The following is a 56519-nucleotide window of genomic DNA, read 5'->3' as shown; positions in this document are numbered from 1 at the left end:
GTACAAAGGTTATCGCATCTTGGGCCTCTGTGTCATCGGAGTCGAGCCTTGCATGAAGATTAGACACCTCACCACTCACACGATGCACTTCTGCTAGCAACCTCTCTCTTTCGTACCAAACCCCTACTGCTGCTGCGCCTAATAGCAACATCAACAGAATCAATACGAGCCAAAGCGGCCATAATCGCGGCCCCCTGCGATGGCGTAAGTGCTGTGCTGTCAGGCTTTGATCCACGTCGGGAACAATACGCTGAGATGAAGTGGCATCGGACATATGTTTTCCTTAGAGCATCGTTGGATCGGCGCGTCGTCCAATTCCCCGATAATGTAAGCCGCAGCTGGCTACAAAAGCGGGGTCGTAGATATTGCGTCCATCCAATATTAGCTTTTCGCGTAGCAGTGAGGCTAAGCGGTGCCAGTCAGGATTCCAGTAGGCTTTCCATTCGGTCACTAGCATCAGGGCGTCTGCACCCTGGCAGGCAAGATAAGGATCATCCTCGAACGTCATTAAATCATTCCGCTGCCCAACCGCCGAGTAGAGCGCTGGAATAGCCGCCGGGTCGTGTAGTTTGACCGTGACTCCCTGTGCCCAGAGCGCTTCAAGCAGCGTTAACACCGGTGCATGATCAATCCGGGCGGTGCCTGGTTTGAACGCGGCACCCCATATCGCTACCGTTTTGCCTGCTAAATCACCCTCAAAAAATCCCCACAACTTTCTGAACAGCGTCTCTTTTTTCTGCTCATTGATGTCCATCACCTGCTCAAGCAGCGCCGAGTAGCGACCACTGGATGACTGAACATCGGCTAAGCGCATCAAATCACGCGAGAAGTTAGGGCCACCAAAGCCACATCCTGGATAAAGGTACTCAAACCCTATCCGCGTATCTGCGCCCATACCCTGGCGTACATGCTCAACGTCCACTCCTAACGTATCGGCAAGACCTGCAATTTCATTCATATAGCTGATACGGGTAGCCAACATACCATTGATGGCCAGCTTGGTCAGTTCAGCGGCACGACAAGGCATGCATTGAAACACTTCGCTACGACGATTGAAGGCACGCAGTAGCTCTCTTGTCACTTGCTCACCCATGGCGTCATCGCACCCGAGCAGCCAGCGCACTGGACGAGTAAAAGAGAGCCAGGCTCGCCCTTCTTCCAGAGTGTCAGGCAGTGCCACACGACTATGCTGGTGTCCCATTAGCGAATGCAAACGCTCGGTCTCGCCCACTGGGAATGTTGAATTATTGACCAGCACCGCGCCGCTGTACTCCTGAAACATTGGGTGTTGTAAAAGCGAATTGGCTGACCGACGCTGACTAGGAGAAAGCGCTAACCAAACAATATCAGGCGTTTCAGAGACGTCAGGAGTAGCAACGATGGTTAAGTTGCCTGCTGCCATGGCTTGCTCAATCTGTGCCATCAGCGATGGTTCTCGGCGTAGCCAGTCAGCACTGGCCAGCGTTGGCCAGGGAACGCTCTCGTGGAGTAACCAGTCAACGTGATGACCTACCCAAGCAAGCGCCGCCGCCGCAGTTGCGGCGCTTAATTCACTACCATGCAGCAATACACGCATTCAGATACTCTCCCTGGCCAATAAGCGCCGATAAAATAAAGTGTTAGGCGTCATGCTGAGTTCCTTTCCATGCGTTTCGCGTCAGGAGTGGTTAGAATAACCATAATACTCAACGTTTGAGTGGATGCCACCTTGCCGCTAACCACCGCGAAATGGCAAACCATATTCATTTCACTCAAGACCAACTGCCGATGGGGGTTACACCATGTCAGTGACACTTCAGGATAGCACCACTCGCCGCTATCAAGACAACGTCGATGCCGCAGAAGTTGCGAAATTTGAAGCACTTGCCAGTCGCTGGTGGGATCCAGAGAGCGAATTTAAACCGCTTCACGATATTAACCCTCTGCGCTTGGACTTTATCGATGCTCGGGCTGGGCTGGCTGGTAAGAAAGTGCTGGATGTAGGTTGCGGTGGCGGTATTTTGAGCGAATCGATGGCCCATCGAGGAGCCAGCGTGACGGGCATTGACCTAGGGGAAGCACCGCTAGGGGTGGCGCGGCTTCACGCTGAAGAGAATGGCGTTACGGTAGAGTACCGGCATATCAGCGTTGAAGGTTTAGCCGCTGAAGAGCCCGGGCACTATGATGTGGTGACCTGCATGGAGATGTTGGAGCATGTACCCGACCCCGCTTCGGTTATCCGTGCCTGCAGTACACTGGTTCGCCCTGGAGGCTATGTATTTTTCTCAACGCTTAACCGCACACCGAAGTCTTACGCCTTTGCCATCCTAGGGGCCGAATACGTGTTGAAGCTGCTGCCCCGTGGTACCCACGACTACGCTAAATTTATTCGCCCTTCCGAAATGGCGAACTGGGCGCGTGCGGCATCTCTTGAGGTGCGTGAGCAAACGGGACTTACTTATAACCCTATTACACGGCACTATCGTCTGGTTCCTCATGATGTATCCGTCAATTACATGATGTACTGCCGCAAAGCGAGCGAGTAAATGTTGATACCCTCCCCCCAGGCGATACTGTTTGATTTAGATGGCACATTGGTAGATACCGCCCCCGACTTGGCTGCTGCAACTAACGCGTTAAGAGCCCATCACGGCTTAGCGGCCCTGCCGTTCCAGGAAATACGTGGGCAAGTGTCTAATGGTGGCAGCGCCCTGGTCACGCTGGCGCTTGGCCTTGAAAGCGGTAGTGACGAGCATGATGAGGCAAGGCAGTTCTTGCTGGATGCTTACGAGCAAGCGGTGGCGGTCCATAGCAAGCTTTTCGAGCCGTTAAATGAGTGGCTAACGCAGTGGCACAGTGAAGAGCGACTTTGGGGAATTGTGACTAATAAACCGCGGCGCTATACCTTGCCGCTTTTGGAAGCGCTGGCGCTAACGCCAGGGGCGTTGCTCTGCGCTGATGACTTAAGTGTTAAAAAACCTGCGCCTGAGCCGCTTTGGGAAGCAGCAAAACGCCTCGGTGTTTCCCCCGAAGCGTGCTGGTATATCGGCGACCATGTTCGCGATATGCAAGCGGCTAAAGCAGCCGGTATGACGGCTGTCGCCGTGGGCTATGGCTATATCAGTGAAGAAGACGACTACCAGAGCTGGCCTGCCGACCTGTGGTTTACAACGTGTGATGAGCTGGTAGCCGCTCTTCATGACCACCGCACTGATTAGCCTTCGCCAGTGTGGAAACGTTAGACGCGTGGCGGCTGGGCATCAAACTTCTGGCCGCTAACGCCTTTACTATCAGGCCCCATCAGCCATAGGTAAGTGGGCATGACCTCTTCAGGCGTACGCAGTGTAAACGGATCTTCACCTGGGTAAGCAGTGCGGCGCATTTGGGTACGCGTAGCACCTGGATTCAGCGTATTCACTCGAACATTCGTCTGATTCTCTAATTCATCAGCCAGCACCTCCATAAATCCTTCTGTGGCGAATTTTGACACAGAATAGGCACCCCAATACGCACGCCCTTTACGGCCAACGCTGGAGGAAGTGAAGATAACCGATGCATCATCAGACGCCTGGAGCAATGGCAGCAGCGCTTGAGTCATCCAGATGGGACCATTGATATTGACCTGCATTACCTGACCCCACAGTTCGGGATTATACTGCTCGAACGGAGTAATGCGGCCAAGCAGCCCAGCGTTGTGCAATAACCCATCTAGACGGCCAAACTCTTTATCCAGCGTTTCTGCCATATCGTGAAAATCTTTGAGTGTCGCCCCTTCAAAATTGAGCGGAAAAATAGCCGGCTGTGGCCCGCCAGCCGCTTCAATTTCATCATAAACGCGTTCAAGTTTAGCAATAGTGCGGCCTAGCAATATAACGGTAGCCCCATGACGGGCATAGGTTAATGCCGCCGCGCGGCCAATCCCATCTCCCGCACCGGTTACCAACACGACGCGATTTTCTAGCAGATTGGGCGCTGGTTGATAGTCGATTTTGCAGCTCATGAGGTTTCCTTGAAGCTAAAAAAGTAAACGGTATTAACCCGCCGACTGGCGTAAGAAGTCATTGGCCAACCCAGCGGCACTGCTTTGGGGATAGTCATCCCGCACTTGTTCCAACAGCTCGCGGCTACGCTCTGCTTCGCCTTTACGCGCCTTAACCAAGCCGAGCTTGTAGAGCGCATCGGGTACTTTGGTACTACCGTTGTACTGCTCAATAACGCGCGTGAAGGCTTGATCAGCTGCATCTAACTCACCCTCTGCAGCATAAAGTTCGCCCAGCCAGTAATGGCCATTCGCCGTCAAGCTACTTTCTGGGTGGTCGGCCACAAAGGACTCAAAGGCCGCAATAGCATCTTCAAACTGGCGCGCCTGAACGTGGGCAAATGCAGCTTGATAAGCCGCTTGTGCGTCTTCACTTACATTACGAGTGGAAGGCGCTTGCACAACCTGCTCCGCTACTTCTGGCTCAACTTGAGGCGTTGCCTGCTCAATTTGACTGGGCGCGCTGCTCATCAAGCGGTCTTCAATATCCAGGTATTGCTGCTGCGATTGGTTTCGCAGTTGCTCTAACTGGTGACGCAGTTCTTCAATCTGGCCACGCAGCTGTTGAATTTCCTGCTGGTGCTCTTGCACTTGGTTAAACAGGACAAGATTACCGCCTGACGACTCTTGCCGCTGAGTTTGCTGATAAAAGCTATTGGACGAACCTGAGGAGAGGTCTTGGACCAGCGGCTGCTGCGCCAAGGCGGATGCTGACAGAAGGGATAAAGGCAATACGGACAGCGGGAGCGCTATGGCTCCCGCACCGCACAGCCTCTCAAAATAGCGTTTGAGACTGTGATTCATGATAGCTCCGAGTGATACAGTTGGCGTGCCAGGGCACGCCAATACTATCAGTAGTTAAAGACGACGCGACGGTTTTGCGAGTAGGCGCTTTCGTTTTGGCCACTCACTGCCGGACGCTCTTCACCGTAGCTAACCACGCTCATTTGTGAAGGAGATACACCCTGAGTATTCAGGAAGCGCTGTACGGCTCCCGCACGACGCTCACCTAGCGCCATGTTGTATTCACGGGTACCGCGTTCGTCGGTGTGACCGTGAAGAACAACACGGGCGTTCGGGTTAGCACGCAGGTAGCGCGCATGAGCCATTACCACAGATTCGTATTCGCTCTTAATGGTATCGCGATCGTAATCGAAGTAAATAGTGCGTACTTCAGGAATACGAGAATCCGCCTGCTGACCAGCAGCGCCAGAACCTGACGTTGAGCCATACTGACCACTAGTGCCAACACCAGACGTGCTAGACCCCATACTGCTGCCATCCTGGCTTCCGTACGAGTCTCCGTCTTGGGTTCCGCCGGTGCTGGAACAGCCAGCGATAACTACGATAGATAAAGCGACTGCTAATGAGCGAGCCAACGGCTTAAGTTGCATAATCAGACTCCTTGCCTGAAAACAGAAGTTAGTGCTGTTCATCTATTAATTTAAGAAAGGTGACCACGCGGGATCACGTACATCACCTTGTGCTGCGGGCAACCTAAATGACGAGCGGCCATCGGCTGAAACGGCACTTAGTACTCCGCTACCACCCTGTTGGGTAGCGAAGATTACCATGGTCCCGTTCGGCGCAACACTAGGAGATTCATCTCTTGTTGATTCGCTTAATACCACTAAGCGGCCACTCTCAAGATTCTGCTTCGCCACTTGAAAACCGCGGCTGGAACGGTGAATCAAAAAGATTTCTTCACCGTCTGGCGAAAAGCGTGCACGGGCGTTGTAGTTGCCCGTAAAGGTCAGTCGGTTGGTCTCTCCACTGCCTAACGAGGTTTGATAAATCTGCGGGCCACCGCTGCGATCCGACGTAAAAATCAAGCTACGACCATCAGGAGACCACGCGGGCTCGGTATCGATACTGTTGCTGTTAGTAATACGGTCCAGCGAACGGTTAGCTACGTCCAGCACGTAAATTTCTGGCTGACCGTCTTTGGATAACGACATGGCGATACGACGGCCATCTGGCGACCATGTTGGCGCACCATTGATACCACCAAATGAGGTGGCTTGAACGCGCTGACCTGTATTAACGTCTTGGATGTAGATAGACGCCTTGCCTGTTTCGAAAGAGACATACGCCAGCTTGCGGCCATCCGGCGACCAAGCGGGCGACATAATGGGCTGATCCGAGGTCAGCACCTGCTGGCTTCGACGGCCATCGGCATCAGCCACATACAACCCAAACTGCATGTTATCGCCTAGGCCCTGAGCCGTAACGTAAGCAATGCGGGTTGAGAAAGCGCCGCGAATATCGGTAATCGCCTCGAAAATTTGGTCACTGATGTAGTGCGCCGCACCACGAAGGTCGTTGCCACTGGCAGTCACGGTTTCACTGATCATGGGACGTTGGCCGCTAATATCGACCAGGTCGAACTGCAACTCATAACCGTTGCCTGTCTGCTGCGCGCGCCCAACGACGAGATAACGCACGTCCAGCGATCTCCAAGTGCCAAACTCTACGTCAGACGCTTGGCTTGGACGGTCGAACATAGCACTACGCTCTAGCGGTGCGAAAAATCCGCTACGTTCAAGGTCGTCTTGTACAATTTGCGCGACATCTTCAGGTAGGCCTTCGCTGCCTGCGAATGGCACGACCCCGATAGGCAACGCCTGATCGCTACCACGCGTTATCTCAATGGTTAAATTAGCGCTTGCTACGCTGCTGATTAGTAGCAGTACGCAAAAAAGCCACATTTTGCTTAACGTTTGCATCAGCGAACATCCCCCGGGGTAAATCGCAGATTAAATTGACGTAAAGTACGCTGCTGTTCCGCTGACAAGTCACGTAACTCGCCAAACGGTGCTGCATGTTCCACCGCCTGCATAGCTGAGCGATCAAAAGCACTATCACCGCTGGATGAAGCGACAGAGGTCGCTAGTAGCTCACCCGATGGACCAAGCCTCACTTGTATCGTAGCACTCATTGCGTTGCTCGCTCCTGGAGGGATAACCCACGCTTGCTCTACAGCACGCCGGACAATGTTAATAAAGCTGTTTGCCGCCTGTTGGGCCTGCTGTGCATTAGCGGCCGCTTCTGCCTCGCCTGCTAACTGACGTTGCATGGCCGCTTCGGCTGCCTCAGCAGCACGACGCTCTTCTGCTTCACGCTGTTTCTGGGCTTCTGCTTCGCGAGCGCGCTGCTCCTCCGCTTCCCGTTGGCGACGAGCTTCTTCCTCCCGCTGGCGCTGTGCTTCGGCTTCACGCTCACGTTGTTCTTCCGCTTCGCGCTGGCGTTGGGCTTCTGCTTCACGGGCACGTTGGGCCTCTTCTTCCCGAGCGCGTTGCTCTTCAGCCTCACGTTGGCGCTGAGCCTCGGCTTCCGCCCGTGCACGCTCTGCTTCCGCTTCACGCTGGCGCTGGGCTTCGGCCTCTGCCTGCGCACGCTGCTCTTCCGCTTCACGTGCCTGGGCTTCTGCCGCTTGCTGTTCGGCTAATCGCTCAGCTTCTTCTGCGCGACGCTGGGCTTCGGCTTCAGCTTCTGCTTGGGCTTGTTCTAGCGCGCGAGCCTGTTCCGCTGCCTTAGCTTCTGCTTCGCGCTGGCCTGCCTCGGCGGCAGCTTGCTGCTCCGCCGCGGAAGGCTCATCGCTAGGCGGCTCTGGATCGGGCTCTTCGGGTTCAGAGGCATTGTTCATTGCGGCCTGTTGCTCAGTGACTTGCTGGGCCTGATCAGTGAACGTTTCCGTGCTCACGAACGTCGCTTGTACGATCGAAGAAGAGTCTGGTTCCGCCGACATGCTGGGCAGCTTGACCAAGCTAAAGATAACCACGAGCAAGTGCACGGCAACAGCCAAAATCGTTGGCCACGTGTAGCCAACGTCTTGAGGGTCACGCGGTGGTTTTACAGCCATGTGCGACTCGCCCTTAACCATCTTGGGGCGGCTCTGAGAGCAGCCCTACGTTGGCGACACCCGAGCTCTGCAGCGTGCTCATCAGCAGCACAATCTGGCCATAAGGTACATTGCGATCTCCTCGCACCATCACAGGCGTACCGGGACGACGCTGAAGAATAGCAGTTACTCGCTCCGACATTTGCTCCAGAGAAACCGCCGTCGAATCTTCTCCCAGAGTAATAAAGTAGCCGCCATCGCGATCTACCGAGATGATGATCGGGTCATTATCTTCCTGGGTTTCAATAGGCTCAGAGGTGACTTGAGGCAGATCTACTTGAACGCCTTGCGTCAGCATGGGAGCAGTAATCATAAAAATGACAAGCAGTACCAGCATCACGTCGATAAAAGGGACGACGTTGATCTCCCCCATCGGCTTGCTTTTGCCGCTACGATTGAACGGACCTTGCATGGCAGACTCCCTTAACTAGCGCTAGGTTTGCCGTCACGCCCTTGCAAGTTACGGTGCAAGATTGCGTGAAACTCTTCAGCAAAGTCTTCGTATTTACCCAGTAAGCGAGAAGCGTTATTGGATAGGCGGTTGTAGAAAATAACAGCGGGAATCGCTGCGAAAAGTCCCATTGCCGTGGCAATCAGCGCTTCTGCAATCCAGGGTGCAACGGTCGCTAGTGTCGCTTGCTGGGTCATGGAAAGCGATTGGAATGAGCCCATAATGCCCCATACCGTACCAAATAAGCCGATATAAGGACTGGCGGAGGCAACCGTTGCCAGAAAAACAAGATGTTGGGTCAAGCGGTCTTCTTCCCGCGACCAGGCGACTCGCATGCTGCGCTGGACACCTTCCAGTACCGTATCGGCACTGCGGGTTTTAGGCATCAGGCGGTTAAATTCCCGAAAACCTGCCTGGAAAATGTGCTCCGCTCCATGACGAGGGTCATCAGCGGGAATTTCGCGGTAGAGCTCGTTTAGGTCAACACCTGACCAAAACGACTCTTCAAACTGGTTGTACTCTTGCTTGGCTCGGCGTAGCGCAATGCTACGCTGAAAGATCACCACCCATGAGAGGATTGACCCCACCACTAGCAGCAGCATGACCAGCTGTACCACAACGCTGGCACTCATTATTAAGTGGGGAATGGACATGGTGTTATCGTTCACAGTTGCCCTCATCAATCAATTAATGTCGTTTTCGACTGGGGTGTGGTGTTAAGCGACAATGGCCACGCTTTTGGACGCAGTGTCGTAGCGTTTAAGCAGGCTATCTCGACTGTTGCGGAGCACAAGAGTTCCTCGTCGCGCCGAACCTGTTGTTCAAATGTCATCCGGCAACGACCTTTTTCCGCAATGTTGGCAGTTACCGTCAGTGCCTCATCCAATCGTGCGGGTTTGGCATAGTGGCAGGCCATGCGGTATACCACTAGCTGCGTACCTTCGTCTAGCAACGTTTGCTGGTTAAGGCCTAATTCTCTTAGCCACTCGCTGCGCGCCCGTTCCATAAACTTCAGGTAGTTAACGTAGTAGACAATTCCACCGGCGTCAGTATCTTCCATGTAAACACGCACTGGTATGCTAAATTCGCCCGTCATGGCCGATGTTCTCCCTCAACATCAATTGACTGTTCGTGGGGCGTCTTATCAAAGTGCAGCCAGGCTTGACGAGTCACCACACGGCCTCTTGGTGTACGCATCATTAGCCCCTGCTGAATCAGATAAGGTTCAATCACATCTTCGATGGTATCGCGCTCTTCACCGATGGCGGCAGAGAGTGAGTCAACGCCCACCGGGCCACCATCGAATTTGTCGATCATCGCCAGCAGTAAACGGCGGTCCATGTGATCCAAACCGTGGTGATCGACATTTAGCATATTGAGCGCCGCATCCGCTAATGTCACATCTACAACGCCATCTCCCTTTATTTCGGCGTAGTCCCGCACTCTGCGCAACAGTCGGTTGGCGATACGCGGCGTACCACGGGAGCGGCGCGCGACTTCAATGGCACCTTCATGGCTGGTTTCAACGCCTAGTAGCCGTGCTGAGCGGGCGACAATCTCGGTCAGCTCTTCCAGGTTATAAAACTCAAGACGCTGAACGATACCAAAGCGGTCACGCAGCGGTGAGGTCAACAACCCCGCACGAGTGGTGGCGCCCACCAGCGTAAATCTGGGCAGGTCAAGTTTAATAGAACGTGCGGCGGGCCCTTCGCCAATCATGATATCGAGCTGAAAGTCCTCCATCGCGGGATAAAGGACCTCTTCCACCACGGGCGAGAGGCGATGGATTTCATCGATAAACAGCACATCGCCCGGTTCAAGATTGGTCAGCATAGCGGCGAGATCCCCCGCGCGCTCCAGCACCGGGCCAGAAGTAGATTTAAGTCCCACGCCCATTTCAGTAGCGATAATATTCGCCAACGTCGTTTTACCTAAGCCTGGCGGTCCGAACACCAGCGTGTGGTCTAAGCTCTCTTCGCGTAGCCTGGCTGCTCCAATAAAAATCTCAAGCTGTTCGCGAACCCGAGGCTGGCCAATATAGTCTTTGAGATGTTTCGGACGAATAGCATAGTCGATGCGCACTTCGCCCTGCTCTGGCTCAGCGGCAATTAATCGGTCGTGTTCTAACATAAAGACTCTTCTAGAGTGCTGACTAATGAGTACACGCTATTGCACTCGTGCTGGTCTAACCGGACATGCGTTTGGTTAACGCGGCTTTGATCAAAGCTTCGGTAGTTTGATTGGGGTCGACGTCGGCTAACATTTTCGTCGCTTCTGTCAGCTTATAACCCAAGCTCACCAGGGCTGCTTCGGCATCCGCCAAATGATCCCTTGGAGCAGCTCGCCCGCTTGTCGCTTCAAGAGCCAACGGCGCATCGTTGCCATGCCCCCACTCAGGAAAGCGGTCACGCATTTCGATAATCAACCGTTCCGCCGTTTTTTTACCAACGCCTGGCAGTTTTGTCAGCGCTTTGCTGTCGTCATCTCTGATACAGCGCATAAAGGCATCTTCATCCATACCCGACAGGATCGCTAACGCAAGTTTCGGCCCTACGCCATTCACTTTGATCAAGGCGCGAAACAGCGCTCGCTCATGCTCTCGCCCAAACCCATAGAGCAAATGCGCATCGTCACGGATGGTGAGATGGGTATAGAGTGACACCTGCTCGCCGGGAGCGGGCAGCGCTACAAAGGTGTTCATGGAGGCTTCAAGCTCATAACCAACGCCATGCACATCTACCACCATCCAGGGCGGCTGTTTTTCCAACAACAGGCCGGTTAAACGTCCAATCATTATATGCCTCGCAGCCAATCAAAACAGCAGCCACTATAAAGCCACTCTGTACAGATGACCAGTAATGCCTAGAGCCGCCATCGCCCTGATGAGCGGCGCTTACTGCGTGAAGGAGTCGCCGCCACCAGGGCGTTGCCAGCAAAAGCGTGGGTCAGTGCAATGGCTAGTGCATCGGCGGCATCTGCCTGGGGTGTCGCCGACAGGCCGAGCAGCGTGGTGACCATATGCTGCACCTGGCTTTTATCAGCGCCGCCCTGCCCGGTTACCGCTTGCTTAATCTGCCGAGCGGCGTACTCCGCGATACTCAGCCCATGGTTAGCCAAACAAACCAATGCTGCGCCGCGGGCTTGGCCTAGCTTGAGGGCCGAATCAGCATTTTTAGCCATAAAAACCCGCTCTACTGCAACAGCATCAGGGCGGTGCAGGCCAATCACTTCGCTAATACCGGCATATATTTGCGCCAAACGCTGCTCCAGTGCACCATCAGCCGTACGAATGCAGCCACTGGCCACATAGCGAGGCTTCACGCCTATTAGATCAATCACGCCGTAACCGGTGATACGTGAGCCTGGGTCAATGCCTAAAATTCTGACCGTGGTCGCCAGCTGTTTTTCGTCCATGGATTTTTCTCTTGGCACTGCCTAAAACAAAAACACCGACGCTAAGCGTCGGTGTTGTACTCGTCAAAACGTGAAGGCGGTCTTACTCGCCCGCTGCTTCCGCTTTGGCTTTTTGGCGTAAGCGAATGTTCAGCTCTTTGAGCTGATCAGCGCTGACTTCACCCGGTGCATCGGTCATCAAACAAGCAGCACTTTGGGTTTTCGGGAAGGCGATGACTTCACGAATGGTTTTCGCACCAGCCATGAGCATGACTAAGCGGTCCAGACCGAAGGCCAAGCCGCCATGGGGCGGTGCGCCGTACTGCAAGGCATCCAGCAGGAAGCCGAACTTCTCTTGCGCTTCCTCTTCGCCAATCCCCAAAATATCAAACACGGTGCTTTGCATGGTTTGATTGTGAATACGGATAGAGCCGCCGCCCAGTTCGGTACCGTTAAGCACCATGTCATAAGCGCGAGAAAGCGCGCTAGCCGGGTCTGCTTTCAGCTCTTCCGGCGAGCAGGAGGGCGCTGTAAACGGGTGGTGAAGCGGGCTTAGACGGCCATTGTCGTCGGCTTCGAACATGGGGAAGTCAACGACCCACAGCGGCGCCCAGGCTTGAGTGTAAAGGTTCAGGTCGGCACCCAGCTTGACACGCAGCGCGCCAATGGCTTCGTTGACGATACGCGCTTTATCCGCACCGAAGAAGATAATGTCACCATCTTCAGCGCCGACACGATCAAGCAGCTCTTCGACCACGTTTTCCATGAACTTAACGATCGGCGACTGCAGGCCATCTAGCCCTTTGGCACGCTCGTTCACTTTGATCCAGGCAAGGCCTTTAGCACCGTAGATACCTACGAACTTGGTGTATTCGTCGATCTCTTTACGGGAAAGCTTGGCACCACCCGGTACTTTAAGAGCCGCCACGCGGCCATCTTCTGCCTTGGCCGGCCCTGAGAACACATTGAAACTAACCTGCTGCATCAGGTCGTCAACGTCGGTGAGCTCCAGCGGAATACGCAGATCGGGTTTATCCGAACCAAAGCGATCCATGGCTTCTTGCCAAGTCATTCGCGGGAATTCCGGCAGTTCGACGCTCAGCACTTCCTGGAACAGTTGGCGAATCATGGCTTCGGTAATGCCCATGATGTCGTCTTCTTCCACGAAAGAGGCTTCGATATCGATCTGTGTGAATTCAGGCTGACGGTCAGCGCGCAGGTCTTCATCGCGGAAGCACTTTGCGATTTGGTAGTAGCGGTCAAAACCCGCCACCATCAGCAGCTGCTTAAACAGCTGGGGAGACTGTGGCAGTGCAAAGAAGCTGCCCGCGTGAGTACGGCTAGGCACGAGGTAGTCCCGGGCACCTTCAGGCGTGGCTCGTGTCAGCACAGGCGTTTCAATATCTAGAAAGCCTTGGTTTTCTAGGTAAGCACGTACGTTATGAGAAATACGCGAACGCAGCCGCAGTTTTTCGATCATATCCGGGCGGCGTAGATCAATATAGCGGTGTTTCAGACGCACTTCCTCACCGACTTTGCCATGCTCATCAAGCTGGAAAGGCGGTGTCGCTGCGCTATTCAGTACTTCAACTTCTTTGGCCAGCACTTCAATCATGCCGGTGGGCATGTTGGGGTTCTGGGTGCCTTCAGGACGCAGCCGAACACGACCAGTAATGCGCAGAACATATTCGCTGCGTGCACGGTCGGCATTAGCAAACGCCTCGGCGGTATCGGGGTCTACGACAAACTGAGCGATACCATCACGGTCACGCATGTCGAGAAAGATAACCCCACCGTGGTCACGACGGCGGTGAACCCAACCGCAAACGGTGACCGTTTGATCCACCAATGTTTCGTTAAGCTGGCCGCAATAATGGCTGCGCATGTCACATCCTGTTCTGTTTCGTGGCAATTAAGTTGTCTTGAGCCTTTAAAGGCCCTGACAGCCGCGGCTACGCCGCGGCGCCTTTTTTCGTTGACGTGCTGCCGACATCGCTTTTCGCGCTACCCGCTGCTTGTCCGTCGGCAGCTAAATTCTTTTTGCTACCTGTTTTGAAATCAGTTTCGTACCAACCGCCACCCGCTAAGCGGAACCCGGCTGCTGAGACCAAGCGCTCTAGATCATCTTGCTGACACGCAGGACAGCTTGTTAACGGATCGGCGCTAATTTTCTGAAGTTTTTCCATGCGATGGCCGCAGGCCTTGCACTCGTACTCATAGATGGGCATGTTGATGGCTCCTGAAAAGCTCAACTCCGACAGGTTTTATGTTGACAGTGTCGTGGCAAACTTAATGCTACCAGGCTGACAATATGTGGCCTGTCGGGATAAATTCCAAGACTGCGGTCGATAGAGCGGTCATTATACCCTTTTGTGCCCCCTGCCGAGCAAGGCCAAGCGGCTTTCGGCAGTTAATGGAGAAATAAAATGCCCAATGCGGTCATACTGGATGCCCAAAGCCTTGGCCCTGACATTGATTTGACGGCTATTCGTGATGCCGTCACGCACTTAGAAATACATCAGCAAAGCACCACAGCGCAGGCGCGTGAACGCCTAGCAGATGCCGAAATTGCCATCGTCAATAAAGTAAGGCTGGATGCTGAGACGCTTTCACAGCTTCCTTCGTTACGATTGATCTGCGTGCTGGCCACTGGCTTGAATAACATTGACCTAGATGCTGCCAAAGCCCACAACATTACAGTTAAAAACGTGTCGGCCTATGGCACCGCTAGTGTGTCGCAGCACACGCTGATGCTGATGTTATCACTGGCGAATCGCTTACCCCGCTATCAAGCGGATATTGCCGATGGGAAATGGCAAGCGAGTGATTTTTTCTGCTTACAAGATCACCCAACACTCCAGCTTGCTGGCAAGCAGTTGGTGATGGTGGGTCAAGGAGAGCTGGGGTCTGAAGTGGCTCGGCTTGCAGAGGCGTTTGGTATGCAGGTCACGTTTGCCGCCCGTCCTGGCAACGAGCAAAACGATCAGCGACCTTCGCTGGATGACCTACTGCCCTCGGCAGATGTGATTAGCCTGCACTGCCCACTGAACGATGCTACTAAGCACCTTCTCAATAAAGAGCGTCTAGCGAAAGCAAAGCCGTCACTGCTAATCGTCAATTGCGCTCGTGGCGGTATTATTGATGAAGAAGCCGCGCTGGAAGCGCTTCGTAGCGGTAGCATCGGTGGTCTAGCCGTCGATGTGCTACCTGTCGAACCACCCAAAGATGGACACGCACTATTAGATGCGCTGGCGAATGCAGAACCCCTCAATCTGATCGTAACGCCGCACAACGCGTGGATCACGCCCGAAGCACGGCAAAACATCGTCGGCTTAACCGCCGACAATATTCGTGCGTGGCAGACAGAGAATCACTAACTTGCCAGCTAGGCACACTAAACGTGTGCCTAATAGGTCGAAAAGTGGTCAGGAGCGTAGTGATGAGCATCCAGTGTTTCAAGTGTGACATGGGTCACCCGCGCCCCTTCTGGGCCCTGCCAAAGCCATTGGCTAAGCTCGGCAACGGCTGAAGAGGGCCCGCACATTAGCACTTCAACCCTGCCATCAGGCAGGTTCTTAGCGTAGCCGGTTAAGCCACGCATCAATGCCTGCTCTTGAGTGGCACGCCGGTACCATACTCCCTGCACTTTTCCTGTTATGTAGGCACGTACGCAGCAATGGGCCATGACAAACTCCTCCGTCGTTAAAGCAGCTCATGCTTAACCAGAACAGCGCTATTGCGGGGCACCAGTGGACGCCCACGTCGTAATAGCAACGAGCGTGTGAACGCTGCACCAAAGAGTAAGATAAGCGAGCTGTAGTATACCCATAGTAAAATCATAACCACCGAACCCGCCGCACCATAGGTGGATGCCGTGGCCGTGTAGGCGAGGTAAATGGTAATAACACTGCGACCAATGGTAAACAGCACTGCTGTCACCACTGCACCAATGAAGACATCCTGCCAGCGTAGCACTACATCGGGCAGCACTTTAAAAATAGTCGCAAACAGCAGAGCGACCATGGCAAGCGATATTAACGACTCGGCGGTGGTGGTTAGTAGGCTTGCAAATGGCAACAGGTCGTTTGTCGCGTCTAGCATGCCGCGAAGCACCACTCCAAGCACTAGCGACACCAGCAAAATAAAGCCGATAGACAGTACAACGGTTAACGATAACAAACGGTTTTTGATAAAAATAAGTGCGCTGTTGCTATTTGGCTTCGCTCTAACCCCCCAAATGGTATTCAGCGAGAACTGCATCTGCGCAAATACGGTCGTTGCACCGATTACAAGGGCAATAAAGCCAAGAATTGTGGGCAGAACCCCCGACTCTTCAATGCGAGACTGGGCAACCGCCTGCTCTATTGCCAAGGCAGCTTCTGTGCCTAAGGTTCCTTGTAACTGCGCCACGATCTGACCATGAGCCGCCTCTTCGCCGAGGACCACGCCAATCACTGTAACCGCAATAATCACCGTGGGAGCTAACGAGAACAGCGTGTAGAACGCCAGCGACCCAGCGTAGCTAAACGCGTTACGCTCAAGCCAGAGTGACGTTGCATCTTGAATTACCTTCCACCAAAAAACGAGCGTGCGCTTAAGCATCATCATTCCCTTAAAAGCAAATCACAGCGTTTTCATACAACGCTTATATACTGATTAATCAATAAGCATACCCAATGAAAACGCTCAGCGCAGGTATGATTGCGTTGCAGAGGCTGATGGGGCCGACCATAATGGCAACGCTTTATTCTCACATTTTCAGCAATCAAGGACACGCAATGAACTCAGATGCAGCTCGGTCTGTAACGTCTTATGACTTTGATTGCTTAGTATTTATTGGTCGCTTTCAGCCTCCCCATTTAGGCCACCTTGCCATCATCCGCGAAGCCCTTAAACAGGCTCGACAGGTAATCGTCATGGTGGGCTCCTCCTGGCAGGCGCGCTCGCTTCGTAACCCGTGGCATTTTGATGAGCGCCAAGCCATGATCCGCTCAGGATTTGATAATGCGGATAATCAACGACTTGAAATCACTCCGCTTCTGGATGCGCTTTACAACGACGATGTATGGGTCAGGGACGTACAGCGGAAAGTGCGCGATTTAGCAGCTCCCGCCAATGCACGGTTGCCAAGGATTGGTCTCATCGGCGCAAGTCGTGGGCAGTCCAGCTACTATTTATCGCTTTTTCCCCAATGGGAGTCGGTGAGCGTACCGCTCGTGGAGGGCATTTCGGCCAGCCAAATTAGAGAGCGGCTTTTCCGCTCACCTGGCTCAACCGATGATTATCTCAGTACGGGGGCTTACCATGACTTGCCCCCTGGCGTGGTAGAAAGCGTGAGTAAATTCTGCAAAGGCGAGGACTATCATCGACTATTGGAAGAGCAGCAGTTGCTCGATCAGTATCGACAAGCATGGTCACAGGCACCCTACACCCCTATCTTTGTCACCGTTAACGCGGTTGTTGTGCAATCAGGGCACGTATTACTGGTGAAGCGTACTGCGGCTCCTGGGAAAGGCCTATTCGCGCTGCCCGGTGGGTTTATCAATCCCCATGAGCGATTACTAGATGCCTGTTTGCGTGAGCTGCGCGAACGGTTGCGCTTAAAAGTGCCAGAACCGGTATTGAAAGGCTCTCTGCGTGGCCAGCGGCTGTTTGATGAGCCCCACCGTAGCTGGCGAGGTCGCACACTAGCCGAAGCTTTCTACTTTGCTTTGCGGCCTGACCAGCAGCTGCCGCGCCTTAAACCCGTTAAGGGCGGCGACCATGCCCGCTGGGTGGCACTCGCCGACTTGGAGCCAGAGAGCCTCTTTGAGGATCACTTCTTTATTATTCAGAATTTCCTTGGCTTACCCGCCGATTTTGGCTCTCTTTAAGCCTGCAGGAAATCACGCGGCAGTTTCATCATCTGCCGCCATAAGCGCTCTACTCCCGGCTTGTGGACCAGCGAGCAGCGATAGAGGCGAATTTCCAGTGGAATGTCCCAACTCTCATCGCCTGCTCGCACAAGCTTACCGGTTTTTAGCTCCTCACGAATACAGAAATCAGGAATCCAGGCAACCCCTACGCCCTGTAATACCATGCCCTTCAAACCTTCAGCCATGGCGGTTTCGTAGACCGTTCTAAGCTTCATGCGCAGCGGGTCGTTTTTCAGCAGCATCCGCACGCTGCGACCTAGAAACGCCCCCTGAGTATAGGCCAGATAAGGAATGGAGCTATCGCGCTGCAAAGAGAACAACGGTTTCCCATGCTCGTCAGGCAGCGAAACAGGAAGCATCTTGACCTTGCCGATCGAAAACGAAGGAAATACCTCCGCATCTAATTGCATTGTGGCGAAAGGGTCGTAGTAAGCCAGCATTAAGTCACAGTTCCCCTCACGCAGCACATGAATGGCTTCACCGACGTTCATGGCAACCAAACGCGTTGGCAACTCCCCTAGCCCTTTTTGTAGCCTAGAGATCCACGGCGGATAAAAACTGAGCGCTAACGAGTGCGCCGCGACGATATCCAATGCTTCGTTGGCAATGGAGAGCCCTCGCAAATGGCTGAGCGATTCGTTTAACTGTTCAACTAAGTTGCGGGCGGTCACCAAAAATAGCTGCCCTTCTGAGGTTAAGCCAATCGGCGTCGTTGATCGGTCCACTAAGGTAACGCCAACTGCCTGCTCTAATGCCCGAATACGCCGACTAAACGCAGGCTGGGTGACATGGCGCTGTCGGGCAGAGGCAGAAAAACTGCGGGTATTCGCCAGTGCGACGAAGTCTTCTAGCCATTTTGTTTCTAGATTCACCCATGACTCCTGTTATTTGAACGTTGATGGCTTGCGTCATTTGGTTGGGGCAAACGATTACTGTACGGGTGCCATCAAATAAGCAGCACGGGACACGACTTTTTTCCACATGGGGCGCTGACTCACTTCATCGAGAGTCACTCGGCGGCACTTGGAAAAATCAGCTTCCAGCATGGTGGCAACATCGTTGGCAAAATCGGCGCTGGGAATGAACGCAGTGATTTCAAAATTTAACCGAAACGACCTATTATCCAGATTTACCGTACCTACAGTGGCGGATGAATGGTCGACAAGCATGACTTTTTGATGTAAAAACCCAGGTTGATAACGGTATATTTTCACACCCGCTTTTAACATATCCGGCAAAAAAGAGAACGCAGAGAGGAATACCAGCAAATGGTCGGGGCGCTCCGGGATCATCACGCGCACGTCGACGCCTCGCATAGCTGCCAATCGTAAAGAGTCTTGGACGCCCTGATCAGGTACGAAATAGGGGCTCGTAACCCAAAACCGCTGGTTGGCGCTATGAATCAGCTGTTGAACAAGTAATCCAGCCGTATCCTGCTTATCGGCTGGGCCGGAAGGCACAATCACCACTTGCTGATCTTGCTGTGGGTGACTTTCCGCGTGCCAGTTCAAGGTAATGACATCGCCTGTTGCCCAGTGCCAATCCTCCCAAAAGGCTTCTTGCAGCCCTAGTACACACGGCCCCTGCACTTTCAAATGGGTGTCTCGCCAAGGGCCGTGCTTAGCACTTTTGCCAAGATACTCGTTGCCGACGTTAAAGCCGCCTATCCACCCCTGCTTGCCATCTACTACGGCAATTTTTCGATGGTTACGGAAATTGAGCTGAAAGCGGTGTTTTAGCCCGCGTGATGAGCGGAAAGGTGTGACCTCTGCGCCACTTGTACTTAATTCATTTAAATAGCCGTCATTTAGTTTACGGCTACCAATTTCGTCATATAGAAAATAAACGCGCACACCGCGCTTAACCGCTGCAATCAGATGCTGCTGGAGCTGCCTGCCTAACTCATCATCGCGAACGATAAAGAACTGGATCAGCAGATAATCCTGCGCTTGATTAATACCTGCAAATAGGCTGTCAAAAGTGGCATCGCCATCAATTAACAGCTCGGTGCTATTGCCTTTCGTCAGCGGCATCATCGCTAATTGTTCAACCGCTTGAATATCGGTATTGTCGGAAATAGCGACATGGGGCTTTACGTTATGTCGATAGCGAACGAGCACTCGGCGCAACACCGAATCCCTGGCACCTCTTGCCGTCACATACCCATAAAAACGTGGCCTGCCAAACAGCCAGTACACTGGCACCGCCGCATAGGGAAAGGTTAGCAGTGAGATAATCCACGCCACTGCACCCTGTGACGTACGGCTCGACATTAATGCCATCACCGCCGAGATCATTCCCAGCACGTGAATCAGCATGATCCCTGTCCCTAGCAACCAAGAGGCCATTCGCTATTCCTCACCATCCGTTAGGACCTGTTATTTCTGACTACTCCATAAACAGGAGCCCCGTTAGAACGGGGCTCCTGTGGTTAAGCAACGCCTATATCACCTCAGCGTATCATGCTTTTTCGGCAATAATTTCTTTCCATTTAGCCGGGCCTGTCTGGTGAACAGAGGTGCCTTGGCTATCTACCGCTACCGTGACCGGCATGTCTTCCACCTCAAATTCGTAGATGGCTTCCATTCCCAGGTCTTCAAAGCCCACCACGCGTGACTTTTTGATCGCTTGGGCAACCAGATAAGCAGAGCCACCCACCGCCATGAGATACACTGCTTGGTTGTCACGGATCGCTTCAATGGCAGCTTGGCCGCGCTCTGCTTTGCCGACCATACCCAGCAAACCAGTCTCCTCCAGCATCGTCCGAGTGAACTTGTCCATGCGTGTGGCCGTGGTGGGGCCTGCAGGGCCAACCACTTCATTGCCGACCGGGTCGACTGGGCCAACGTAATAGATAAAGCGCCCTTTCATGTCGACCGGCAGCGGCTCGCCTTTGGCGATCATATCCACCATACGCTTGTGGGCAGCATCGCGGCCCGTCAGCAGTTTGCCGTTTAACAGCAGTGTATCACCGGGCTGCCAGGTTTTGACTTCTTCGGGCGTGACAGTGTCTAAATTGACACGCTTGACGTTATCGCCTGCTTCACGGGTAATCTCCGGCCAGTCTTCCAGCTTCGGAGCCGGCAAGGCTACAGGGCCAGAGCCATCCAGCGTGAAATGCGCATGCCGGGTAGCTGCACAGTTGGGAATGATCGCCACCGGCTTATTGGCAGCGTGGGTCGGATAATCTTTGACTTTGATATCCAGCACCGTGGTCAGGCCACCTAGGCCCTGGGCACCAATACCGCTTTTGTTCACCTTATCGAACAGCTCAAGGCGCAGCTCTTCGGCACGGTTGCTTGCGCCACGGGCCTGAAGCTCTTGAATATCGATAGGATCTAATAGCGCTTCTTTGGCAATTTCCATTGCTTTTTCAGCGGTACCGCCAATACCAATGCCAAGCATACCCGGCGGGCACCAGCCAGCACCCATTTTGGGAAGCTGTTCCATCACCCAGTCGACCACGCTATCGGAGGGGTTGAGCATGGCAAACTTCGATTTCGCCTCGCTACCGCCGCCCTTCGCTGCCACATGAATATCGACCTTATCGCCCGGCACAATTTTGTGGTGAATGATGGCGGGCGTGTTGTCTTTAGTGTTCTGGCGCTTGCCATCCGGGTCGGCAAGAACCGAGGCGCGCAGTACGTTATCCGGCAGTTGGTAGGCGCGGCGCACGCCTTCGTTGATCATGTCGTCGAGGCTTAGCTCGGCGTCCCATGTGACGTTCATACCTACGTGAACGAACACTGTCACGATGCCGGTATCCTGGCAAATTGGGCGGTGCCCTGTTGCGCACATGCGCGAGTTAATCAAAATCTGAGCGATGGCATCCTTTGCAGCGGGGTTCTCTTCACGCTCGTAAGCGGCGGCCATTGCATCGATGAAATCTTTCGGGTGGTAGTAAGAGATGTACTGCAGAGCATCGGCAACGCTTTGGATCACGTCGTCCTGGCGAATCACGGTCATGGATTAACAGCTCCTTGGTTATCGTCTTGGCTGCAGCCTTCGCGGCCGTCTAAGTGTGCGGGAAGTATACCGTATTGAGACTCACGCGGCAGCCAATGCACCGAGTAACCGCTTGCTGTTACGTAGCGCTTTGGTCTGATTGTTTGAACATAGCTATTAAGATAACGGTATAAAATTCATCCTAAGGAGAAGGCTGGCATTGTGGGCAAGAGTATAGCCGCCGAGACCCGACCATCATGCGCTCAATCACACTGCCGCAACGATGGCACGAGAGCCCGGCGAGCTCAAATACGCTGAACCGCCAATCTGTTTTTCAATGCGATCGCTGCGCGGCGAATCTCTGGATCTTCAGACATCGCTTATCCTAGCGCCAGCTGCTTCTCTTTCATTTGATGGAGCTGGTCGCGCAACCGCGCCGCTTCTTCAAACTCGAGATTTTGAGCCGCTTCAAACATGGCATCTTCAAGCTTACTAATGGCCGTGAGCAAGTCTTGCTTACTCATGGCGGTCACATCGTAACTACCTTTAAGCTCGGCCACCTTACGCTCATTGCCCTTACGCCGACTGCTCTTCTTACCTGGCGTCTGCGCGGCTTCTAGGATATCTGCAACCGAGCGGGTAACCGTCGTGGGGGTAATGCCGTGCTTCTCGTTATGCGCCATCTGTTTATGGCGCCGACGCTCGGTCTCATCAATTGCTTTCCGCATGGAGTCCGTAATGCGGTCGCCATATAAAATCGCTTTACCGTTGGCGTTACGCGCTGCACGACCAATGGTTTGAATTAACGAGCGTTCGGCGCGCAGGAAACCCTCTTTATCGGCATCCAGAATCGCCACCAAAGAGACTTCAGGGATATCCAACCCCTCCCGCAGCAAGTTGATGCCCACCAGCACGTCAAACTTGCCCAGGCGTAGGTCACGGATAATTTCCACCCGCTCGACCGTATCAATATCGGAATGTAAGTAGCGCACGCGAATACCATGCTCATCAAGGTAATCAGTCAGGTCTTCTGCCATGCGCTTGGTTAAAGTAGTAACGAGCACCCGCTCGCCTACCGCTGTTCGCAAACCGATCTCCGACAGCAGATCATCGACTTGCGTGCTGGCCGGGCGTACTTCAACTTGCGGATCCAGTAGCCCTGTTGGCCGAACGACTTGTTCGACGATCTGGCTTGCGTGCTCAGCTTCATAGTTGCCTGGTGTTGCGGATACGAAGATCGTTTGTGGCGATATAGCCTCCCACTCCTCAAACTTCATGGGGCGGTTATCCAACGCTGACGGCAGGCGGAAACCATACTCGACCAGTGTCTCTTTACGCGAACGGTCGCCTTTGTACATCCCGCCTACTTGGGGCACGCTCACGTGTGACTCATCGATAAACAGCAGCGCATCATCCGGCAGGTAATCAAAAAACGTGGGCGGTGGCTCGCCAGGTGCACGGCCAGAGAGGTAGCGAGAGTAGTTTTCAATACCGTTGCAGTACCCCAGCTCCAGCATCATCTCAATATCGTAAAGCGTACGCTGCTCAAGCCGCTGGGCCTCTACTAAACGCTCGTGCTTACGCAGCCACTCCAAGCGCTCTTTGAGTTCTGCTTTGATGGATTCGATGGCTTCTAGAATGGTCTCACGAGGCGTCACGTAGTGGGATTTTGGGTAAATCGTCATCCTTGGGACTTGCCCGCGCACATCGCCAGTGAGCGGGTCAAATAAACGGATAGAATCTATTTCGTCGTCGAAAAGCTCAACGCGCACCGCTTCCTCATCCGAATCCGCCGGGAAGATATCAATCACGTCGCCCCGCACGCGGTAAGTACCGCGACGGAAATCCATATCGTTGCGGGTGTACTGCAGCTCTGCCAAGCGGCGTAGGAAGGCGCGTTGGTCAATCAGCTCACCACGAGTGAAGTGCAGCCGCATCTTCAGGTATTGGTCTGGATCACCCAAACCGTAGATCGCCGATACAGATACCACGATTAGCGCATCACGGCGCTCCAGTAACGCTTTCGTAGCGGAAAGACGCATCTGCTCAATATGGTCATTGATTGAGGCATCCTTCTCAATAAACGTATCTGACGAGGGCACATAGGCTTCGGGCTGGTAGTAGTCGTAGTAGGAGACGAAGTACTCAACAGCGTTATCGGGGAAAAACGATTTAAATTCGCCGTACAGCTGTGCCGCCAGGGTTTTGTTCGGCGCCATCACGATGGTGGGCCGCTGAAGTTGCTGCACCACATTGGCCATGGTGAAGGTTTTACCTGAACCGGTGACCCCGAGCAGCGTTTGATGGGCAAGCCCGGATTCCAAACCACTGATCAACCCGCGTATGGCCGCAGGCTGGTCGCCCGCAGGCTGAAATTTTGACTGCAGACGAAATTCCTTGCTCATCGTTGCTCCTGTTGAGGAAGTAGGCCTACGCGGTATGGGTCGCTATCTCTATCGTTGCCTGGGTCATCAGGCGCTGAATCGGACAGCAGTGGCTAATGTCTTCCAGCTTTGCTCGCTGTTCTGGATCGCTGATGCCATGCAATTCTAACGTCACATCTAGCTTGTAAACGCCTTTGCGCTCCTCGCTATCGTCACGTTGAACCTTGACGGTGATGCCTTCCAGTGGCCACTGTTTGCGCTTGGCGTACATTTGGACCGTAATTGCCTTACAGGTTCCCAACGCGATATCGAAATAGTCGTGGGGGTCCGGGGCACTATCATCGCCCCCCACCGCAGTGGGTACGTCGGCATAGAGATCTTCCATACCACTTACCTCGATACGCTGACGAAAAACACTATTTCGTTCGCTAATCACCACGATAGGCGGATGCATTACGATACCTTGATGCGAAGATTAAGTTTTTCAACCGCTTTAATTAGCGCTTCTCGCTTAGCACGACCCTCCACTTCCGCCCCATAGCGCCCCACTTCGGCGCTATCGACGCCGTCAAGCATCATCAGTGCGGTGGTGATTTTGTTAACTTGTTCGGCGGTAGTGACGCCTTGAAAGCTTAATGATTGAACTGCCATGCCGCGTCCTTTGCTGAATAATTGTCAACTCACATACAATGGGACTGTATACAGGAAATTACCTATGCAAACCTGATACAGAACAAAGAGTCTAGCATGCTCCCAAGGCCTTGCAATCTGCCTATCCTGCCCACACTTTTACAAGCACGCTTTACTGACACATCCCACTAACTACGCCCAGGAGTGACTATGGCCACCGCGAACACGCAGCCCCCCAGCGCCGTACGTTTGACCCAGTATGCCGCGCTCGATATTAAAGGGGCCGATGCGGAGAAATTCTTACAGGGCCAAGCTAGCGCACAGGTGGGATTGGCGAATGGCACTTTCGCACCGCTCACCTGCTTCTGTACCCCTAAAGGGCGCATGTTGGCCAATGGGCAGTTATTGAGGCTCGGCAGCGACCATTTCCGCTTGGTACTAGATGCCTCTCTTGCGGACGGACTGCTCACCCATCTGAAAAAATTTGCCGCTTTCTATAAAGCAGAGCTTTCAGTGGTAGGCAGCGTTACGTTTGCAGGCGCCAGCGAGCCTGCAGATACGCTTGCCAATCAACTAGACATCACGCTGCCCGACCAACCTTATACCCACACTACCAGTTCAAAGGGAACGGCGTTGCGGATGCCCGGCAAACCCCGTTGGCTGTTGATGTTTGAAAAGGATGCCAGCGACCTCGTCAACAGTGATGATGCATTACACAACGAGTGGCAGCTTGCAGATATTCGCAGCGGTCTTGCTTGGCTTACCGCTAAACAGCAGGATCACTTTCTCCCCCAAATGCTGAACTGGGAAGCATTAGGCGGCATTAGCTTTAAAAAAGGGTGCTATACAGGTCAAGAAGTCGTCGCCCGCGCTCACTTTCGTGGCCAAGTGAAAAAACGCTTAGTTCACGCTAGTATTAATGCGGCCACCCTTCCTGAGATTGGCGAGTCACTGCTTGATGACAACGGTAAGACGTTGGGAGAAGTGGTCAGCAGCGCATTTAGCGGCAAGCAGCAGGTAGAGTTGCTAGCGGTGATGAACACCAAGGTCATGGAAGAGAATTTAGCAGTTTATTGGCAACAGCAGCCTATCACGCTGTATGAGATGCCCTACCCCATTGAGCGCTTGGACCCGGAGCAGATCGCGGCTCAGCTTGCTTGAGGTCAGGAATTGGTCTCATCGCCTGTTAACTTAAACACTCGTGCGACGTTGTCACTGCTCAGCGCTGCCACGGTATCAAAAGATTGCCGACGCAGCCTCGCCACCTCCTGAGCCACCAGCATTACCCGAGAAGGCTCATTCCGCTGGCCCTGATAACCGCTTAATGGCATATCGGGGCTGTCGGTTTCCAGCACAAACCCATCATCGGGTAGTTTTGCCACCACACGGCGTAACTTTTGAGCGCGCTCATAGGTCACCGCGCCGCCCAGCCCCAGCACATAACCAAGGTCCAAAAACTTGACGGCCTGCTCGTAAGAACCGGAAAAGGCGTGAACGAGCCCGGCGCCTGGCAGCGCTTGCTGACGAAGCCGCTTGCTGACCGTATCATTTGCCTTAACGCAGTGCACCACCACAGGCAGCTTGCAGCGTTTAGCGATGTTTAACTGCTCATCGAAGTAGTGCCATTGCTCGTCCAGGCTATCCGTAAAGCGACCATCAATACCACATTCGCCAATGGCGACTGGCCGGGCTGGGCAAGCGCCAGCAAGCTGCTGAAGTATGAGGGTTTCGAGCGCTTTCAAATCATCTGGCTGGTGCTGCTCAATGAAGTACGGGTGAAGCCCTAGGCAGATGCTGACATCGTCACGCTCACCCAGCGCCAATACGTTTTGCCAACGCGCACGCACCGTGGCAGGTACAATAAAACGGCAAACGCCCACTGCCTGGGCGGCGGCGATCACGGCATCACGATCCGTATCGAACCCCGCTACATCCAAATGGCAGTGGGCGTCTATCAGCATATTGCCCTCTTTAAGGGGTTTAATGCTCGCGGGTAGGCTGGAAGCGAATATCCGGCCAGCGCTCCTGGGTCATTTGCAGATTAACCCGAGTAGGCGCGATGTAGGTCAGGTAACCGCCGCCATCAATGGCGAGGTTGGTACTGGCCTTGCGCTTAAACTCTTCAAGCATTTTGGCATCGTTGCAATACACCCAGCGGGCGGTTTGCACGTTAACGCCTTCATAAATGCAGTCGACCTTATACTCTTCCTTCAAGCGGTGAGCGACAACGTCAAACTGCAGCGTACCAACCGCACCAAGGATTAGGTCATTATTATCTATCGGCATAAAGACCTGGGTGGCGCCCTCCTCCGACAGCTGCTGCAGGCCTTTCTGTAGCGCTTTCATCTTGAGCGGATCTTTCAGGCGCACGCGCTTGAAAAGTTCAGGCGCAAAGTGAGGAATGCCGGTAAAGCGCATATCTTCACCCACGGTGAACGTATCACCAATTTGAATAGTGCCGTGGTTATGCAGGCCAATAATATCGCCCGGCCATGCCTCTTCCACTTGAGAGCGGTCTGAGGCCATAAAGGTCAGGGCGTCAGCGATTTTGACGTCTTTACCAATGCGCACATGGCGCATTTTCATGTTCTTTTCGTACTTGCCGGAACACACCCGTAGGAAGGCGATACGGTCCCGGTGATTCGGGTCCATATTGGCCTGAATTTTAAATACGAATCCAGTGAAGCGATCATCGTGGGCGGTCACTTCACGCGTATCAGTTTCACGTGGCTGCGGAGCCGGCGCGTGCTCGACAAAGCCGTCTAGCATTTCACGCACACCGAAGTTACCCATAGCGGTACCAAAATAGACCGGCGTTAGCTCACCACGACGATAGGCTTCCAAGTCAAACTCATGGGAAGCACCCCGTACTAAGTCTACTTCCATACGCAGCTCTTCCGCCTGCTCTTCACCTAGCACGGCGTCAACTTCTGGGTTATCTAGCCCCTCAATACGCTTGTCATCAGGAATGCGACTGCCCTGACCCTGGGTATAGAGATGAATAACATCGTTATAGAGATGGTAAACCCCTTTAAAGTGACGCCCCATGCCAATGGGCCATGTCATGGGCGCACATTGGATGTTCAATACCGTTTCTACTTCGTCCATCACTTCAATAGGATCGCGGATATCGCGGTCCATTTTGTTGATAAACGTGAGGATAGGCGTAGTGCGCAGACGACACACTTCCATCAGTTTGATGGTGCGATCCTCGACGCCTTTCGCACCGTCGATGACCATCAGCGCGGAATCAACCGCCGTCAGCGTGCGGTAGGTGTCTTCAGAGAAGTCTTCGTGCCCCGGCGTATCCAGTAGGTTGACGATACGCCCACCATAGGGGAACTGCATCACCGACGTGGTCACCGAGATGCCCCGCTCTTGCTCCATCTTCATCCAGTCAGACGTAGCATGACGATCATTACGTTTGCTTTTCACAGACCCCGCCAACTGGATGGCATTTCCAAACAGCAGCATCTTTTCTGTGATTGTGGTTTTACCGGCGTCAGGGTGCGAAATAATCGCAAAGGTACGGCGTAGCTCAGCTTCGCGCGCTAATTGGGCGTCAGACATGGAGTTCTCTAAGATGGTACAACGTGATGACTTAAAACGTAGCGCCAAACCTTCGGCGTTGTGTGTGCCTATGGTAACGCAACTCGCCTTCAACGGCATACCATCACATGCGGGGCGCCGTGCCGATAGATATAAAAAACGCCGACAGGGTCGGCGTTTGGGGTCTCTAGCAACAGAAGGGTTAAGCGTAGGTGTTTACCTGGGTGCCTACACTACCTTCTTGAGCCAAGCTAGGCTGTGCCCCGGTATCTGCAGAGGCGAGCACCTCGGTAATTTGTTCGGACTGCATATCCAGTGCTTGCTTGAACAGTTGCATTTGTGCCTGCTCAGCAGTTTGCGCCTGGTTCATATACAGTGCCGTGCTAACTGCATTACTTGCGGCGACATCCATTATTGCACCTCAATCTATTGAGTGACTCATTCAGCCTAGCAAACCCAGCCTTCCTAGGCCATGTTTGTACTTTTTCATTATGTAACAGGCTGCGGCGTCATATTTAAAACCGGTCTGCCCGAAACGGTGCCATATCAATGGCGGTTGGTTTGTTTTCCATCATGTCCGCCAGCAGCTGGCCTGTCGCCGGACCGAGGGTGAACCCTTGGTGGCCATGTCCAAACGCTAGCCACAGGCCAGGATGGCGTGGCGCTGGGCCAATAACGGGCTTCATATCTGGCAAGCAAGGCCGTGCGCCTTTCCACGCCGCGCTATCTTTTCGCTCACCTAGCGGGAAAATTGTCCGCGCCACTTTTTCGGCAGCGCCCAGCTGCTCTTCATCCGCGGGAGATTCAAGGCGGTCTAGCTCTGCCCCCGTCGTCAGCCGCACACCAGCATTCATCGGTGCCAGCAAATAACCGATCTCGGCGTCCATCAACCAGTAGTTTAATTTGGCCGTTGGCTGTGTCGCGTAGTGCATGTGGTAGCCACGTTTCACAAACGTGGGGAAGTGGTAACCCAGCGGTTTCATCCATTGGCCAGCCCAGGGGCCAAGGGCCATGACAACTTGTTCAGCCTCAAACGACTCCGCACTGGTCGTCACTTTCCAGCGATCATTTTGCTGAGTGATACCAGTGATGTCCGCTTGTACCAGTTGTCCGCCCATCGCTTCAAACGACGCCGCATAGGCAGCCACTAAGCCACCCGGGTCAGCGACTGTCCAGGGGTCTAGCCAGTGAATAGCGCCGATGATTTTATTGCCTAGTTGCGGCTCCTTCTCACTCAGCGCTTCGCGATCAAGAACGGTGAACTGTACGCCGTAAAGCTCGCGGGCTTCTTCAGCCTCTTTAACTCGCTTAGCGAGCTTTTCCGGCGTGCGATAGATTTCAAGCCATCCTTCCTTACGCACTAGATGCTCAGCACCAGCGGCCTCAATCATCGGCGCGTGGGCGTCCAAACAGAGCTGAATTAACGAGGCGTACTCAGGCACGATTTTTTTGTAGAGCCGTGACGAAGAGTGGTGCCAGTAACTCAGCAGTGGCGAGGCCGCATTGACCATACCGGCAGGCCGGTAACGGATATCGACCCGACGGTTTGGAAGCACACTCAATATCGTTTTCATATCACGGGGAAACGGATAAGGCCTAACTGCTTCACGCTGGATAATGCCCGCGTTTCCAAACGAGGTTTCGCGTCCAGGCTGGCGGCGATCTACCAGCGTTACTTGATAGCCACGCTTTTGCAGCTGCCAAGCAATACTGACACCCACCATGCCTGCTCCTAAAACCACCGTTTGACGCGCCATTATGATGCACTCCTCTCGCTCTATTGTTTGCCCAGTCACATGCTGCTAATCACATAAGCAACATATTGAAAAATATCACCAATCAAATAGCTTTTGCACAGTTATAAACACTATTTTTAGACATTTTTTTAGTCTTTTATGACGCAAAAATCCTAATTAAGGATGACTTTGCTAAGCGCGGCATAACATTTGCTTAATCTCAGTTAACACTGCGTTTAACACCCCAGAAACCTTCCGCGACAGAAGCCACCGCGCGGCATTAATAGAAGACATATTTACTAACAACGCACTATGTCAGTGCTCACCTTGCACCAGATCAGCACAAGGATCACGTCAATGACCGACAGCTTTGATACAACACTCATGGATATGCTTTGGGTACTGTGGGCAGCTGCGCTGGTTTTCGTCATGCAGGCTGGTTTTCTTTGCCTGGAAGCGGGCACCACACGAACAAAAAATGCCATTAACGTCGCTATGAAAAACCTAGCGGATTTTGCCATTGCCGTCAGTGTCTTTTGGCTGGTCGGTTTTGGGGTGATGTTTGGAACTTCCCAATCAGGCTGGATGGGTAGCTCACTGTTTGGATGGGAACTGGAGTCGACCGACACCTGGCTTGTCACTGTATTTATTTTTCAAGCCATGTTTTGCGCAACGGCAGCCACCATCGTGGCTGGCGCAGTCGCCGAGCGGATGCCGTTCCTTGGCTATTTATGGACGGCCTTCTGGATTGCACTACTGATTTACCCGGTATTTGGCCACTGGGCATGGGGCGGCCTGCTGGGCGGAACGCCAGGCTGGCTAGCGGCGCTGGGGTTTGTTGATTTTGCCGGGGCCACCGTGGTGCATAGCGTAGGCGGCTGGGTCGCTTTAGCCGCTGTGCTGGTGATAGGCCCTCGTGAGGGGCGCTTTCAAGTAGACAAGCCCCCTACTGCGTTTCCTGCTGGAAATTTACCGCTTGCCATGCTGGGTGCCCTTTTTATGGTACTGGGCTGGTTCGGCTTTAATGGTGGTAGCACGCTGGCATTGAATAGCTCGGTGCCTGGCATTATCGCGAATACCATATTGGGCGCCGTAGGCGGCATCTTATCCGCCATGCTGGTTGGTTGGCGGGTGCGCCGCTATGCGGATGTGATGTACGCCATTAACGGCGCAATTGCAGGTTTGGTCGCCGTCACCGCTGGCGCTCATGCGCTTTCCTTACCAGCCGCCTTTTTAATGGGAGGCGTTAGCGGCGTACTCATGGTGCTGGCAAGCGAATGGCTATTAAAACGGCGCATTGATGATGCAGTGGGAGCCATCCCCGCACACTTGGTGACCGGCCTATGGGGCACCCTGGCCCTACCCTGGCTGGCAGATCTAAATAGATTAGGTACCTCGCTTAGCCGTTTTGATCAATTCACGGTGCAACTACTGGGCGCGGTGGTGTGCGGCCTATGGAGTTTTGGGACTGCTTGGCTGATATTTCGTATCACGAGGCGTTTTTTACCTCTTCGCGTCTCCAAAGATGCGGAAAAAATGGGGCTTAACCTAGCAGAACACGGGGCTAAAAATGAGCTTCATCAGCTTCTGGAACATATGCGCCAGCACGAAAAACAGGGGGATATGCGCCAACGCATTGATGCCGACCCATTTACCGAGGTCGGGGAAATTGCAGCAAGCTACAACCGCGTATCTGCGGCGCTTGAACGCGCGGTAGGTCACACCCGGGTGATGTTACGCAATCTTCGCGACGGAGTGATTACCTGGCAAGCCGACGGAACGCTGACCGGCCTAAACCCAGGAGCGGAAGCCCTCTTTGGTGTTAATGCGGAGCAGTTGATTGGCCAGCCTGTCAGTACGCTACTGCCTAATAAACCGCTTGCGCCTGGGGCGCTGCATGAAATCAAACTGCGTACGGATGATCAGCAGGTACGCTACCTAGAAATTCAGGTAAGCGAAGGAGCCGCTGGTTCAGCCTCAGAGTGTTCGGGAATGGTGCGCGATATTACCGAGCGCAAACAGCTTCAAGAGCAACTGAACCGTGAACGCGACCTCGCCCGTACCACGCTGGCTTCCATTGGCGACGGCGTTATTACCTGCGACGCCAGCGGCAATATCACGTTTATGAACGCGGAAGCCGAACGACTAACCGGTTGGCCGCTTCAAGAAGTCACCAATAAGCCTATCCAGACGGTTTATCAACTACGTGACGAGCTAAGCGATGAACCGATCAATAATCCTGCCCGCCAAGTGCTCACCCAGCACCGAGCGGTTCATTACAGCGAGCACTGCCAGCTTGTTCATCGCACCAGCAAACGCTATCCCATTCAGCATAGCGCCGCCCCTATCCGTTCCCGCGGTGGCATCACGCTGGGGGCCGTTGTGGTGTTTCAAGACGTGAGTCTGACGCACAAGCTATCAGAGCAGCTTAACTACCAAGCCACCCATGACAACCTTACCGGACTCCTGAACAGGCGCGCGTTCGAGACACTGCTCACTAAATTGCTTGCCCAAACGGAGCATCATCATGTGCTCTGCTATCTAGACTTAGATCAGTTCAAAATCGTTAACGACACCTGTGGTCATTTAGCAGGAGATGAACTGCTTCGCCAAGTTTCCATGAAGCTCAAAGCCCATGTGCGCACTAGTGATACGGTTGCCCGCCTGGGGGGCGATGAGTTTGCCCTGGTGCTACCTGACTGCCCACTAGAAAAGGCCAAGATTATTTGTGAGGCCGTACGCCGAGACATTGATCACTTTCGCTTTGCTTGGCAAGGGCACACGTTTGGTATTGGCGTCAGTATTGGCTTGGTAGCGATCGACAAGGAACACCCCAGACGCTTATCTGACACACTACACGCAGCCGATGCAGCGTGCTACACCGCCAAAGAGGCTGGTCGCAACCGCATTCACTGCTATCAACCTAACGACCACCTGCTGCTAGAACGTCACGGCGAACTGCAGTGGGTTCAGCGGCTACAAAATGCCCTAGATAACGACGCCTTTCGACTTTACGCGCAACCGATTAGCGCCGTATGCGGCAACGGGCCGGGCTATCGGGAAATTTTACTACGTTTGGAGGAGAACGGCATACTCATTACACCCGGCAGTTTTCTACCCGCCGCCGAACGCTATCACTTTATGGTCAGAATTGATCGCTGGGTAGTTCGCAACACGTTGGCGTGGTTGAGTGACCGTTATCGCTGCGCGGAGAACCATACCATAGGCCACTGGGGTATTAATTTATCTGGGGATTCGCTATCAGACAGCGATTTTTGTCAGGAGTTGGTACAGCAGGTACGTCGCGCCGGGTTACCTGAAGGCACCTTATGTTTTGAAATTACTGAAAGTGCAGCCATTGCGCAGCTTTCAAAGGTGAGCGAACTGATTCAAGCGCTGAAAGCACTCGGCTGCCGATTCGCGCTGGACGACTTTGGCACCGGACTCTCCTCTTTCAGCTACTTAAAACAGCTATCAGTCGACTATTTAAAGATTGACGGCAATTTTATCCGCAATATCCACCACGATCCGATTGATAGCGCCATGGTAGAGGCGATTCACGCCGTTGGCAAAGCGCTCAATATCGATACAGTTGCCGAATACGTAGAGAATCAAGCAACGCTGGACAAGCTGCGTTCATTAGGAATTGACTATGCACAGGGGTATTTGCTGGGCAAACCGGAGCCCATTACCGCTACAGCAGGTAACCAGATTAAAGTGATGCCGCGATAGAGGGGTATAAAACAGACAAGGGCTAAAAAAGCCAAAAAGAAATGCTTATTTAACTAGCAGAGACGCTGGAGAGCTTTGTAAAAGAAGAGGAGATATAAGAGAGTAAATTACAGGTTAATGGGGTGGATGATGGGGATCGAACCCACGACCACCGGAGCCACAATCCGGGGCTCTACCACTGAGCTACATCCACCAGAACCTGAAACTTTTAATGCTGCCTTGTCAATGGGGTGGATGATGGGGATCGAACCCACGACCACCGGAGCCACAATCCGGGGCTCTACCACTGAGCTACATCCACCACTGACAAAAAGCAAACTTGAGAATACCCAACTGGAGAACAAACACTGAAAAGTATTTGATTGGCACGCCCAGCAGGACTCGAACCCGCAACCTACGGCTTAGAAGGCCGTTGCTCTATCCGGTTGAGCTATGGGCGCACATAGTGTATCCAGAGTGAATACTGATGAGCACTTGACCACAACCAAAGTTTGGAGAAGCAGATTAACACCTTCCGTGCTAGGTACGTGGTCGGGATGGAGGGATTCGAACCCCCGACATCCTGCTCCCAAAGCAGGCGCGCTACCAGACTGCGCTACATCCCGATTTCTTACCTTAGACGTTGCTGCGTGTCCCGTCTCAAGCGAGGCATATATTACTATTTCTAATTTTAAAGTCAACACTTAAAGTGATTGATTCGATAGGCGCTTTGCCTTGCCGCGCTACCATGCGAAAATTGCCCCCTTAAAAGCGCGTTCTGCCACCAGCGCTTGTCAGTTTGCTTTGCTTTTCAACCTTCATAGGGATCTCATTACATGACCGCCCAACTCATCGATGGTAAAGCCATCGCCGCTAATGTCCGTCAACGCGTTGCCGAGAAAATTACCGCACGTCAGCAAGCTGGCGCTCGTGCACCCGGACTAGCCGTTGTTGTGGTCGGCGAAGATCCAGCCTCTCATGTGTACGTAAGCAATAAACATCGCGCATGTGAGCAGGCTGGCATTCTCTCTTTTCAACATGCCCTGCCAGCGGACACCACCCAGGAAGCGTTAGAGGCATTGGTCGATGAGTTGAATAACGACGCAACTGTGGATGGCATTCTGGTTCAGCTCCCCCTGCCCGCCCACCTCGACGCTCGGCCAATTCTGGAACGCATCCGCCCTGACAAAGATGTCGATGGTTTTCACCCTTATAACCTTGGCCGCCTGGCCCAGCGCTTACCTTCACTACGCCCCTGTACGCCAAAAGGCATTATGACCATGCTGGCGCAAAGCGGTATCGCGGTACGCGGCATGGACGCCACCATTGTGGGAGCTTCTAACATCGTTGGACGCCCGATGGCACTTGAGCTAATGCTGGCAGGCTGCACCACTACGATATGCCACCGTTTCACCCAGGATTTAGCCGGCCATGTCAGCCGTGCAGATTTAGTCGTTGTTGCCGTCGGTAAGCCCGGCATTGTGAAGGGCGAATGGATCAAACCAGGCGCCGTGGTGATTGATGTCGGCATTAACCGTCAAAATGACGGCACCCTCGTCGGTGACGTCGACTTTGCTGCAGCTGCAGAGCGCGCCAGCTATATCACTCCCGTACCGGGTGGCGTTGGTCCCATGACCGTTGCCACGTTGCTGGAAAACACTCTTGAAGCCGCCGAACGACACGATCAGCAGCATTAAGCACTGAGCGTTTCAACAATTAAACCTCACGAATTACGACGGAGAATGCGACAGTGCAACGGATTGGAATTATTGGCGCAATGGCGCAGGAAGTGAATATTTTAGCGGGGCAGCTTGATAACGCCGAGCGCTACGAGCACGCCGGATTTGTATTTCATACCGGTACGCGCCACGGCTTGGAAGTAATCATTCTGCAATCGGGTATTGGAAAAGTGAACGCGGCGGTTGGCACGGCGATTTTATTAGAGCGCCATCAGCCGGATGCGATCATCAATACTGGCTCAGCTGGCGGGTTTGCCACCGACTTAGCCATTGGCGACGTTATCATTTCCGATGAAGTTCGCCACCACGATGTCGATGCAGTGGTATTTGGCTATGAGCTAGGCCAAGTACCAGGCATGCCGGCTGCCTATCATGCAGATAGCCGCTTGCGCGACATCGCTCGCGGCGCGATTGCAGCACTTGGCGAGGTAAACGTACGCGAAGGGATGATTGCCACTGGCGATGCTTTTATGGCCGACCCCGAGCGGGTAGCCACCACACGCGCCCAATTTCCCACCATGCTCGCAGTGGAAATGGAGGGCGCTGCGATTGCCCAAACTTGCTACCTCTATGGCTGCCCGTTTGTCGTCATTCGCGCCCTCTCTGACATCCCTGGCAGTGGCGACAACCACCTCTCTTTCGAGCAGTTCCTCGATATTGCCGCCGACCACTCATCACGGATGGTGGATCAGATGCTCATCGCCCTGGGCGAAACTAAGTAAGTGTCATCGCCTAACTGCGCTAACGAAAACGGAGCCTTAATGGCTCCGTTTTCGTTGAGACTTATACAGCGCATTACTTTTTCATCGCCCATTGCAGTGTTTCACCTGCCAGCAGCGGCACAATGGTTTGTCCCGATGCGTAGGGGTAACTCTCGGGCAATACCCATTGACGGCGCTCAAGGGTTACCGTATCCGTATTCGGCGCCAAGCCGTAGAAGCGTGGGCCGTTCAGGCTAGCAAACGCTTCTAGCTTATCCAGCGCCTGCATCTCTTCGAACGCCGTCGCGTATAGCTCGATGGCAGCGGGAGCGGTATAGGCACCAGCACAGCCGCAGCTCGACTCCTTATCGCCTTTCGCGTGGGGTGCGCTATCCGTGCCTAAAAAGAATTTCGGGCTACCGCTGGTCGCCGCTTTCAGCAGGGCTTGGCGATGCTGTTCACGCTTGAGAATAGGCAAGCAGTAGTAGTGAGGACGAATGCCGCCCGCTAACATTTTGTTGCGATTGAACAGCAAATGGTGAGCGGTGATAGTCGCCGCTACGTTATCGGAGGCGCTGGCCACAAACTCAGCGGCCTGCTGAGTGGTAATGTGCTCGAATACCACTTTCAAACTAGGGTGACGCGCCAGCAGTGGTTTCATCACCCGCTCAATAAACATCGCTTCCCGATCGAAAATATCGATCTCGTGATCAGTGACTTCTCCATGCACCAATAACGGCATGCCTAGCTTGGCCATCATAGCAATCGTGGCGTCACAGTGAGCAATATCCGTCACACCTGACGCAGAATTGGTCGTCGCCCCTGCTGGATAGAGCTTCACGGCTTTAACAATACCGCTTTTTACCGCGCGCTCAATTTCTTCAGGTGGCGTCGTATCCGTCAGATAAAGCACCATCAAAGGCTCAAACGCACTGCCCTCTGGTAGCGCTGCCAGGATTCGCTCGCGATATGCTATTGCCTGCTCTGTCGTCGTCACCGGCGGTTTCAGGTTAGGCATAATAATAGCGCGCCCCATTTGCGCAGCAGTATGCCCCACCACGGCGTTTAACGCCTCATCATCACGTAAATGCAGGTGCCAATCATCGGGGCGGGTAATGGTAATAGCGTCCACGGCAAATCCTATTCTGATCTTGGGTAAGGGAGTTCAGAGAGCTGCCACAGTATACTCAATACGGCGATAGGATAAATCTGCGCGTTACCCCCACAGATAAGCGCAAGTGTCGTATCATGGCGGCACGCTGTAAGATCAAGGATTCAGTTGTTTATGCAGAACGTACGACGCTATGCGGATTTTATCGCCAGCATCGAGGGATTGGCGTGGCTGGGGCTCGCATGGTCGATTTCTATATCAATGCACCGTCAAAGCACCGAACCTACTCTGGCGATGCTATTTGTGGTGGCAACGCTGGTCCTGTTTAGCTGGGCACATCGACCTATGCGCTATTTACTGCGCCGTTACCACATTCGTAAGCGCCGCACTGACATGTGGATTCACACGCTGGCGCTCCCGCTGCTACTGGCGATGTTTTTCCACATTATGTTGGAAGCGTTGCTCGGCTCGGCCTGGCTCCCTCCGAAGATGCTGCTGTTTAACCTGTTAGCCTCTGCGGGTTGGATGACGTTTGTCATGACCCTATTTATTAAGTTCGTTATCCATAGCGTCAAAACATCAAGTAAATAAGCCGCCTCATGCCTACTGCTCTGCCCTTGCCGCTCTCTACGCCTAACCGCAATCTGGTACGGCTCACCATCGTTCGGGGGATCACCTGGACGGGGTTTTTGATGGCCATTATTGTAGGCATCGAACTACTAGCGTTTAACTTGCCCGTCACAGCCGTGGTCAGCGTAGTCATTGCCATGGGCATGTTGAACATTGCCACGTGGTGGCGGCTGGGTAGGCCTAGAGCCGTTAGCCATGGCGAGTATTTAACGCATTTACTAGCCGACATCGCAGGGCTCACGCTGCTGTTTTACTTTTCAGGGGGCTCCACCAACCCGTTTATCACTTACTACTTGGTGCCGGTGACTATTGCCGCAGCCACCCTACCTTGGCGCCACGCGTGGATCATCGCCGCCTGCGCCATGGCGGGCTACAGCTTCCTGATGTTTTACTACCACCCGATACCGCAGCTAGGACATATCAGTAGCGATGGCCCGTTAAGTCTACATATCCTAGGAATGTGGCTGAACTTCGGACTTTCTGCCGGCCTAGTCACCTTCTTTATTTATAAAATGGCCCACGCCCTGCGCAGCCGGGATAAAGCGCTTTCCCGCACCCGGGAGGCTGCGCTACGCAACGAGCAAGTGCTCGCCGTGGCCACCCAAGCAGCGGGTACTGCTCATGAACTGGGAACGCCGCTTTCTACGATGGCCGTGCTATTGAAAGAGATGCAGGCGGACGCGGAGCAAGAGAGCTCACTAGGGCAAGACATTGCGCTGCTGCGCCAGCAGGTGGATATCTGTAAATCGCGCCTGCAGCACTTGGTCAGCAATGCTGACCGTCGGCGCATGGCCGAACCTGAAATACTCGATGCGGAAGTATGGCTGGCAGGCGTGGTACAACGCTGGCTCGTAATTCGGCCCGATGTTAGCCATCGTTTTGAAGTCGCTGAACGCCGCGGCAGACCTTGGCTGGCAGTTGATGCCACCTTAGACCAAGCACTGACTAACTTGTTGAATAACGCCGCCGATGCCAACCCCGAGCACATTGCTATTCGCCTGGATTGGCAAGACGAGGAGGTGGTGATTGATATTCGTGATCACGGCCCAGGCGTGGCGATGTCAATTGCGGATCAGCTAGGCGATACCTTTGTCTCCACTAAAAGCAAAGGCATGGGCATTGGCCTATTTCTCACCCACGCCACGATTAACCGCTTCGGCGGCGGCGTTAGCCTTTATAACCATCCAGAAGGTGGAACGCTGACCGAGGTCACCCTGCCGCGTTGCTCAGCACCAACCTAGGGTGAGACGGCAGCTATTTAGACAAATGAGGGTACTATGCAGAACCAAGAGCAACGTCTGCTGATTGTCGATGACGATAAAATGTTTTGCCACGTACTAAGCCGCGCACTGACCCGCCGCGGCTTTGAAGTGATGGTCGCTCACGACGCCGACCAAGCGCTGAATATCGCGGCACAGTTTACGCCCACCATGGCCACGCTTGATTTAAAGCTGGAGCATAGCTCTGGCCTTAAGCTGCTGCCTGAACTGCTCTCCGCAGTACCAAGCTGTCGCATCGTTGTGCTCACGGGCTACTCCAGCATTGCTACGGCGGTAGAAGCTATCAAACTTGGCGCGATCAACTACCTGTGTAAACCGGCAGATGCCGACGATGTGATGGCGGCCTTTGAACACCCTGACGCTGACCCCAATATCGAGCTGGCGGATAATCCCCCTTCCATCAACCGGATTACCTGGGAGCATATCCAAAAAGTGCTGCAAGAGCATGATGGCAATATTTCCGCCACGGCCCGGGCGCTAGGCATGCACCGCCGCACACTACAGCGCAAGTTGCAAAAACGCCCGGTTCGCCGCTGAGCCCGCCCGTTATCAAGCTCCACTGGCCATCGTAACAGGCGGGGGGCTGGGTTAGTGTGCTGTCCAGCCGAGATCAATATTCCAGCTAGCGCCAGTGACTGCGCCCGCCGCATCTGACGTCAGGTAAGCGACCAACTGAGCAACTTCGGAGGGGTCGATTAAGCGCTTAATCGCGGCGTTTTTGAGCATGATTTTCTCGATCACCTCTTGCTCATCCATACCATGCAGCTTGGCCTGATCGGCAATCTGGTTATCTACTAACGGGGTTTTAACATACGCAGGGCAAATCGCATTGGCGGTAATGCCCTGTTCGCCGCCTTCCAGCGCAGCGGTTTTGGTTAACCCAATCATGCCGTGTTTGGCGCTGATATACGCCGCCTTACCCGGCGATGCCACCTGCGCATGGATTGAGGCAATATTTACCACTCGCCCCCAGCCCTTTTCACGCATATAAGGCCAAGCGGCCTGGGTGAGAAGGAATGGCGCGGTCAGCATCAGGTCGATAATTTGCCGCCACTTCTCTTCGGGAAAAGTCTCGATAGAAGCGACATGCTGAATTCCGGCATTATTCACCAAAATATCCACGCTACCAAAGCGTTTCACTGCCTCAGCAATCGCGCCACGGCATGCATCTGCGTCGGTGAGATCCGCTTGGTAAAACGCCGCGCCTGCCGCTTCTGCAATCTCTTTTCCAGCAGGATTAAAATCGACGGCCAGGACTTGGTGGCCCTGCTCGCAAAAGTGTTTAACAACGGCTTCACCGATACCACTGCTGGTACCAGTCACCACGGCAACCCGAGGGGTTGAAGCTTTTTGGGATGACATTCAGACGTCCTTTTATTAACTGCACGGTAATGAATGTATAAACGCTCATGAGTATAGGAGTCGCCGGCAGCTTCTGCCTACTCTACCCTTGCGGTACAGCGTTCGGGGTCATTAGCTGTTCCATCATGCGCTGTGCTAATCGTGCTGTCTCTTGAAGCGTTTCAAGATCGCTTAGATCTTCTAAGATTTTTCGCTTATAAAGCTCGATACCCGCGGGCAAACGCTCTAGTTGCAGTGAGTAACGGCCTGAAGGAAGCGTTAACGCACACTGTGACTCAAGTGGCGCTTGTAAAGCAGACTGCTCTGGCAGCGCGACAAGCCATAGCTCACAAGGCGTAATTAAAGCGCCAGCCATCACGCTGGCGCCGCTAATGCGCGACTCAATATGCTGAAAACAGAGCGCATCAACGCCTAATCGCGGATTGAAGTGCGCCTGCTGCTTAAGTCCTGCTAAGTGCTCATCGCGGTAGCACTTAGCAAGCTCAGCTAAATAACCATATTCATGCGGAGCCAGGGTTTGCATGGCTTCTCCTACTGTTCCATTACTCATTGTGCGGCTTTATAGGGCACGTAGTGTGGTGCTATTGGCGAAAACCTGTGCCCTACGCCACAATGGGCGCTGATTCCTAATCCAAGCACTTACTTATTTCTGTATCGTAAAGGAGTTGTTGCCATGTTTGTGGTCATTTTTGGGCGCATGTCGTGCCCATTCTGTGTACGTGCCAAGCATCTTGCCGAACACCTCGAGAGTAACGGCAAAATTGATGGCTACCGCTATGTAGACATGCCCTCAGAAGGCGTTACCAAGGAAGATATCGCCAAAACTGCGGGCAAACCCATTCATACCGTACCGCAAATCTTTGTCGACCAGCAGCACATTGGCGGCTTTACCGAATTCGACCAGTTTGTCCGTGATAAGCAATTAATGGCCTCTTAGCACCACTGCTGAATATTTAACGCTGGTGACGCTTAACTCAGGCTTTGACTGTTACCGGATTACTTGGGAAGCTTGGCACTCACCCAAAAACAGCTAAGCATGGCGTGAGCCAAGACCCACGCCATTTCACCATGCTCGCTTTCAGTGTTACTCGTCGAAGGTCATTTCTGGAACGTGGTCAGGAACGATCAGCTTGCCTGCAGTTTTCTCGACAATTTCCTCAACGCTAACGCCGGGCGCGCGCTCTTTAAGGATGAAGGCACCATCTTTAATTTCCAGGTAAGCCAGATCCGTTAGCACTCGATTGATGCACCCGGCGCCAGTGAGCGGCAAGTTACATTTTTCCAGCAATTTGGATTCACCGTGTTTGGATGCATGAGTCATGGTGCAAATAATATTTTCTGCGCCAGCCACAAGGTCCATCGCCCCACCCATACCTTTGATGAGCTTACCGGGGACCATCCAAGAGGCGATATTGCCCTCCTGATCAACCTCGAACGCACCCAGTACGGTTAAGTCCACATGTCCGCCACGAATCATGGCAAACGACTCAGCGGATGAGAAAATGGCAGCGCCAGGACGAGCGGTAACGGTCTGTTTGCCCGCGTTAATCATATCGGGGTCCACTTCTTCCTCAGTGGGGAAGCGCCCCATGCCCAGCAAGCCATTTTCAGACTGGAGCATGACATCTATACCATCTGGGATATAGTTAGCTACCAGGGTAGGAATACCAATGCCTAAATTGACGTAAAAACCATCCTGCAGTTCACGGGCAACGCGCTGTGCCATCTGTTCGCGAGTTAAAGCCATGGTGCCACCTCTTGTCTTAGCAGTTAGTTGATTGTTGGCGTTGTTGCACTTAGCTGCGCACCGTGCGCTTCTCAATACGCTTCTCGAATGTGCTTTGAATAATACGATCCACGTAGATACCCGGCGTATGAATCTGGCTTGGCTCCAGCTCGCCTGGTTCAACAATCTCCTCAACTTCTACAACGGTGATCTTGCCTGCCGTGGCGACCATGGGGTTAAAGTTCTGTGCAGTATGGCGATACATCACGTTGCCATAGCGGTCGGCTTTCCAGCCTTTCACAATCGCAAAATCGCCTTTAATGGCTTCTTCTAAAATATAGTGGCGGCCATCGAACACGCGCTCTTCTTTGCCTTCTCCAATCGGGGTGCCATAACCAGTAGCCGTGTAGAAGGCGGGAATGCCCGCTCCGCCAGCACGCATTTTTTCTGCCAGCGTTCCTTGAGGGGTCAGTACCACCTCAATTTCATTATTCAGCATTTGCTGCTCAAACAGCGCGTTTTCGCCTACGTAGGAGGCGAAGATTTTGCTAATTTGCCGATCTTCGAGCAGAAGGCCTAAGCCAAAACCATCGACGCCACAGTTGTTAGAGACAACGGTAAGGTCTTTCACACCACGACGTTTGATTTCTGCAATCAGATTTTCTGGAATACCACACAGACCAAAGCCACCTGCGAGGACGGTCATGCCGCTTTCAATGCCTTCCATTGCTTCTTCGTAAGAAGCTACACGCTTGTCGAATCCTGCCATTGTTATGCCTCACATTGTTGTTGAGTACGTATCGGTGTTGAGAGCGTTTGTCGAGAATAGTGTGCAAGAAGCGTTTGTTGGAATGTCGCGCCATACATAGTGAGTATGACGATCAGAACAGTATTGCCAGTGTTGTCCTAGATGATATATTTGTTAAGTTTGTTTTTCTTATCAATTTATTTTAATAACTTATAAAGAGACGCCATGACCGTCAAGCAGCTTCGTGCATTTTTAGCCGTGGCACAGACCCTAAGCTTTACCCAGGCATGTGAGCGCCTGCACCTTTCACAGCCCGCCCTAAGCCTTGCCATCAAAGGGTTAGAAGATTCGCTAGGCGGCAAACTGCTTATCCGTAGCACCCGTAGCGTGCGACTAACCCCAGAGGGGGAGTCGCTGCTCCCGCTTGCCAAACATCTGCTGGCGCAGTGGGATAACACCGAGGAACGCCTGCGCCAGCGGTTTACGTTACAGCTAGGGCGACTCAGCGTTGCGGCCATGCCGTCTTTTGCCTGCAATCTATTACCCAGTGCACTGGTTAAGTTTCGACAACAGTACCCCAAAATCAACGTCACGGTGCACGATGTGATCAATGAAGAAGTCACGGATATGGTGCGCTCCCGACAGGTAGAGATTGGCATTGCCTTCTCGCCGGAGGGCCAGGGAAGCTTAAGTTTTACACCTTTGTTTGAAGATCAGTTTGTCGCCGTGGTTCCTCCCACCTCTCCCCTGGCTCACCGCGACACACTGCCCTGGACGCAGCTGCTTGAGAATGACTTTATCACGCTACAACGCCCTTCCATGGTACGGCGCTTACTGGAGCAAGAGCTTGAAAAGCGCCATATAGACCTCCCTGTCGCCTTTGAAAGCCACCAGCTCTCTACCGTCGGACGAATGGTCGCGGAAGGTCTAGGGGTCAGCGCTGTGCCTTCCATGTGCATTCAGCAAATGCATGAGCTGGGTGCGCGCTGCGTACCACTTGTCGAGCCAAGCATCGCTTGCCGAGTGGGGATCCTGACCCAGGAAGAGCTTTCCGTGGCGGCACATGCGCTGCGTAGCGTGTTGCTTGCGAGCGTTAAAGCACCCTCCCTACCCATTGACGTATAACGCTTTGATACGGTTATGCTGGGCAGCGTGGCGCTGATCTATTAGCATTTATCGCTAAGCGCGTGATTAAAAGGCCTTTAGCACGCAGACGAATAGCTGTGAGGATTGTGGTATGCCAATTATTAAAGGGGGCGTTAGCATCTTGCTGCTGACGTTGAACACGCTGGTTTGGGGTGTCCCCCTGATTATTCTGACGCTGCTCAAAGTCATCGTCCCTGGGCGGCGGCAAAAAGAGTGGCTGCTTAAAGGGCTATGTGCCGTCGCACTAAACTGGATTGGCGTCAATTTGTGGTGGATGCGGCACTGGTTAAAACCTAATGTCTCGATCAACGTGCCAGATACATTAAGCCCTGAGCAGTGGTGGCTGGTAATCTCCAACCATCGCAGTTGGACCGATATCTTTATTCTGCTTATGGCACTGCACCGGCGCATTCCTATGCCGCGCTTTTTTCTCAAACACCAGCTTATCTGGATCCCGATTGTTGGTCTCGCTTTCTGGGCGCTTGAGTTTCCCTTTATGCGTCGCTTTAGCCGTGAGCAGATCGCCAATAACCCCAAGCTAGCCACAGTTGACCGGGAATCCACTGAGCGCATGTGCCGCCAAGCTCGCCATGCCCCTATCGCTATTTTTAATTTTGTCGAGGGAACCCGCTTTACCGTCGCCAAACGCGAGTCGCAGCAAAGTCCATTCCAGCATCTGCTTCGCCCTAAAGCAGGAGGAATTGCCCAAGTACTTAGCCTGCTGGGTGATCAGTTGGATGGTATTCTTGACGTCACTATTAGCTATACCAACCCATCACCCACGTTTATGGGTTTTTTATGCGGTAAAGAAGCCCCCATTACGCTTGAAGCCCGGCAGCTAGCCATTCCTGAATGGATGCAAACTGCCAACTACCATGACGAACCGCAGCATAAGGAACGCTTCCACGCATGGATCAACTCACTCTGGCAGGAAAAAGATACCTTGCTAGATCGCCTCAGCGACCACGACTAAGCCACTGGCTCACCATTTGTGTATTGGCCAGCGTGCTAACTGGCTGCGCCAGCTCTGCCCCCTCCTCTAGCCAGCGGGTGCCCGCCGCTAGCAGCGCCAGCGCTATTGGCGGCAACTGGGTAGAGGTTAGACGTGGCGATACGCTAGGGCAGCTCGCGGCACGGGCTGACGTACCACTTGAACGGCTAGAGCGCTTCAACCCGGGGGTTGACTCTCGCCGTTTAGCCGTTGGTCAGCGCCTATTGATCCCAACCCAGCAGGAGCGAGCGCCTTCTGGCGGCCCTTATCGCTATCAAATCCGGCCCGGTGATACCTTCTCAGGTATTGCCAGGCACTTTAACACCACAACGGGGCGAATCCAGAGTGCTAACCAAGGCACTTCCCCCACGGCATTGCGTGTCGGGCAAATCATTAGCGTACCGCTTAGCAGTACCGCTAGAACGGCATCATCAAGCAGTAGTTCAGCCGCTAGTAGCGCCAATAACCGTAATGCACCAACGCCTGCCCCTGCGCCAAGCGCTAGTTTGCCAGCTTCGGCACGCCGATGGCCGTGGCCTTTAGAGGATTATCGTGTGGTTCGTCAGTTTGGTGCCGACAGCCGCGGCACACTACAGCCCATGTTGTTGGCAACTCAGGCAGGCGCTCGTGCTAAGGCCGTTGCTCCTGGTGAAGTACGCTTTGCAGATAGCATGCGACAGCTCGGCGATGTCGTGATTGTGCACCATGCCGATAACTTGCAAACCGTTTACGCGCTCTGCGAGCGGATTCTCGTCCGCGTAGGGGACCAGGTGAGTACAGGTGATGAGCTGTGTGATGTAGGACAAAGTAACGCGACACAGCGTTATGATCTGCTGTTTGACTTACGTCAGGGGGGGAAACCCATCGACCCACGACAGGTGCTAAGGTAAGCATATTCCGCATGCAAAAGCCCCGCGAGGGGCTTTTGCATCTTTTTTGAATTAACTGCGCTCGCTAATTTAACCGCGATAGTAACCAGGGGCCACAAATGGCATCGCGGAAACGCTCATGGGTAGCTGCTTGCCGCGTACTAACGCGTAGACGGTAGTACCGGGCGCTTCCCACTCACGGGCGAGGTACCCCATGGCAATAGGTTTACCGACGCTTGGCCCAAAACCTCCGGAAGTCACTACGCCAATTTCATTGCCCGCTTCATCTACCAGCAGACTGCCTTCTCGCACCGGCGCGCGCCCTTCTGCTACCAGCCCAACCCGCTTGCGGGTATGATCTTTGGTATCCACTTGGTGCAAAATCACATCGGCTCCGGGGAAACCCGCTGCTCGCTCGCCGCCATGGCGACGCGGCTTGCCAATGGCCCAGATCAAGCCGGCCTCGACAGGCGTGGTTTGCATATCCATATCGTGACCATATAGGCACAAGCCCGCTTCTAAGCGCAGTGAATCACGCGCGCCCAAGCCAATCGCTTCTACTTCAGGCTCGGCCAGCAGCGCTTCGGCAAGCGCCTGACACTCGTCAGCCGCGACAGAGATTTCAAAGCCATCTTCGCCGGTATAACCACTGCGGCTGATCCACACGTCACATCCTGCCAGCGTGTAACGACCATGTTGCATAAACGTTAGCTCACAGGCTTGCGGGCAGAGCCGCTGCATCACATCGCGGGCCTGTGGCCCTTGAAGCGCCAGCAGACCGCGATCAAGCACATCGATTTGATGAGTGTTACCAAGATTAGCGCGCAAATGGGCAATATCTTGGTCTTTGCATGCCGCGTTCACCACCAGATAGAAGTGATCGCCAGCATTCACCACCATCAAATCATCAATAATACCGCCATCGGTGCTGGTAAAAAGGCCATAACGCTGCTGGCCTTTTTGCAAGCCTACCAAGTCCGCTGGGATAAGACTTTCCAGCGCTTCAGCGACCTTTTCTCCGGAGACCAGAATCTGTCCCATATGCGACACATCGAACAAGCCACACCGCTCGCGGGTATGCTCATGCTCTTTTTTAACACCCAGCGGGTATTGCACCGGCATATCGTACCCGGCAAAAGGCACCATCTTGGCCCCTAGCTGCATGTGAAGCGCATGAAGTGGCGTGTGTTTCAGATCAGTCATGGCATTTCCTCTGTCAAAAAAGAGAAACGGGAAGCCTTACTAGGCTTCCCGGCTCTATTACATCGTGCATTACCTGCTTACAGGCAGGCCTTATTTATCATGATCCAGGGCTTCACCCGGCAGCACGTCCTTACCAGCGAAATAATCCCGAGTGAGCTTAAAGACAACCGGAGACAGCAGCGCCAGGGCAATGAGGTTAGGAATCGCCATCATCGCGTTGAAGGTGTCTGCCATCAGCCAGATAAAGCCCAATTGCGCAACTGCACCCAGCGGAATAGCCAGTACGAACAGCACTCGGTACAGCATAATAGAGCGCGTACCGAACAGGAACTGGCAGCATTTCTCACCGTAAAACGACCAGCCAAGAATGGTGGTAAAAGCAAAGATTGCTAGCGCAATGGCCACGATCTGATTACCAAAGCCAGGCAGCGCCGCATCAAAGGAGAGCGCGGTGAGCGAAGCGCCCGCTTCGCCTTCCATCCACACGGTAGAGGTCAAGATCACCAGCGCCGTGATGGTACACACGATGATGGTATCAATGAACGTACCCAGCATGGCAATCAAGCCCTGACGAACCGGGTTTTTCGTCTGCGCAGCAGCGTGAGCAATCGGTGCACTGCCCAGACCTGCTTCATTGGAGAAAATACCCCGCGCCACGCCAAAGCGGATGGCGGCCATTACCGCAGCACCGGCAAAGCCACCGGCTGCTGCCATGGGGTTGAAGGCGTAGTAGAAGATCAGCCCAAAGGCGTCACCGATTTGGCCCGCATTAACGATCAGCACCAGCAAGCCCGCAATCACATAAGCAATGCCCATCACCGGTACCAGCTTACCAGCCACCTTGGCAATGCGCTTGATGCCACCCAATATCACTGCACCGGCCAGTACCATGATGATAACGCCGGTTAACCAGTGAGGAACACCAAAGGTGGCATCCATGGCGTCAGCCACAGAGTTAGACTGTACGGTATTACCAATCCCGAAGGCCGCCACCGCGCCAAAGAACGAGAACAGACCGCCCAGCCACAGCCACTTACGGCCCAGACCATTTTTGATGTAGAACATCGGCCCACCCACGTGATAGCCGGTGCTATCGGTTTCCCGGTAGCGTACTGCCAGCACTGCCTCGGCAAACTTGGTCGCCATACCCACCAGTGCGGTAATCCACATCCAGAACACAGCACCTGGGCCACCTAATGCGATGGCCGTTGCCACACCGGCAATATTACCGGTACCAATCGTCGCAGACAGTGCTGTCATCAACGCGTTAAAGGGAGAAATTTCCCCCTCATCGCCGGGTTTTGCAGAGGTTTTATCGGATGGCTTGGCATCGCGGCCTTGCCACATTAGCTTGAAACCCATGCCGAGTTTACGTATCGGCATCAGTTTCAAGCCAATCTGCAGGTAGATACCCACCCCCAATAGCAGGATCAGCATTAACGGGCCCCACACCACGCCGTTAATGGCCCCTAATAGGCTTGTTAACGTTTCCACACGACTCTCCTTACCCAATTGATTAATGCATTTGTTATGAAGGTTAGGTTGTTCACCCACTCCATCCGATAGCAGATGGAATCACCAAGCGTTCCCACCATAGCGCTTAATTAACGCTGGAAAAACGGATGATGGGTATGTTTTACACCATTTTCTTAGTGCGCTTCCATGCCAATGTCGCCTGCTGATAGAGAAAGCTGCTCTTTTTGAAACTGGCTGGCGCACTGAAACAACAGAAAAAGAGCATCCATTTTTAGCCTTTTGGAGGCAATGAAGAAATTTGTTTCCGATAAGAAACACGGTACCATATACCCACTTACGCTCACTGCGAGCTGGCCACAGTCGCCAAGGCGAACGACAAGCGCTAGTATGCTTTCGTTCTGTCCACTGATTTTATAAGGGAATCACTATGAGCAATCTTCCTGCCAATCTTCGTTACGCTGCCAGCCATGAATGGGTGCTTGATCATCAAGATGGCACCGTCACCATCGGCATCACCGACCACGCGCAAGAAGCGCTAGGTGATGTGGTATTTGTTGAACTGCCCGAAGTTGGCCAATCCCTAAGCAAAGGGAAAGAGTTTGGCGTCATTGAATCCGTGAAAGCGGCCTCTGACCTTTACTCGCCGGTCAATGGCGAAGTAATTGAAGTGAACGAAGCCCTCGAAGACGCTCCCGAAACGGTGAACGACGCCCCCTATGAAGGCGGCTGGATTATGAAAGTGCGTGTTACCGACCAAGCCTTTGAAGGTCTCTTAGATGCCGATGCGTATCAAGCGACGCTGAGCGCCGACACCTAAGTCATGTAGCCAAAGCGCCTGCCCCTGCGGCAGGCGCTTTATTATCGCCTCTGCACGGTTTTCTCATTACGTCCGGAATCTCCCCCATGCCTTTTGAATCACGCCGATTGGCCGAACTGGCCGACCACGATGCTTTTATCAAACGCCATAACGGGCCCAGCCCCGATGATGTCGCCACCATGTTAAAAGCGCTCAATATGCAGCGCATGGAAGACCTGATTGAGCAAACCGTGCCTAGCGATATTCGCCTAGGTCGCGAACTTGCCCTTGACGACCCCCGCAGTGAAGCGGAAGCCCTTGAATATTTGAGCCAGTTAGCGCGCCAGAACCGCGTCAGCAAAAGCTATATTGGCCAGGGTTACTACAACACCCACATGCCCGCAGTGATTCAGCGCAACGTGCTGGAAAATCCCGGTTGGTATACCGCTTACACGCCTTACCAGCCCGAAATTTCCCAGGGCCGTCTGGAGGGATTGCTAAACTTCCAGCAGGTGATTATGGATTTAACCGGCATGGAGCTTGCCAACGCCTCCCTGCTGGATGAGGCCACCGCCGCCGCAGAAGCCATGGCACTGTGTAAGCGCGGCAATAAAAAGAGCAAGTCGAACGCGTTCTTCGTGGCTGACGACCTCTTTCCGCAAACGTTAGATGTCGTCAAAACCCGTGCCGAGTTCTTTGGCTTTGAGCTGATCACCGGCCCCGCCGAAAGCCTTGCCGAACACGATGTGTTTGGCGCTCTGGTTCAGTACCCCTCTGCCAGCGGCAGCGTCAGCGACTTAGCCCCGATGCTAAAGGCGGCTCAAGAGCGCGGCATTATGACCTGCGTGGCCACCGACCTGCTTAGCCTGGTGCTGCTGAAAGAGCCGGGCGCGATGGGTGCGGATATTGTCGTAGGTAACTCGCAGCGCTTTGGGGTGCCCATGGGCTTTGGCGGCCCGCATGCGGCGTTCTTCGCTACCTCCGACAAACTCAAGCGCTCGATCCCAGGGCGGATTATCGGCGTCTCTAAAGACAGCCGTGGCAAAACCGCGCTGCGCATGGCCATGCAAACCCGCGAGCAGCACATCCGCCGTGAGAAAGCGACGTCGAATATCTGTACCGCACAAGCGCTACTAGCCAATATTGCCGGTTTCTACGCCACCTATCATGGCGCAGAAGGCCTACGCAAAATTGCCGGTCGCGTTCACCGCCTGACTACTGTGTTGGCTACTGGCCTACAGCAAGCCGGCGTGCAACTAGCGAATAACACCTGGTTCGATACGCTACGCCTAACCCAGGTAGACGCGGGCAAAATTCACGGCCGCGCCATGACCCACGATATCAACCTGCACTACTTCGCCAATGGCGATGTGGGTATCAGCCTGGATGAAACGACCACCGCTCACGATGTCGCCGCCCTATTCGACGTCCTGCTGGGCGATGAGCATGGTCTGGCCGTGGCAGTGTTGGACGACCAGGTAGTGACCGATAAGCTGAGCGGTATTCCGGCCGCCTACCAGCGGGAAAGCGATTTTCTTGAACATCCAACCTTCAATCGCTACCGCAGCGAAACCGAAATGCTGCGCTACCTAAAGCGTCTTGAGAACAAAGACCTGTCGCTGGCCCATGCCATGATCCCGCTAGGTTCCTGCACCATGAAGCTCAACGCGACTAGCGAAATGATTCCTGTCTCATGGCCTGCGTTTTCCAACCTGCACCCATTTGCGCCGCGTGATCAGGTGGCGGGCTACCATCAGATGATTGATGAGCTGGCAGCGTTCTTAGTCGAAGTCACCGGCTATGACCATATCTCGATGCAGCCTAACTCAGGCGCGCAGGGTGAATACGCGGGCTTGCTGGCGATTCGCCGCTATCAGGCAGCGCAAGGTGAAGCTCACCGTGATGTGTGCTTGATTCCCAGCTCCGCCCACGGCACTAACCCGGCCTCTGCCGCCATGCTGAGCATGGAAGTGGTGGTGGTGGAGTGCGATGCCAACGGCAACATAGATTTAGAGGATTTGACCCGCAAAGCCCAGCAGCACAGCGAGCGGCTTTCAGCGGTGATGATTACCTACCCGTCCACCCACGGCGTCTTTGAGTCGCACGTTCGCAAAGTATGCGAAGTGGTGCACCAGCATGGCGGCCAAGTTTACGTCGATGGCGCTAACATGAATGCTCAGGTTGGCCTCACTCGCCCTGGTGACTTCGGCGGCGACGTGTCTCACCTGAACTTGCACAAAACATTCTGCATCCCCCACGGAGGCGGTGGTCCAGGTATGGGCCCGATCGGCGTTAAAGCGCACCTTGCCCCGTTTGTGCCTAACCATGTGGTGACGCCCATCAACGGCGTTAACCCAGAGAGCGGCGCAGTGTCGGCGGCAGCCTTTGGCAGCGCTTCCATTCTGCCGATCTCGTGGGCGTACATTAAGATGATGGGTGCCCGTGGCCTGCGTGAAGCCACCGAGCTGGCCATTCTTAACGCCAACTATATTGCCAAGCGTTTAGAAGCGTCCTATCCGATTCTCTATCGCGGCCAGAACGGCAATGTCGCCCATGAGTGCATCATTGATATTCGTCCGCTGAAGAGCGCGTCTGGTATTAGTGAAGAAGATATCGCCAAACGTTTGATGGATTACGGCTTCCATGCCCCCACCATGTCGTTCCCAGTACCGGGTACGCTGATGATTGAGCCCACGGAATCTGAATCACTCTACGAAATTGACCGCTTCTGCGATGCGATGATTGCAATTCGTGAAGAGATTGCACGGGTAGAGAGCGGCGAGTGGCCGCTGGATAATAACCCGCTGGTGAATGCGCCACACACACAAGCCGACCTAATGGATAGCGCATGGGACCGGCCTTATGACCGCCAGCTAGGTGCCTTCCCCACAGAAGCAGTGATGGCGTCGAAATACTGGCCCTCAGTGAATCGCGTCGATAACGTCTTTGGTGATCGGCAGTTGATCTGCTCCTGCCCCAGCATTGACGAGTATCGCCGTTAAGCAGAACCCATAGCGCGATAGGAAACGCCTCTGGCCCGTTTATTCGGGTATCAGGGGCGTTTTTTCTTGGAGACGCTGATCATGAAAGCCGTTCAACAGCTTTTCATAGCGTTTAGGTAGGACAGAATCTTGGCGACGAAGAAGATAGAGCACTTCGTTAATCGCTTGGGGAAGCGCTAACGCCTTCACCTGCCGCTGCCACGGCGATGTTTCGAGCACTAAGCGCGAGACCACCGTAAAGCCAAGCCCCCTCGCCACTGCGTCCAGCACCATGCTCACTTCATTGGTGAATCCCTGATGACGGAAATGAGTCATGGAGCGAAACTCATCGGGGTAGTTCGCCCGTAACAGCGCGTTGGCGTGGTTAATCCCATCGTAATAGTTGATAAAGCCAATCCCCATCAGCTCCGACAACGTGCTGCCTGCAAAATCAGCAGGCACGACCAAGCAGAGCGGCTCTTTATGCCATACCGTGCAAGTGAGCTCAGGGTGATTGACCTGCTCGGTCACGATACCGATATCGTAGCGGCCTTCAAGCAGGTCGTTGACGATCTCGTGGTTAAACGCAAAGCTATAGTTAACGGTCAGGTTGGGATGCATCTGCTGCTGACCGAGAATATACGGGTAAAACATCAGCCCTACGCTGCCGGGTGATGCAATCCGGCATTCGCCGCTATCCAACGAGTCATCATCCAAGCCATGCCGAAACTGCTCATGCTCGGCAAACAGCTTAAGTGCGTAATCATAGGCACGGCGGCCCGATTCGGTCAGGGTAAAACTTCTGCCACGGCGCTCTAACAACGTTTTGCCAAGATAGCTCTCCAACTTACGAATATGCTGGCTAACCCCAGGCTGCGTCATCTCTAAACGACGCGCCGTTCGTGTGAAACTGCCGGTTTCCACTAACGTTATAAACGTCCGAAAGTATTGGGCATTAAACATAGGGTTTAAGCAACATCCTCATTATCCATCATCGTAAGGCGCTGACGTGAAGCACTATTGTAACGTGCTATCGCACCCGCTGCCGCGTGCGCTTGCAGGACCCTAGCGTAGCACAAACGCTGCTAAGACGGGCGCTTAGCCGCATTGCTGAACAGCGCCAAGCGCCGTGCTAGTATGCAGGTTCGTTACTAACACTCTTAGGGACAGCCAGACTAATGACGCAAACCCCAGCGCCTCGTGCCACGATTTCCAGCATTATTTCTCCTGAAGGAAGCCTTGAAGTCCTCTCGCAGCATGAGGTTAATCGGCTCAAGAGCACGTCTAAAAGTGGTTTGCACGATTTACTGCGCCGCTGCGCGCTTGCCGTACTTAATTGCGGTAGCGCTACTGATGACAGCTTGGCCATTCTCGAAGCCTATAAAGATTTCGACATTGAAGTACTGCAGCAAGATCGCGGCATTCGCCTAAAGCTGACTAACGCGCCCGCAGAAGCGTTTGTAGATGGACGCATGATTCGCGGTATTCGCGAACATCTCTCATCCATCATTCGCGACATTGTGTATGTTTATAACGAAATTCAGCACCACAAGCGCTTTGATCTCAGTACGGGCGAAGGCACCACCAATGCGGTGTTTCATATCCTGCGCAAGGCGGGCACTCTTAAACCTGGTCGTGACCCTAGTTTAGTGGTGTGCTGGGGCGGGCACTCTATTTCCCGCGAAGAGTACGAGTACACCAAGGATGTGGGCTACCACTTGGGCTTGCGCGATTTAGATATCTGCACCGGCTGTGGGCCTGGGGCTATGAAAGGCCCGATGAAAGGAGCCAACGTAGCGCATGCCAAACAGCGCCGTAAAGATGGCCGTTACCTGGGCATCTCGGAGCCCGGTATTATCGCTGCCGAAGCACCTAACCCCATCGTTAACGAGCTCGTCGTCATGCCGGATATCGAGAAACGTCTAGAAGCGTTTGTGCGTCTAGGCCACGGCATTATTGTCTTCCCCGGTGGCGTGGGCACCGCAGAAGAGATTCTCTATTTGCTGGGTATTCTGTTGCACCCCAGCAACCGGGAGATCCCCTTCCCCCTCATCTTTACCGGCCCTGCCAACTCCGCGGCTTACTTTCAGAAAATCGATGAATTCCTGGTATACACCCTCGGTGAAGAGATTCGCCGCTACTACACCATTATTACGGGCGACCCGGTGGCCGTTGCTCGCACAATGCGCGAAGGCATTGACCAAATTGCCGATTTCCGCCGCCAACATCAAGACGCCTTCTACTACAACTGGCGCTTAACCATCGCCCGTGAGTTTCAAGCACCCTTTGAGCCCACCCACGAAGCGATGCGCGGCCTGGCCCTTCACCGCCAGCAGCCCACCCACGAGCTGGCCGCCAACCTAAGGCGCGCTTTCTCCGGCATTGTGGCGGGTAACGTGAAAGAGCCGGGCATTCGCGCCATTGAAGCTCATGGCCCCTTCGAGCTCACCGCTGAGCCAGAATTGATGCAGCGTTTAGACGCGTTGCTTAGCTCCTTTGTTGCCCAAGGGCGCATGAAGCTTGATGGACAACCCTATACGCCCTGCTACGTGCTTAGATAGGCCCTTAGCGCTTCACCCATAGCAGGTATCGCCCATGATGCCTGCTCAAGGAAACTCGCCGTGATTATTGCACTGCTCACTTTCGCCATTGCGGGGATTATTAAGGGAGCAATTGGCTCGGGAGTGCCGGTGGTCGTTGTACCTGTATTGACCATGCTTTATGACGTTAAGCTGGCCATTGCAGTGTTGGTAGCTCCCAATCTTTTTAGCAATGCGCTTCAGGTATGGCAGTACCGCCAGCACCTTCTCCCCCTGCGCTTTCTACTCTCATTTGCCGTAGCCGGTGGCGCTGGCATTGTACTTGGCACCTGGGGGCTAGTAGTGCTCTCACCAACACTGCTATCGCTAGGCGTCGCTGCAGCAATCCTTTTGTATCTCATCATCAAGCTGGCCAAGCGTACCGCAACGCTACCCTTTACGGTCGCAAAGCGAATTGTACTCCCCGTCGGTTTGTTGGCGGGTGTGCTTCAAGGCGCTGCGGGCATGTCAGCCCCTGCCTCAGTCACTTTTTTGAATGCCATGCAGCTTGAGCGTCGCGTTTTTATTGGCTCAATTTCGGTATTTTTCGTTGCCATTACCCTCGTGCAAATACCTGCACTACTCAGTGCTGGCATTCTTACGGGTGAGCGCACGCTCTACAGCCTGGGCGCATTGCTTGTAATACTCGCCGCCATGCCTATTGGTGCACAACTTGGCAGGCGGTTACCCCACCGCTGGTTTGATAATCTCATTATGTGTTTGTTGGCGAGCATCGCACTGAAAATCATCTTGGATGCCCTGCTGACATAACATCATTGCGTTAACACTCTGCACAATGATGCGAGAGCCGCTACACTGAAGCCTGCAATAACCGCGCAGTCACTCGCGATTATTGGCAGATTCTTATCAAGGAAAGGAGTCATACATGGAAATGATTAACCAGTTGCAAGATGGCAAAACCAAAGCTTTTGCGAAGCACTGTTTTGAGCGCTACTCCGCAGAAGAGCTCAATAGCGCTGCGGAAGGTTCACCCGACCAAGCGGAAATGGAGCATTGGGGAATTACCGCAGGCCAATGGGAAGAAGCGGTGGCTACAGCACTCGCCGACCATAAAGCGCAAGGTTAATGGCCCTTCCCCAACGGAGCACATGGGTAAACAGCATTCCTCGAGCGAGGTAACTGGGAGTAATTAGTACTACAGTCCCAAACACGCCTTGGCCCCTATCGCTGGGGGCCAATTTTTGAGCCGAAATAACAGGATCGAGTAGGAGGGGGAGTCGCCTCCCCCGTCCTCTCACACCACCGGGCAAACGGATCCGTACCACGGCGGTTCCTGTCCCCCATTATCGGGCTGAGCTTCGTTCCGCTGAATTCGCTCGCCTGTGTGCTCTGAGCGCTTCGACAGTCTTTGGGCTTCCGGCCCGCCATACAGTTATCGAGAGCCCTCCGGGGAGGCTTCTGCTCGTACACATCAGAGAGTGGTCAACTATCCACTCGTGACAGGTTCAGCCCTTCAGCTCTTGGTTAGAGAGCCTAATATGGCCTCTGCTGACTCCTGTTCGCCCATCCCGACACCTCACGGTGTCG

55 protein-coding genes, 4 tRNA genes and 1 pseudogene (1 of these 60 running past the window's edge) are annotated in these 56519 nt (G+C 53.8%); 20 read left to right on the top strand and 40 right to left on the bottom strand.

The features are described from left to right. Window positions 1–274 carry the beginning of a coiled-coil domain-containing protein gene (locus tag BMY49_RS00300; RefSeq protein ID WP_089674449.1) on the bottom strand. It extends 560 nt beyond the left edge of the window, so only the first 274 of its 834 coding nucleotides appear in the window; the start codon lies at window positions 272–274; its stop codon lies off the left edge, out of view. A gap of 9 nt (window positions 275–283) precedes the next feature. Further along, complete coding sequence (locus tag BMY49_RS00295) at window positions 284–1576, bottom strand: nucleotide sugar dehydrogenase (RefSeq protein WP_089674447.1); 1293 nt, start codon at window positions 1574–1576, stop codon at window positions 284–286. Window positions 1577–1781: 205 nt separating this feature from the next. On the opposite strand from BMY49_RS00295, the gene ubiG reads away from it, so the two are divergent. After that, window positions 1782–2525, top strand: a complete 744-nt coding sequence (gene ubiG / locus BMY49_RS00290) for a bifunctional 2-polyprenyl-6-hydroxyphenol methylase/3-demethylubiquinol 3-O-methyltransferase UbiG (RefSeq protein ID WP_089674445.1) — start codon at window positions 1782–1784, stop codon at window positions 2523–2525. Beyond that, entirely contained in the window at window positions 2526–3197 is a 672-nt protein-coding gene (locus tag BMY49_RS00285; RefSeq protein ID WP_044630064.1) for an HAD family hydrolase, read from the top strand. It abuts the gene before it with no gap. Window positions 3198–3217: 20 nt separating this feature from the next. Here the strand turns inward: BMY49_RS00285 and BMY49_RS00280 are convergent, their stop codons facing one another. From BMY49_RS00280 to BMY49_RS00220, 13 genes are all read right to left on the bottom strand, one after another. Next, window positions 3218–3979, bottom strand: a complete 762-nt coding sequence (locus BMY49_RS00280; protein WP_062359686.1) for a YciK family oxidoreductase — start codon at window positions 3977–3979, stop codon at window positions 3218–3220. Window positions 3980–4012: 33 nt separating this feature from the next. Continuing rightward, complete coding sequence (ybgF, locus tag BMY49_RS00275) at window positions 4013–4822, bottom strand: tol-pal system protein YbgF (protein WP_062359688.1); 810 nt, start codon at window positions 4820–4822, stop codon at window positions 4013–4015. A gap of 47 nt (window positions 4823–4869) precedes the next feature. Then, window positions 4870–5412, bottom strand: coding sequence for a peptidoglycan-associated lipoprotein Pal (pal, locus tag BMY49_RS00270; protein WP_054641210.1), 543 nt, complete (start codon window positions 5410–5412; stop codon window positions 4870–4872). Window positions 5413–5457: 45 nt separating this feature from the next. Further along, window positions 5458–6744, bottom strand: coding sequence for a Tol-Pal system beta propeller repeat protein TolB (gene tolB / locus BMY49_RS00265; protein WP_054641209.1), 1287 nt, complete (start codon window positions 6742–6744; stop codon window positions 5458–5460). After that, complete coding sequence (gene tolA / locus BMY49_RS00260; protein ID WP_089674443.1) at window positions 6744–7880, bottom strand: cell envelope integrity protein TolA; 1137 nt, start codon at window positions 7878–7880, stop codon at window positions 6744–6746. The genes tolB and tolA overlap by 1 nt, the downstream gene beginning before the upstream one ends. A 13-nt stretch (window positions 7881–7893) precedes the next feature. Continuing rightward, the gene (gene tolR, locus BMY49_RS00255; RefSeq protein ID WP_054645020.1) at window positions 7894–8331 is read right to left on the bottom strand and encodes a protein TolR; all 438 of its coding nucleotides are present in this window, start codon (window positions 8329–8331) and stop codon (window positions 7894–7896) included. An 11-nt stretch (window positions 8332–8342) separates the two neighbouring features. Then, complete coding sequence (tolQ, locus tag BMY49_RS00250; protein ID WP_044630071.1) at window positions 8343–9038, bottom strand: protein TolQ; 696 nt, start codon at window positions 9036–9038, stop codon at window positions 8343–8345. 11 nt (window positions 9039–9049) lie between these two features. Continuing rightward, window positions 9050–9466 carry a tol-pal system-associated acyl-CoA thioesterase gene (gene ybgC, locus BMY49_RS00245; protein WP_044630072.1) on the bottom strand — a complete coding sequence of 139 codons (417 nt, stop codon included), beginning with the start codon at window positions 9464–9466 and terminating at the stop codon, window positions 9050–9052. Further along, window positions 9463–10500, bottom strand: a complete 1038-nt coding sequence (ruvB, locus tag BMY49_RS00240; RefSeq protein WP_089674441.1) for a Holliday junction branch migration DNA helicase RuvB — start codon at window positions 10498–10500, stop codon at window positions 9463–9465. The genes ybgC and ruvB overlap by 4 nt, the downstream gene beginning before the upstream one ends. A gap of 55 nt (window positions 10501–10555) precedes the next feature. Further along, window positions 10556–11164 (bottom strand): Holliday junction branch migration protein RuvA, encoded by a 609-nt coding sequence (gene ruvA, locus BMY49_RS00235; RefSeq protein ID WP_074210598.1) that lies wholly within the window; start codon window positions 11162–11164, stop codon window positions 10556–10558. 68 nt (window positions 11165–11232) lie between these two features. Further along, complete coding sequence (gene ruvC / locus BMY49_RS00230) at window positions 11233–11784, bottom strand: crossover junction endodeoxyribonuclease RuvC (RefSeq protein ID WP_062359692.1); 552 nt, start codon at window positions 11782–11784, stop codon at window positions 11233–11235. An 82-nt stretch (window positions 11785–11866) separates the two neighbouring features. Beyond that, complete coding sequence (gene aspS / locus BMY49_RS00225) at window positions 11867–13648, bottom strand: aspartate--tRNA ligase (RefSeq protein ID WP_044630076.1); 1782 nt, start codon at window positions 13646–13648, stop codon at window positions 11867–11869. A gap of 67 nt (window positions 13649–13715) precedes the next feature. Then, window positions 13716–13991, bottom strand: coding sequence for an FmdB family zinc ribbon protein (locus BMY49_RS00220; RefSeq protein WP_044630077.1), 276 nt, complete (start codon window positions 13989–13991; stop codon window positions 13716–13718). Between the two features lie 198 nt (window positions 13992–14189). On the opposite strand from BMY49_RS00220, the gene BMY49_RS00215 reads away from it, so the two are divergent. Beyond that, window positions 14190–15140, top strand: a complete 951-nt coding sequence (locus tag BMY49_RS00215; protein ID WP_044630078.1) for a D-2-hydroxyacid dehydrogenase — start codon at window positions 14190–14192, stop codon at window positions 15138–15140. A 29-nt stretch (window positions 15141–15169) separates the two neighbouring features. On the opposite strand, the gene BMY49_RS00210 is transcribed toward BMY49_RS00215, so the two are convergent. Together BMY49_RS00210 and BMY49_RS00205 are read right to left on the bottom strand one after the other, a co-directional pair. Next, a complete protein-coding gene (locus tag BMY49_RS00210) occupies window positions 15170–15448 on the bottom strand; it encodes an acylphosphatase (protein ID WP_044630079.1) in 279 nt (92 codons plus the stop codon). Window positions 15449–15465: 17 nt separating this feature from the next. Beyond that, a complete protein-coding gene (locus BMY49_RS00205) occupies window positions 15466–16365 on the bottom strand; it encodes a YihY/virulence factor BrkB family protein (protein ID WP_044630080.1) in 900 nt (299 codons plus the stop codon). Window positions 16366–16541: 176 nt separating this feature from the next. Between BMY49_RS00205 and BMY49_RS00200 the strand changes: the two genes are divergently transcribed. Then, complete coding sequence (locus BMY49_RS00200; RefSeq protein ID WP_062359698.1) at window positions 16542–17636, top strand: bifunctional nicotinamide-nucleotide adenylyltransferase/Nudix hydroxylase; 1095 nt, start codon at window positions 16542–16544, stop codon at window positions 17634–17636. Here the strand turns inward: BMY49_RS00200 and BMY49_RS00195 are convergent. The 7 genes and pseudogenes from BMY49_RS00195 to BMY49_RS00165 all read right to left on the bottom strand — a co-directional run bounded on the left by BMY49_RS00195 (window position 17633) and on the right by BMY49_RS00165 (window position 24658). After that, window positions 17633–18550 (bottom strand): LysR substrate-binding domain-containing protein, encoded by a 918-nt coding sequence (locus BMY49_RS00195; RefSeq protein WP_044630082.1) that lies wholly within the window; start codon window positions 18548–18550, stop codon window positions 17633–17635. The genes BMY49_RS00200 and BMY49_RS00195 overlap by 4 nt on opposite strands. Before the next feature lie 57 nt (window positions 18551–18607). Continuing rightward, window positions 18608–20026 (bottom strand): cardiolipin synthase, encoded by a 1419-nt coding sequence (gene cls / locus BMY49_RS00190; protein WP_058577953.1) that lies wholly within the window; start codon window positions 20024–20026, stop codon window positions 18608–18610. 112 nt (window positions 20027–20138) lie between these two features. Continuing rightward, complete coding sequence (locus BMY49_RS00185; protein WP_044630084.1) at window positions 20139–21644, bottom strand: fumarate hydratase; 1506 nt, start codon at window positions 21642–21644, stop codon at window positions 20139–20141. 181 nt (window positions 21645–21825) lie between these two features. Continuing rightward, a pseudogene (locus BMY49_RS00180) lies at window positions 21826–21957 on the bottom strand (zinc finger domain-containing protein); the annotation flags it as partial. A gap of 46 nt (window positions 21958–22003) precedes the next feature. Next, entirely contained in the window at window positions 22004–24028 is a 2025-nt protein-coding gene (gene uvrB / locus BMY49_RS00175; RefSeq protein WP_089674439.1) for an excinuclease ABC subunit UvrB, read from the bottom strand. A gap of 25 nt (window positions 24029–24053) precedes the next feature. Further along, on the bottom strand, window positions 24054–24461 hold the full coding sequence (locus BMY49_RS00170) for an OsmC family protein (protein WP_062359702.1): 408 nt from the start codon (window positions 24459–24461) through the stop codon (window positions 24054–24056). Continuing rightward, window positions 24461–24658 (bottom strand): hypothetical protein, encoded by a 198-nt coding sequence (locus tag BMY49_RS00165; RefSeq protein WP_044630087.1) that lies wholly within the window; start codon window positions 24656–24658, stop codon window positions 24461–24463. Before BMY49_RS00165 ends, BMY49_RS00170 begins: the two co-directional genes overlap by 1 nt. Window positions 24659–24847: 189 nt before the next feature. Here BMY49_RS00165 and ygfZ point away from each other — a divergent pair, with 189 nt between their 5' ends. Next, on the top strand, window positions 24848–25798 hold the full coding sequence (gene ygfZ, locus BMY49_RS00160) for a CAF17-like 4Fe-4S cluster assembly/insertion protein YgfZ (RefSeq protein ID WP_208596159.1): 951 nt from the start codon (window positions 24848–24850) through the stop codon (window positions 25796–25798). Between the two features lie 2 nt (window positions 25799–25800). On the opposite strand, the gene BMY49_RS00155 is transcribed toward ygfZ, so the two are convergent. The 4 genes from BMY49_RS00155 to BMY49_RS00140 all read right to left on the bottom strand — a co-directional run bounded on the left by BMY49_RS00155 (window position 25801) and on the right by BMY49_RS00140 (window position 29943). Continuing rightward, window positions 25801–26598, bottom strand: coding sequence for a TatD family hydrolase (locus BMY49_RS00155; protein WP_089674435.1), 798 nt, complete (start codon window positions 26596–26598; stop codon window positions 25801–25803). Between the two features lie 19 nt (window positions 26599–26617). After that, a complete protein-coding gene (locus tag BMY49_RS00150) occupies window positions 26618–28207 on the bottom strand; it encodes a peptide chain release factor 3 (protein WP_089674434.1) in 1590 nt (529 codons plus the stop codon). Window positions 28208–28388: 181 nt separating this feature from the next. Further along, a complete protein-coding gene (locus BMY49_RS00145) occupies window positions 28389–28598 on the bottom strand; it encodes a putative motility protein (RefSeq protein ID WP_054641201.1) in 210 nt (69 codons plus the stop codon). 103 nt (window positions 28599–28701) lie between these two features. Further along, on the bottom strand, window positions 28702–29943 hold the full coding sequence (locus BMY49_RS00140; protein WP_044630092.1) for an NAD(P)/FAD-dependent oxidoreductase: 1242 nt from the start codon (window positions 29941–29943) through the stop codon (window positions 28702–28704). Between the two features lie 336 nt (window positions 29944–30279). Here BMY49_RS00140 and amt point away from each other — a divergent pair, with 336 nt between their 5' ends. Next, a complete protein-coding gene (gene amt / locus BMY49_RS00135; protein WP_089674433.1) occupies window positions 30280–33654 on the top strand; it encodes an ammonium transporter in 3375 nt (1124 codons plus the stop codon). A gap of 118 nt (window positions 33655–33772) precedes the next feature. Here amt and BMY49_RS00130 read toward each other — a convergent pair. From BMY49_RS00130 to BMY49_RS00115, 4 genes are all read right to left on the bottom strand, one after another. After that, window positions 33773–33847 (bottom strand) — tRNA-His (locus BMY49_RS00130). A 33-nt stretch (window positions 33848–33880) separates the two neighbouring features. Continuing rightward, window positions 33881–33955, bottom strand: a tRNA-His gene (locus BMY49_RS00125). A 62-nt stretch (window positions 33956–34017) separates the two neighbouring features. Then, a tRNA-Arg gene (locus BMY49_RS00120) sits at window positions 34018–34094 on the bottom strand. A gap of 88 nt (window positions 34095–34182) precedes the next feature. Continuing rightward, window positions 34183–34259: transfer RNA gene (locus tag BMY49_RS00115), tRNA-Pro, on the bottom strand. Window positions 34260–34469: 210 nt separating this feature from the next. Between BMY49_RS00115 and folD the strand changes: the two genes are divergently transcribed. Together folD and mtnN are read left to right on the top strand one after the other, a co-directional pair. Beyond that, on the top strand, window positions 34470–35330 hold the full coding sequence (gene folD / locus BMY49_RS00110) for a bifunctional methylenetetrahydrofolate dehydrogenase/methenyltetrahydrofolate cyclohydrolase FolD (RefSeq protein WP_054641587.1): 861 nt from the start codon (window positions 34470–34472) through the stop codon (window positions 35328–35330). A gap of 53 nt (window positions 35331–35383) precedes the next feature. Next, window positions 35384–36094 carry a 5'-methylthioadenosine/S-adenosylhomocysteine nucleosidase gene (gene mtnN / locus BMY49_RS00105; protein WP_054641586.1) on the top strand — a complete coding sequence of 237 codons (711 nt, stop codon included), beginning with the start codon at window positions 35384–35386 and terminating at the stop codon, window positions 36092–36094. Window positions 36095–36167: 73 nt separating this feature from the next. Here mtnN and pyrC read toward each other — a convergent pair whose 3' ends face one another. Then, on the bottom strand, window positions 36168–37205 hold the full coding sequence (gene pyrC / locus BMY49_RS00100) for a dihydroorotase (protein ID WP_044630549.1): 1038 nt from the start codon (window positions 37203–37205) through the stop codon (window positions 36168–36170). A gap of 153 nt (window positions 37206–37358) precedes the next feature. On the opposite strand from pyrC, the gene BMY49_RS00095 reads away from it, so the two are divergent. Genes BMY49_RS00095 through BMY49_RS00085 form a run of 3 tightly spaced genes read left to right on the top strand, consistent with a single transcriptional unit; the run spans window position 37359 to window position 39631 of the window. Next, window positions 37359–37775 (top strand): hypothetical protein, encoded by a 417-nt coding sequence (locus tag BMY49_RS00095; RefSeq protein ID WP_044630548.1) that lies wholly within the window; start codon window positions 37359–37361, stop codon window positions 37773–37775. A gap of 8 nt (window positions 37776–37783) precedes the next feature. Further along, complete coding sequence (locus BMY49_RS00090) at window positions 37784–39055, top strand: ATP-binding protein (protein WP_044630547.1); 1272 nt, start codon at window positions 37784–37786, stop codon at window positions 39053–39055. 36 nt (window positions 39056–39091) lie between these two features. Beyond that, window positions 39092–39631, top strand: coding sequence for a response regulator transcription factor (locus BMY49_RS00085; RefSeq protein WP_089674432.1), 540 nt, complete (start codon window positions 39092–39094; stop codon window positions 39629–39631). A 51-nt stretch (window positions 39632–39682) separates the two neighbouring features. On the opposite strand, the gene BMY49_RS00080 is transcribed toward BMY49_RS00085, so the two are convergent. Further along, window positions 39683–40456: a 3-hydroxybutyrate dehydrogenase gene (locus tag BMY49_RS00080; RefSeq protein ID WP_054641583.1), complete on the bottom strand. Its 774-nt coding sequence runs from the start codon at window positions 40454–40456 to the stop codon at window positions 39683–39685. 82 nt (window positions 40457–40538) lie between these two features. Then, the gene (gene hybE, locus BMY49_RS00075; RefSeq protein WP_244154863.1) at window positions 40539–41006 is read right to left on the bottom strand and encodes a [NiFe]-hydrogenase assembly chaperone HybE; all 468 of its coding nucleotides are present in this window, start codon (window positions 41004–41006) and stop codon (window positions 40539–40541) included. A gap of 123 nt (window positions 41007–41129) precedes the next feature. Here hybE and BMY49_RS00070 point away from each other — a divergent pair, with 123 nt between their 5' ends. Then, window positions 41130–41393 carry a GrxA family glutaredoxin gene (locus BMY49_RS00070; RefSeq protein WP_044630543.1) on the top strand — a complete coding sequence of 88 codons (264 nt, stop codon included), beginning with the start codon at window positions 41130–41132 and terminating at the stop codon, window positions 41391–41393. 147 nt (window positions 41394–41540) lie between these two features. On the opposite strand, the gene BMY49_RS00065 is transcribed toward BMY49_RS00070, so the two are convergent. Beyond that, window positions 41541–42203, bottom strand: a complete 663-nt coding sequence (locus tag BMY49_RS00065; protein WP_044630542.1) for a CoA transferase subunit B — start codon at window positions 42201–42203, stop codon at window positions 41541–41543. Window positions 42204–42252: 49 nt separating this feature from the next. Further along, entirely contained in the window at window positions 42253–42951 is a 699-nt protein-coding gene (locus BMY49_RS00060) for a CoA transferase subunit A (protein ID WP_074210606.1), read from the bottom strand. Between the two features lie 204 nt (window positions 42952–43155). On the opposite strand from BMY49_RS00060, the gene BMY49_RS00055 reads away from it, so the two are divergent. The 3 genes from BMY49_RS00055 (at window position 43156) to BMY49_RS00045 (ending at window position 45957) form a co-directional block, all read left to right on the top strand. Beyond that, window positions 43156–44055, top strand: coding sequence for a LysR family transcriptional regulator (locus tag BMY49_RS00055; protein WP_089674431.1), 900 nt, complete (start codon window positions 43156–43158; stop codon window positions 44053–44055). 112 nt (window positions 44056–44167) lie between these two features. Further along, on the top strand, window positions 44168–45049 hold the full coding sequence (locus BMY49_RS00050; RefSeq protein WP_089674429.1) for an acyltransferase: 882 nt from the start codon (window positions 44168–44170) through the stop codon (window positions 45047–45049). Window positions 45050–45081: 32 nt separating this feature from the next. Continuing rightward, on the top strand, window positions 45082–45957 hold the full coding sequence (locus tag BMY49_RS00045; protein WP_089674498.1) for a LysM peptidoglycan-binding domain-containing protein: 876 nt from the start codon (window positions 45082–45084) through the stop codon (window positions 45955–45957). 69 nt (window positions 45958–46026) lie between these two features. Here BMY49_RS00045 and gcvT read toward each other — a convergent pair whose 3' ends face one another. Continuing rightward, window positions 46027–47139 carry a glycine cleavage system aminomethyltransferase GcvT gene (gene gcvT / locus BMY49_RS00040; RefSeq protein WP_089674427.1) on the bottom strand — a complete coding sequence of 371 codons (1113 nt, stop codon included), beginning with the start codon at window positions 47137–47139 and terminating at the stop codon, window positions 46027–46029. A 90-nt stretch (window positions 47140–47229) separates the two neighbouring features. Further along, window positions 47230–48633, bottom strand: coding sequence for an alanine/glycine:cation symporter family protein (locus BMY49_RS00035; protein WP_089674425.1), 1404 nt, complete (start codon window positions 48631–48633; stop codon window positions 47230–47232). Window positions 48634–49042: 409 nt separating this feature from the next. Between BMY49_RS00035 and gcvH the strand changes: the two genes are divergently transcribed. Both gcvH and gcvP read left to right on the top strand, forming a co-directional pair. Further along, window positions 49043–49432, top strand: coding sequence for a glycine cleavage system protein GcvH (gcvH, locus tag BMY49_RS00030; RefSeq protein ID WP_058577968.1), 390 nt, complete (start codon window positions 49043–49045; stop codon window positions 49430–49432). A gap of 86 nt (window positions 49433–49518) precedes the next feature. Beyond that, window positions 49519–52413 (top strand): aminomethyl-transferring glycine dehydrogenase, encoded by a 2895-nt coding sequence (gcvP, locus tag BMY49_RS00025; protein WP_044630535.1) that lies wholly within the window; start codon window positions 49519–49521, stop codon window positions 52411–52413. Between the two features lie 39 nt (window positions 52414–52452). Here the strand turns inward: gcvP and BMY49_RS00020 are convergent, their stop codons facing one another. Next, entirely contained in the window at window positions 52453–53355 is a 903-nt protein-coding gene (locus tag BMY49_RS00020) for a LysR family transcriptional regulator (RefSeq protein WP_044630534.1), read from the bottom strand. A 215-nt stretch (window positions 53356–53570) separates the two neighbouring features. On the opposite strand from BMY49_RS00020, the gene ppnN reads away from it, so the two are divergent. The 3 genes from ppnN to BMY49_RS00005 all read left to right on the top strand — a co-directional run bounded on the left by ppnN (window position 53571) and on the right by BMY49_RS00005 (window position 56058). After that, the gene (gene ppnN, locus BMY49_RS00015) at window positions 53571–54953 is read left to right on the top strand and encodes a nucleotide 5'-monophosphate nucleosidase PpnN (protein WP_044630533.1); all 1383 of its coding nucleotides are present in this window, start codon (window positions 53571–53573) and stop codon (window positions 54951–54953) included. Between the two features lie 60 nt (window positions 54954–55013). Continuing rightward, window positions 55014–55742 (top strand): sulfite exporter TauE/SafE family protein, encoded by a 729-nt coding sequence (locus BMY49_RS00010; RefSeq protein WP_089674423.1) that lies wholly within the window; start codon window positions 55014–55016, stop codon window positions 55740–55742. A 115-nt stretch (window positions 55743–55857) separates the two neighbouring features. Further along, window positions 55858–56058, top strand: coding sequence for a hypothetical protein (locus BMY49_RS00005; RefSeq protein ID WP_044630531.1), 201 nt, complete (start codon window positions 55858–55860; stop codon window positions 56056–56058). Window positions 56059–56519 lie beyond the last annotated feature (461 nt).

Origin of the sequence: Vreelandella aquamarina, assembly GCF_900110265.1 — a bacterium.
Taxonomy (GTDB): Bacteria; Pseudomonadota; Gammaproteobacteria; order Pseudomonadales; family Halomonadaceae; genus Vreelandella; species Vreelandella aquamarina.
Note: the sequence above shows the minus strand (reverse complement) of the source record. Positions and strands in the feature narration are given on the sequence as shown.

Coding starts and splice junctions, on each gene's coding strand:
- BMY49_RS00210 (WP_044630079.1), bottom strand. CDS start 15,448: ATGGCCCATTGCTGCGTACGTGCCTACATAACAGGAAAAGTGCAGGGA.
- BMY49_RS00170 (WP_062359702.1), bottom strand. CDS start 24,461: ATGCATCCGCCTATCGTGGTGATTAGCGAACGAAATAGTGTTTTTCGT.
- cls (WP_058577953.1), bottom strand. CDS start 20,026: ATGGCCTCTTGGTTGCTAGGGACAGGGATCATGCTGATTCACGTGCTG.
- BMY49_RS00020 (WP_044630534.1), bottom strand. CDS start 53,355: ATGTTTAATGCCCAATACTTTCGGACGTTTATAACGTTAGTGGAAACC.
- BMY49_RS00295 (WP_089674447.1), bottom strand. CDS start 1,576: ATGCGTGTATTGCTGCATGGTAGTGAATTAAGCGCCGCAACTGCGGCG.
- ybgF (WP_062359688.1), bottom strand. CDS start 4,822: ATGAATCACAGTCTCAAACGCTATTTTGAGAGGCTGTGCGGTGCGGGA.
- ygfZ (WP_208596159.1), top strand. CDS start 24,848: ATGGCCACCGCGAACACGCAGCCCCCCAGCGCCGTACGTTTGACCCAG.
- amt (WP_089674433.1), top strand. CDS start 30,280: ATGACCGACAGCTTTGATACAACACTCATGGATATGCTTTGGGTACTG.
- BMY49_RS00145 (WP_054641201.1), bottom strand. CDS start 28,598: ATGGATGTCGCCGCAAGTAATGCAGTTAGCACGGCACTGTATATGAAC.
- BMY49_RS00165 (WP_044630087.1), bottom strand. CDS start 24,658: ATGGCAGTTCAATCATTAAGCTTTCAAGGCGTCACTACCGCCGAACAA.
- BMY49_RS00285 (WP_044630064.1), top strand. CDS start 2,526: ATGTTGATACCCTCCCCCCAGGCGATACTGTTTGATTTAGATGGCACA.
- BMY49_RS00205 (WP_044630080.1), bottom strand. CDS start 16,365: ATGCTTAAGCGCACGCTCGTTTTTTGGTGGAAGGTAATTCAAGATGCA.
- BMY49_RS00065 (WP_044630542.1), bottom strand. CDS start 42,203: ATGGCTTTAACTCGCGAACAGATGGCACAGCGCGTTGCCCGTGAACTG.
- BMY49_RS00155 (WP_089674435.1), bottom strand. CDS start 26,598: ATGCTGATAGACGCCCACTGCCATTTGGATGTAGCGGGGTTCGATACG.
- BMY49_RS00050 (WP_089674429.1), top strand. CDS start 44,168: ATGCCAATTATTAAAGGGGGCGTTAGCATCTTGCTGCTGACGTTGAAC.
- ruvB (WP_089674441.1), bottom strand. CDS start 10,500: ATGTTAGAACACGACCGATTAATTGCCGCTGAGCCAGAGCAGGGCGAA.
- tolA (WP_089674443.1), bottom strand. CDS start 7,880: ATGGCTGTAAAACCACCGCGTGACCCTCAAGACGTTGGCTACACGTGG.
- gcvT (WP_089674427.1), bottom strand. CDS start 47,139: ATGACTGATCTGAAACACACGCCACTTCATGCGCTTCACATGCAGCTA.
- BMY49_RS00005 (WP_044630531.1), top strand. CDS start 55,858: ATGGAAATGATTAACCAGTTGCAAGATGGCAAAACCAAAGCTTTTGCG.
- BMY49_RS00080 (WP_054641583.1), bottom strand. CDS start 40,456: ATGTCATCCCAAAAAGCTTCAACCCCTCGGGTTGCCGTGGTGACTGGT.
- BMY49_RS00090 (WP_044630547.1), top strand. CDS start 37,784: ATGCCTACTGCTCTGCCCTTGCCGCTCTCTACGCCTAACCGCAATCTG.
- aspS (WP_044630076.1), bottom strand. CDS start 13,648: ATGCGCAGCCATTATTGCGGCCAGCTTAACGAAACATTGGTGGATCAA.
- BMY49_RS00070 (WP_044630543.1), top strand. CDS start 41,130: ATGTTTGTGGTCATTTTTGGGCGCATGTCGTGCCCATTCTGTGTACGT.
- BMY49_RS00085 (WP_089674432.1), top strand. CDS start 39,092: ATGCAGAACCAAGAGCAACGTCTGCTGATTGTCGATGACGATAAAATG.
- BMY49_RS00280 (WP_062359686.1), bottom strand. CDS start 3,979: ATGAGCTGCAAAATCGACTATCAACCAGCGCCCAATCTGCTAGAAAAT.
- gcvP (WP_044630535.1), top strand. CDS start 49,519: ATGCCTTTTGAATCACGCCGATTGGCCGAACTGGCCGACCACGATGCT.
- BMY49_RS00215 (WP_044630078.1), top strand. CDS start 14,190: ATGCCCAATGCGGTCATACTGGATGCCCAAAGCCTTGGCCCTGACATT.
- tolR (WP_054645020.1), bottom strand. CDS start 8,331: ATGCAAGGTCCGTTCAATCGTAGCGGCAAAAGCAAGCCGATGGGGGAG.
- BMY49_RS00150 (WP_089674434.1), bottom strand. CDS start 28,207: ATGTCTGACGCCCAATTAGCGCGCGAAGCTGAGCTACGCCGTACCTTT.
- ubiG (WP_089674445.1), top strand. CDS start 1,782: ATGTCAGTGACACTTCAGGATAGCACCACTCGCCGCTATCAAGACAAC.
- ppnN (WP_044630533.1), top strand. CDS start 53,571: ATGACGCAAACCCCAGCGCCTCGTGCCACGATTTCCAGCATTATTTCT.
- gcvH (WP_058577968.1), top strand. CDS start 49,043: ATGAGCAATCTTCCTGCCAATCTTCGTTACGCTGCCAGCCATGAATGG.
- BMY49_RS00200 (WP_062359698.1), top strand. CDS start 16,542: ATGAACTCAGATGCAGCTCGGTCTGTAACGTCTTATGACTTTGATTGC.
- BMY49_RS00220 (WP_044630077.1), bottom strand. CDS start 13,991: ATGCCCATCTATGAGTACGAGTGCAAGGCCTGCGGCCATCGCATGGAA.
- ruvC (WP_062359692.1), bottom strand. CDS start 11,784: ATGGACGAAAAACAGCTGGCGACCACGGTCAGAATTTTAGGCATTGAC.
- hybE (WP_244154863.1), bottom strand. CDS start 41,006: ATGAGTAATGGAACAGTAGGAGAAGCCATGCAAACCCTGGCTCCGCAT.
- pal (WP_054641210.1), bottom strand. CDS start 5,412: ATGCAACTTAAGCCGTTGGCTCGCTCATTAGCAGTCGCTTTATCTATC.
- BMY49_RS00055 (WP_089674431.1), top strand. CDS start 43,156: ATGACCGTCAAGCAGCTTCGTGCATTTTTAGCCGTGGCACAGACCCTA.
- ruvA (WP_074210598.1), bottom strand. CDS start 11,164: ATGATTGGACGTTTAACCGGCCTGTTGTTGGAAAAACAGCCGCCCTGG.
- folD (WP_054641587.1), top strand. CDS start 34,470: ATGACCGCCCAACTCATCGATGGTAAAGCCATCGCCGCTAATGTCCGT.
- BMY49_RS00185 (WP_044630084.1), bottom strand. CDS start 21,644: ATGACCGTGATTCGCCAGGACGACGTGATCCAAAGCGTTGCCGATGCT.
- tolB (WP_054641209.1), bottom strand. CDS start 6,744: ATGCAAACGTTAAGCAAAATGTGGCTTTTTTGCGTACTGCTACTAATC.
- ybgC (WP_044630072.1), bottom strand. CDS start 9,466: ATGACGGGCGAATTTAGCATACCAGTGCGTGTTTACATGGAAGATACT.
- uvrB (WP_089674439.1), bottom strand. CDS start 24,028: ATGAGCAAGGAATTTCGTCTGCAGTCAAAATTTCAGCCTGCGGGCGAC.
- BMY49_RS00140 (WP_044630092.1), bottom strand. CDS start 29,943: ATGGCGCGTCAAACGGTGGTTTTAGGAGCAGGCATGGTGGGTGTCAGT.
- BMY49_RS00060 (WP_074210606.1), bottom strand. CDS start 42,951: ATGGCAGGATTCGACAAGCGTGTAGCTTCTTACGAAGAAGCAATGGAA.
- BMY49_RS00095 (WP_044630548.1), top strand. CDS start 37,359: ATGCAGAACGTACGACGCTATGCGGATTTTATCGCCAGCATCGAGGGA.